The organism is Hymenobacter lapidarius (assembly GCF_001816145.1).
GTDB lineage: Bacteria > Bacteroidota > Bacteroidia > Cytophagales > Hymenobacteraceae > Hymenobacter > Hymenobacter lapidarius.
The window spans coordinates 1-55,979 of the sequence record NZ_MDZB01000062.1 but is presented as its reverse complement, the minus strand read 5'-3'; the positions used below and the strand labels follow the sequence as shown (position 1 = coordinate 55,979).

At 61.6% G+C, this 55,979-nt stretch carries 52 protein-coding genes, 1 tRNA gene and 1 pseudogene (1 of these 54 running past the window's edge); 23 read left to right on the top strand and 31 right to left on the bottom strand.

Annotated features, from left to right (window positions below; genetic code table 11):
- From BEN47_RS02850 to BEN47_RS02810, 9 genes are all read right to left on the bottom strand, one after another.
- Positions 1–146 carry the 5' portion of a peptidase associated/transthyretin-like domain-containing protein gene (locus tag BEN47_RS02850; RefSeq protein WP_070724855.1) on the bottom strand. It extends 886 nt beyond the left edge of the window, so only the first 146 of its 1,032 coding nucleotides appear in the window; the start codon lies at positions 144–146; the stop codon falls past the left edge of the window.
- Positions 101–361 (bottom strand): carboxypeptidase-like regulatory domain-containing protein, encoded by a 261-nt coding sequence (locus BEN47_RS02845; RefSeq protein WP_070724854.1) that lies wholly within the window; start codon positions 359–361, stop codon positions 101–103. Before BEN47_RS02845 ends, BEN47_RS02850 begins: the two co-directional genes overlap by 46 nt.
- A 33-nt stretch (positions 362–394) precedes the next feature.
- Positions 395–1,342 (bottom strand): bifunctional riboflavin kinase/FAD synthetase, encoded by a 948-nt coding sequence (locus BEN47_RS02840; RefSeq protein WP_070724851.1) that lies wholly within the window; start codon positions 1,340–1,342, stop codon positions 395–397.
- Between the two features lie 80 nt (positions 1,343–1,422).
- A complete protein-coding gene (gene truB / locus BEN47_RS02835; protein ID WP_083322053.1) occupies positions 1,423–2,274 on the bottom strand; it encodes a tRNA pseudouridine(55) synthase TruB in 852 nt (283 codons plus the stop codon).
- Complete coding sequence (locus tag BEN47_RS02830; RefSeq protein WP_070724849.1) at positions 2,271–3,080, bottom strand: undecaprenyl-diphosphate phosphatase; 810 nt, start codon at positions 3,078–3,080, stop codon at positions 2,271–2,273. Before BEN47_RS02830 ends, truB begins: the two co-directional genes overlap by 4 nt.
- Positions 3,081–3,156: 76 nt before the next feature.
- Complete coding sequence (locus BEN47_RS02825; RefSeq protein WP_070724847.1) at positions 3,157–3,471, bottom strand: DUF3098 domain-containing protein; 315 nt, start codon at positions 3,469–3,471, stop codon at positions 3,157–3,159.
- Between the two features lie 135 nt (positions 3,472–3,606).
- Positions 3,607–4,506 carry a cell division protein FtsX gene (locus BEN47_RS02820; RefSeq protein ID WP_070724845.1) on the bottom strand — a complete coding sequence of 300 codons (900 nt, stop codon included), beginning with the start codon at positions 4,504–4,506 and terminating at the stop codon, positions 3,607–3,609.
- Between the two features lie 117 nt (positions 4,507–4,623).
- The gene (locus tag BEN47_RS02815) at positions 4,624–5,421 is read right to left on the bottom strand and encodes a translocation/assembly module TamB domain-containing protein (protein ID WP_070724843.1); all 798 of its coding nucleotides are present in this window, start codon (positions 5,419–5,421) and stop codon (positions 4,624–4,626) included.
- Complete coding sequence (locus BEN47_RS02810) at positions 5,376–9,224, bottom strand: translocation/assembly module TamB domain-containing protein (protein ID WP_125921463.1); 3,849 nt, start codon at positions 9,222–9,224, stop codon at positions 5,376–5,378. The genes BEN47_RS02815 and BEN47_RS02810 overlap by 46 nt, the downstream gene beginning before the upstream one ends.
- 235 nt (positions 9,225–9,459) lie before the next feature.
- Between BEN47_RS02810 and tsaD the strand changes: the two genes are divergently transcribed.
- The 6 genes from tsaD (at position 9,460) to BEN47_RS02780 (ending at position 14,187) form a co-directional block, all read left to right on the top strand.
- Positions 9,460–10,473, top strand: a complete 1,014-nt coding sequence (gene tsaD / locus BEN47_RS02805; protein WP_070724839.1) for a tRNA (adenosine(37)-N6)-threonylcarbamoyltransferase complex transferase subunit TsaD — start codon at positions 9,460–9,462, stop codon at positions 10,471–10,473.
- Positions 10,474–10,577: 104 nt separating this feature from the next.
- On the top strand, positions 10,578–11,018 hold the full coding sequence (locus tag BEN47_RS02800; RefSeq protein WP_070724930.1) for a thioesterase family protein: 441 nt from the start codon (positions 10,578–10,580) through the stop codon (positions 11,016–11,018).
- 34 nt (positions 11,019–11,052) lie between these two features.
- On the top strand, positions 11,053–11,511 hold the full coding sequence (gene smpB, locus BEN47_RS02795) for an SsrA-binding protein SmpB (RefSeq protein ID WP_070724836.1): 459 nt from the start codon (positions 11,053–11,055) through the stop codon (positions 11,509–11,511).
- A gap of 86 nt (positions 11,512–11,597) precedes the next feature.
- Positions 11,598–12,389, top strand: coding sequence for a C40 family peptidase (locus BEN47_RS02790; protein WP_070724834.1), 792 nt, complete (start codon positions 11,598–11,600; stop codon positions 12,387–12,389).
- A gap of 175 nt (positions 12,390–12,564) precedes the next feature.
- Positions 12,565–13,059 carry an HNH endonuclease gene (locus tag BEN47_RS02785; RefSeq protein WP_070724832.1) on the top strand — a complete coding sequence of 165 codons (495 nt, stop codon included), beginning with the start codon at positions 12,565–12,567 and terminating at the stop codon, positions 13,057–13,059.
- Positions 13,060–13,119: 60 nt separating this feature from the next.
- Complete coding sequence (locus tag BEN47_RS02780) at positions 13,120–14,187, top strand: fatty acid desaturase family protein (protein ID WP_070724830.1); 1,068 nt, start codon at positions 13,120–13,122, stop codon at positions 14,185–14,187.
- 101 nt (positions 14,188–14,288) lie between these two features.
- Here BEN47_RS02780 and BEN47_RS02775 read toward each other — a convergent pair whose 3' ends face one another.
- A complete protein-coding gene (locus BEN47_RS02775) occupies positions 14,289–15,125 on the bottom strand; it encodes an alpha/beta fold hydrolase (RefSeq protein WP_070724827.1) in 837 nt (278 codons plus the stop codon).
- Between the two features lie 384 nt (positions 15,126–15,509).
- On the opposite strand from BEN47_RS02775, the pseudogene rpsA reads away from it, so the two are divergent.
- The 3 genes and pseudogenes from rpsA to cphA form a co-directional block, all read left to right on the top strand.
- Positions 15,510–17,315, top strand: a pseudogene (gene rpsA / locus BEN47_RS02770) (30S ribosomal protein S1); the annotation flags it as partial.
- Positions 17,316–17,925: 610 nt separating this feature from the next.
- Positions 17,926–17,996, top strand: a tRNA-Cys gene (locus tag BEN47_RS02765).
- Positions 17,997–18,153: 157 nt separating this feature from the next.
- Positions 18,154–20,793 carry a cyanophycin synthetase gene (gene cphA, locus BEN47_RS02760; protein WP_070724825.1) on the top strand — a complete coding sequence of 880 codons (2,640 nt, stop codon included), beginning with the start codon at positions 18,154–18,156 and terminating at the stop codon, positions 20,791–20,793.
- A gap of 120 nt (positions 20,794–20,913) precedes the next feature.
- Here the strand turns inward: cphA and BEN47_RS02755 are convergent, their stop codons facing one another.
- Positions 20,914–21,864: a DUF8428 domain-containing protein gene (locus BEN47_RS02755; protein WP_070724823.1), complete on the bottom strand. Its 951-nt coding sequence runs from the start codon at positions 21,862–21,864 to the stop codon at positions 20,914–20,916.
- A gap of 126 nt (positions 21,865–21,990) precedes the next feature.
- Here BEN47_RS02755 and BEN47_RS02750 point away from each other — a divergent pair, with 126 nt between their 5' ends.
- On the top strand, positions 21,991–22,599 hold the full coding sequence (locus BEN47_RS02750) for a methyltransferase domain-containing protein (protein ID WP_070724821.1): 609 nt from the start codon (positions 21,991–21,993) through the stop codon (positions 22,597–22,599).
- 7 nt (positions 22,600–22,606) lie between these two features.
- A complete protein-coding gene (gene kdsA, locus BEN47_RS02745) occupies positions 22,607–23,464 on the top strand; it encodes a 3-deoxy-8-phosphooctulonate synthase (RefSeq protein WP_070724819.1) in 858 nt (285 codons plus the stop codon).
- A 20-nt stretch (positions 23,465–23,484) separates the two neighbouring features.
- Here kdsA and BEN47_RS02740 read toward each other — a convergent pair whose 3' ends face one another.
- Positions 23,485–24,264, bottom strand: coding sequence for an O-methyltransferase (locus BEN47_RS02740; RefSeq protein ID WP_070724815.1), 780 nt, complete (start codon positions 24,262–24,264; stop codon positions 23,485–23,487).
- Between the two features lie 99 nt (positions 24,265–24,363).
- Positions 24,364–24,750: a Co2+/Mg2+ efflux facilitator ApaG/CorD gene (gene apaG, locus BEN47_RS02735; protein WP_070724814.1), complete on the bottom strand. Its 387-nt coding sequence runs from the start codon at positions 24,748–24,750 to the stop codon at positions 24,364–24,366.
- Positions 24,751–24,867: 117 nt separating this feature from the next.
- On the opposite strand from apaG, the gene BEN47_RS02730 reads away from it, so the two are divergent.
- Positions 24,868–25,530 (top strand): uracil-DNA glycosylase, encoded by a 663-nt coding sequence (locus BEN47_RS02730; protein ID WP_070724811.1) that lies wholly within the window; start codon positions 24,868–24,870, stop codon positions 25,528–25,530.
- 8 nt (positions 25,531–25,538) lie between these two features.
- On the opposite strand, the gene lepB (BEN47_RS23005) is transcribed toward BEN47_RS02730, so the two are convergent.
- The 8 genes from lepB (BEN47_RS23005) to BEN47_RS02695 all read right to left on the bottom strand — a co-directional run bounded on the left by lepB (BEN47_RS23005) (position 25,539) and on the right by BEN47_RS02695 (position 31,140).
- Positions 25,539–25,808: a signal peptidase I gene (gene lepB, locus BEN47_RS23005; RefSeq protein ID WP_438830493.1), complete on the bottom strand. Its 270-nt coding sequence runs from the start codon at positions 25,806–25,808 to the stop codon at positions 25,539–25,541.
- Positions 25,809–25,887: 79 nt separating this feature from the next.
- On the bottom strand, positions 25,888–26,685 hold the full coding sequence (gene lepB, locus BEN47_RS02725; protein WP_083322050.1) for a signal peptidase I: 798 nt from the start codon (positions 26,683–26,685) through the stop codon (positions 25,888–25,890).
- 93 nt (positions 26,686–26,778) lie between these two features.
- Positions 26,779–27,498, bottom strand: a complete 720-nt coding sequence (dapB, locus tag BEN47_RS02720; RefSeq protein WP_070724809.1) for a 4-hydroxy-tetrahydrodipicolinate reductase — start codon at positions 27,496–27,498, stop codon at positions 26,779–26,781.
- A 101-nt stretch (positions 27,499–27,599) separates the two neighbouring features.
- Positions 27,600–28,346 carry a DUF5683 domain-containing protein gene (locus BEN47_RS02715; RefSeq protein WP_070724807.1) on the bottom strand — a complete coding sequence of 249 codons (747 nt, stop codon included), beginning with the start codon at positions 28,344–28,346 and terminating at the stop codon, positions 27,600–27,602.
- 171 nt (positions 28,347–28,517) lie between these two features.
- The gene (locus tag BEN47_RS02710) at positions 28,518–29,504 is read right to left on the bottom strand and encodes a ParB/RepB/Spo0J family partition protein (RefSeq protein WP_083322049.1); all 987 of its coding nucleotides are present in this window, start codon (positions 29,502–29,504) and stop codon (positions 28,518–28,520) included.
- Positions 29,505–29,600: 96 nt separating this feature from the next.
- The gene (locus tag BEN47_RS02705; RefSeq protein WP_070724805.1) at positions 29,601–29,936 is read right to left on the bottom strand and encodes a DUF5615 family PIN-like protein; all 336 of its coding nucleotides are present in this window, start codon (positions 29,934–29,936) and stop codon (positions 29,601–29,603) included.
- Complete coding sequence (locus tag BEN47_RS02700) at positions 29,933–30,166, bottom strand: DUF433 domain-containing protein (protein WP_070724804.1); 234 nt, start codon at positions 30,164–30,166, stop codon at positions 29,933–29,935. The genes BEN47_RS02705 and BEN47_RS02700 overlap by 4 nt, the downstream gene beginning before the upstream one ends.
- 167 nt (positions 30,167–30,333) lie before the next feature.
- The gene (locus tag BEN47_RS02695) at positions 30,334–31,140 is read right to left on the bottom strand and encodes a ParA family protein (RefSeq protein ID WP_070724801.1); all 807 of its coding nucleotides are present in this window, start codon (positions 31,138–31,140) and stop codon (positions 30,334–30,336) included.
- 178 nt (positions 31,141–31,318) lie between these two features.
- On the opposite strand from BEN47_RS02695, the gene BEN47_RS02690 reads away from it, so the two are divergent.
- Positions 31,319–33,013 carry an ABC transporter substrate-binding protein gene (locus BEN47_RS02690; RefSeq protein ID WP_083322048.1) on the top strand — a complete coding sequence of 565 codons (1,695 nt, stop codon included), beginning with the start codon at positions 31,319–31,321 and terminating at the stop codon, positions 33,011–33,013.
- 209 nt (positions 33,014–33,222) lie between these two features.
- Positions 33,223–34,086, top strand: a complete 864-nt coding sequence (locus tag BEN47_RS02685) for an alpha/beta hydrolase (RefSeq protein WP_239691484.1) — start codon at positions 33,223–33,225, stop codon at positions 34,084–34,086.
- A 32-nt stretch (positions 34,087–34,118) separates the two neighbouring features.
- On the opposite strand, the gene BEN47_RS02680 is transcribed toward BEN47_RS02685, so the two are convergent.
- The 3 genes from BEN47_RS02680 to pyrG all read right to left on the bottom strand — a co-directional run bounded on the left by BEN47_RS02680 (position 34,119) and on the right by pyrG (position 38,357).
- Complete coding sequence (locus BEN47_RS02680; RefSeq protein ID WP_070724799.1) at positions 34,119–34,667, bottom strand: DUF6438 domain-containing protein; 549 nt, start codon at positions 34,665–34,667, stop codon at positions 34,119–34,121.
- 165 nt (positions 34,668–34,832) lie between these two features.
- Positions 34,833–36,632, bottom strand: coding sequence for a membrane protein insertase YidC (yidC, locus tag BEN47_RS02675; protein WP_070724797.1), 1,800 nt, complete (start codon positions 36,630–36,632; stop codon positions 34,833–34,835).
- Positions 36,633–36,713: 81 nt separating this feature from the next.
- Complete coding sequence (gene pyrG, locus BEN47_RS02670; RefSeq protein WP_070724795.1) at positions 36,714–38,357, bottom strand: CTP synthase; 1,644 nt, start codon at positions 38,355–38,357, stop codon at positions 36,714–36,716.
- 167 nt (positions 38,358–38,524) lie between these two features.
- On the opposite strand from pyrG, the gene BEN47_RS02665 reads away from it, so the two are divergent.
- A complete protein-coding gene (locus BEN47_RS02665; protein WP_125921462.1) occupies positions 38,525–39,946 on the top strand; it encodes a D-alanyl-D-alanine carboxypeptidase/D-alanyl-D-alanine-endopeptidase in 1,422 nt (473 codons plus the stop codon).
- Positions 39,947–39,976: 30 nt separating this feature from the next.
- Here the strand turns inward: BEN47_RS02665 and BEN47_RS02660 are convergent, their stop codons facing one another.
- The 3 genes from BEN47_RS02660 to serA form a co-directional block, all read right to left on the bottom strand.
- A complete protein-coding gene (locus BEN47_RS02660; RefSeq protein ID WP_070724792.1) occupies positions 39,977–41,116 on the bottom strand; it encodes a TlpA disulfide reductase family protein in 1,140 nt (379 codons plus the stop codon).
- Between the two features lie 74 nt (positions 41,117–41,190).
- Positions 41,191–41,499 (bottom strand): hypothetical protein, encoded by a 309-nt coding sequence (locus BEN47_RS02655; protein ID WP_070724789.1) that lies wholly within the window; start codon positions 41,497–41,499, stop codon positions 41,191–41,193.
- Complete coding sequence (gene serA, locus BEN47_RS02650) at positions 41,499–43,400, bottom strand: phosphoglycerate dehydrogenase (RefSeq protein ID WP_070724787.1); 1,902 nt, start codon at positions 43,398–43,400, stop codon at positions 41,499–41,501. Before serA ends, BEN47_RS02655 begins: the two co-directional genes overlap by 1 nt.
- Positions 43,401–43,672: 272 nt before the next feature.
- Between serA and BEN47_RS02645 the strand changes: the two genes are divergently transcribed.
- Complete coding sequence (locus BEN47_RS02645) at positions 43,673–45,670, top strand: M1 family metallopeptidase (RefSeq protein ID WP_083322047.1); 1,998 nt, start codon at positions 43,673–43,675, stop codon at positions 45,668–45,670.
- Positions 45,671–45,733: 63 nt separating this feature from the next.
- Here BEN47_RS02645 and BEN47_RS02640 read toward each other — a convergent pair whose 3' ends face one another.
- The gene (locus BEN47_RS02640; protein WP_083322046.1) at positions 45,734–46,165 is read right to left on the bottom strand and encodes a DUF983 domain-containing protein; all 432 of its coding nucleotides are present in this window, start codon (positions 46,163–46,165) and stop codon (positions 45,734–45,736) included.
- Positions 46,166–46,506: 341 nt separating this feature from the next.
- On the opposite strand from BEN47_RS02640, the gene BEN47_RS02635 reads away from it, so the two are divergent.
- Positions 46,507–47,532 carry a transglutaminase-like domain-containing protein gene (locus tag BEN47_RS02635; protein WP_239691483.1) on the top strand — a complete coding sequence of 342 codons (1,026 nt, stop codon included), beginning with the start codon at positions 46,507–46,509 and terminating at the stop codon, positions 47,530–47,532.
- A gap of 165 nt (positions 47,533–47,697) precedes the next feature.
- Here the strand turns inward: BEN47_RS02635 and BEN47_RS02630 are convergent, their stop codons facing one another.
- Together BEN47_RS02630 and BEN47_RS02625 are read right to left on the bottom strand one after the other, a co-directional pair.
- Positions 47,698–48,726 (bottom strand): NADP-dependent oxidoreductase, encoded by a 1,029-nt coding sequence (locus tag BEN47_RS02630; RefSeq protein WP_070724783.1) that lies wholly within the window; start codon positions 48,724–48,726, stop codon positions 47,698–47,700.
- A 210-nt stretch (positions 48,727–48,936) separates the two neighbouring features.
- Positions 48,937–49,899 (bottom strand): aldo/keto reductase, encoded by a 963-nt coding sequence (locus BEN47_RS02625; protein ID WP_070724781.1) that lies wholly within the window; start codon positions 49,897–49,899, stop codon positions 48,937–48,939.
- A 122-nt stretch (positions 49,900–50,021) separates the two neighbouring features.
- Between BEN47_RS02625 and crcB the strand changes: the two genes are divergently transcribed.
- Positions 50,022–50,393, top strand: coding sequence for a fluoride efflux transporter CrcB (gene crcB / locus BEN47_RS02620; protein ID WP_070724779.1), 372 nt, complete (start codon positions 50,022–50,024; stop codon positions 50,391–50,393).
- A 13-nt stretch (positions 50,394–50,406) separates the two neighbouring features.
- Here the strand turns inward: crcB and BEN47_RS02615 are convergent, their stop codons facing one another.
- Positions 50,407–51,126 carry a YetF domain-containing protein gene (locus BEN47_RS02615; RefSeq protein ID WP_070724777.1) on the bottom strand — a complete coding sequence of 240 codons (720 nt, stop codon included), beginning with the start codon at positions 51,124–51,126 and terminating at the stop codon, positions 50,407–50,409.
- A gap of 125 nt (positions 51,127–51,251) precedes the next feature.
- Here BEN47_RS02615 and BEN47_RS02610 point away from each other — a divergent pair, with 125 nt between their 5' ends.
- The 5 genes from BEN47_RS02610 to BEN47_RS02590 form a co-directional block, all read left to right on the top strand.
- Positions 51,252–52,502 carry a helix-turn-helix domain-containing protein gene (locus BEN47_RS02610; RefSeq protein ID WP_083322045.1) on the top strand — a complete coding sequence of 417 codons (1,251 nt, stop codon included), beginning with the start codon at positions 51,252–51,254 and terminating at the stop codon, positions 52,500–52,502.
- 119 nt (positions 52,503–52,621) lie between these two features.
- The gene (locus tag BEN47_RS02605; RefSeq protein ID WP_070724773.1) at positions 52,622–53,170 is read left to right on the top strand and encodes a hypothetical protein; all 549 of its coding nucleotides are present in this window, start codon (positions 52,622–52,624) and stop codon (positions 53,168–53,170) included.
- 35 nt (positions 53,171–53,205) lie between these two features.
- On the top strand, positions 53,206–53,757 hold the full coding sequence (locus BEN47_RS02600; RefSeq protein WP_070724771.1) for a YceI family protein: 552 nt from the start codon (positions 53,206–53,208) through the stop codon (positions 53,755–53,757).
- Between the two features lie 373 nt (positions 53,758–54,130).
- A complete protein-coding gene (locus tag BEN47_RS02595; protein ID WP_125921461.1) occupies positions 54,131–54,694 on the top strand; it encodes a DUF6799 domain-containing protein in 564 nt (187 codons plus the stop codon).
- Between the two features lie 149 nt (positions 54,695–54,843).
- On the top strand, positions 54,844–55,979 hold a 1,136-nt coding region (locus BEN47_RS02590), incomplete at its 3' end, for a hypothetical protein (RefSeq protein WP_139147336.1).

Sequence of the window (55,979 nt, the reverse complement as noted above, 5' to 3'; positions counted from 1 at the left end):
TCGTCCGGCTTGTTGGGCTCGGGTTTCACCACCACCTCGCCCAGTTGGTTGCCCGTCGAGGCCAGCTCCAGCGTCACCTGCTGGGGCGCAGCAGTCACGGTCACGGACTTCTTGGCCAGGCGGTAGCCCACGTAGGAGCCCACCACGTCGTAGGTGCCGGCCGCACCTTGGGAAACACAAAGGTGCCCTGCTCAGTGGTGGTCACGCCCAGGGTGGTGTTGGCCAGGAAAACGCTGGCAAAAGCCAGCGGCTCGTGCGTGGCCGAATCCTGCACCACGCCGCTGAGCTTGCCCTGCGCCTGCGCGGCACCCATGGTCAGCATCCAGCCGCAGCCTACCAGCAATAAGCGTAAGTATTTCATATCAAACTAAATAGTGAAAAACAAGGCACGCGGCTAAGCCAATGCCTGCCGCGTAGCCTGTGCATCTAACGATAATTGTGCCGTTAGCGCGCCCAGGCCGTCGTATTTTTCTTCGCCCCGCAGCCACGCCACAAATTCGAGCGTGAGCAGCTGGTCGTACAAATCCCCGCTGAAGTCCAGCAGATTCACCTCAACGGTCTGGGCCAGGTCGTGGCCAATGGTGGGCCGCACGCCGATGCTCAGCATGCCCCGGTGCCGGGTGCCCGCCGCCGTAGTGGCCCACACTGCGTAAATGCCCTGGGCCGGCACCAGCTTCAGGGGCTCGGTGGTGGCCAGGTTGGCGGTGGGGTAGCCGATGGTGCGCCCCAGCTTCTGGCCGTGCACCACCAGGCCCGTGAGCGGGTAGTGGTAGCCGAGGTAGCGGTTGGCGGTGGCAATGTCGCCCTGGCGCAGCGCCTGCCGGATGCGGGTGCTGCTCACGCCCACGGCGTCCACGTCTTCGCGCTTGATTTCTTCCACGCGCAGGCCGTAGCGCGCGGCGTGTTGGCTGAGGTAGTCGAAGCCGCCCTCGCGGTTTTTGCCAAAGCGGTGGTCGTAGCCGATAACCAATTGCTTGGCGCCCACGGTTTTCAGCAGCAGGTTCTGGATGTATTCCTCCGAGGTCCACTGCGCAAATTCCCGGGTGAAGGGCACTATCAGCAGATAATCGACCCCGAAGCCGGCGAGCTTCTCAATCCGTTCGTCCAGGGTGTTGAGCAGCTGCAGCTCCAGCAGCTCCGGGTGCGAGGGGGGCGGCCCCAGCACCAGCCGCGGGTGCGGCCAGTAGGTGATGACCACCGACGGCCCGCCGCTGGCCTGGGCCACCTCGCGTAGTCGGCCCAAAATGCGCTGGTGCCCCACGTGCACGCCATCAAACGTGCCGCTGGTGACCACGGCGTTGCCAAGAAACGGGAACTGGGCCGGGTCGCGGATGACGTGCATGGGGCGCCGGGAATTGCGGATGAGGTAAGTGGAAACGCCGCGAAGGTAGCAGTGAACGGCGCGGCGGGGTGGCGGCCGCGCTAGTCGGGGGAGGCCGCGGGCGGGGTAGTGGCCTCTCCTGATTTGGTTTCCTGGTTGTGCTGGGCAGCCAGGGCGTCGGCTTGCAGGGCCGCGTAGTACTGCAGGCCGGTCCGGTTGGGGGCCGTGCGGGGCCGCTGGGTGCGGGGGCGGGCTTCGCCTTCGGGCCGCGGCGGGCGCAGGGCCTCAATGGCTTCCAGCGAAAACGCGTCCGCTACCCGGTACTCGCCGATGCGGCTGCGCACCAGGCGCGTGAGGTGGGCGCCGCAGCTCAGGGCCAGGCCCAGGTCGCGCGCCAGGCTGCGGATGTACGTGCCCTTGGAGCACACCACCCGGAAGTCGATTTCGGGCAGCGCGATGCGGGTCAGCTCAAACGTTTTTATCTCCACGGTCTTGGCCTTGATTTCGGCTTCCTGACCGTTGCGGGCCAGCTCGTAGGCGCGCTTGCCGTCTATTTTCACTGCCGAAAACAATGGCGGCGTTTGCTGAATGGTGCCCACGAAGGGCAGCGTGGCCGCCGCAATTTCGTCGTCGGTGAGGTGGGCGTAGGGGCGGGCCATGTCCACGGCGGTTTCCAGGTCGAAGCTGGGCGTGGTTTCGCCCAGGCGGAAGGTGCCGGTGTATTCTTTTTCTTGGGCCTGAATCAGGTCGATTTCCTTGGTTTTCTTGCCGGTGCACAGAATAAGCAGGCCGGTAGCCAGTGGGTCGAGGGTGCCGGCGTGGCCGATTTTCTTGATGCGCAATGCATTTTTCACCTTGCGCACCACGTCGAACGACGTCCAGGTCAGGGGCTTGTCCAGCAACAGGACTTCGCCGGCTTCAAAGTCGTAATCGGCTAAGGTTTTCTCGCTCATACCAGCTGCAAATTAATTCCTAAGCCCAACATAATCAGTAACAAGCCGCCCACCACAACGCGGTAGATACCAAAGGCGCGGAAGCCGTATTTTGTGACAAACCCCACGAACAGCCGAATGGCCAGCAAGGCCACCACAAAGGCCACTGCATTGCCAAACAGCAGCTGCTTCACTTCCTCCACGGAAAGCCCGGTGCTGCTTTCCTTGTAGAAATCATACAAGTCCTTGGCGGCGGCGGCGGCCATGGTGGGCATGGCCAGGAAAAAGGCAAACTCGGCCGCAGCGCGGCGCGTGAGCTTCTGGGTGAGGCCGCCGATGATAGTGGCGGCCGAGCGGCTCACGCCCGGCACCACGGCCAGGCACTGAAACACGCCAATGACAAACGCCTGGCGCCAGCCCGGGTTCGTCACGGGGCGGCCGCCTTCATTGGGGTCTTCCTGCGGAAACCACCGGTCGATAAACACCAGCACTACCCCGCCAAATAGCAGCATAAACGCCACCACGGGTACCGATTCGAGCAGCGCATCGATGTGCTTTTTCAGCAGCAGGCCTACCACCACCACCGGCAGAAAAGCCACCAGCAGCTTGAGGTAAAAATCGATGCTTTGAAAAAAGCGGCGCCAGTACACCGCAAACACCGACAGAATGGCCCCCAGCTGAATAACCACCAAATACAGCTTGGTAAACGGCGTGGCCGGAATGCCCAGCAGCGCCGAGGCAATAATCATGTGCCCGGTGCTGGAAACTGGCAAAAACTCAGTAATGCCCTCGACAACGGCGAGGAGAAACGCGTCCCAATAAGTCATTCGTAACGGTAAGGGGTTCGTAATTAGCGGTTAGTGGTAGGGGCTTTGCCACGCATCACCAACTGCTAACCACTGGTTAAAGGCGCTTGTAGGCCGGGGCAGCCACCGGTGCCGCCACGGGGGCGGTGGTCGCAACCGGAGCGCTCAGGGGAGCCACCGGCGCGGCCGGAGCCACAACCAAGCTCTTGTCGCGCACCATAATGGCGGCAAACTCCACGCAGAAACCCGCCACCAGCAGCAGCGGCCCCAGCGTGATGCCCACGAAGTCTTCGCCGTAGTTTTCCTTGTCGCCAAACATCATCGTGATGAAGCCGGCGGCCAGCAGGGCCAGGCCAATCCACATCAGGCGGTAGTTGCGAGGGCCAAAAGCGAAGCGCGGTGCAGGAGTCATAAGGGAGTTATCAGTTAAGAGTTATCAATTAAGAGTTAAGAGTTAACGGTTCAGTGAGAGTAGTTATCAGTGAACAATGCCGTTCAACTAGTTTCTGCTCACTTATAACCGCTCACTCTTAACTCTCAACTAAGTTTAGTAAAGGTCGTCGAGCGACATTTTAAGGTACTTATGCACGGCGCGGGCCGAGCTGAAAAAGCCGATGACCACGCCCAGGCCCACCACCCCAAGCAGGAGCAGGGCCAGGCGGAAATCGTCGCGCAGGAGCCGCAGCGGTTCCACTTCGAGGTAAGCGTACTGCAGCAGCGCCACCAGCAGCAGGGCCGCCAGCAAGCCGCTAGCCAGCCCCTGCCAGGTGGCCCGCCGCAAAAACGGCTGTTGAATAAAGAGCCGCGTAGCGCCCACCAGTTGCATGGACCGAATAAGAAAACGCTGCGAGAACAGCGCCAGCTTGATGGTGTTGTTTATCAGAATGACTACCACCAACACCAGCACCGCCGCAAAGCCGAGCAGCACCAGGCTCACCCGCGTCAGGTTGTTGTTGATGCTCGTGAACAGGTCTTGCGGGTACTGCACCTCAAACACGCCGCGCTGGCTGCCAATGCGTTGCTCCAGCTGGCGCAGGTGCAGGGTGTCGGTGTATTCGGGCTTGATTTTGAGCACGTAGGCGTCGCGCAGGGGGTTGTCGCCCAGGAACTGGCGGAAGTCTTCGCCGGTGCTTTGCAGCAGCTGGCGGGCGCCTTCCTCCTTGCTCACGAACCGAATTTGGGGCTTGTCGTTGCGTTCGGCCACGAAAGGCTGCTGGCCCAGGTCCTGCTGCAGGCGCAGCAATTCGGTCTCGGGCAGTTCCCGGTCAAGGTACACCTGTACCTCCAGGTTCTCGCGCACCACCTCCGACAGCTTCTGGGCATGAATCAGGAGCAAGCCAAACAGCCCAATCACTACCAGCGACAGCGTGATGCTGAACACCACCAGCAACGTGGGGTAAGAGCCGAGCTTTTTCTTGCGGGAACCAGGGGTGGTGGGGGTAGCCATATCGGGCAAAGGTACAGAACGGTGAAATAGTGAGGTGGTGAGGTGGTGAGTTTGATGTTTCGATTGCGCATATGGCGCAGTTTGAACATCAAACTCACCACCTCACTATCTCACCACTTACAGATTCGTCCGCGGGTCCTCGTCCACGGTCAGCACTTCCCGGCCTTCGCGGGCCTTTTGGGTGTTGCGCTCCTTTCTCTTGGGGTTTTTGCGGGTAAATAGCTCGCCGAAGGAATCAAACTGCTCGGTGTGCAGCAGCGAGAGGCCCGCGCGCGGCTGGTTCACGGTTTCCAGGTCGCGCGGCGTGGTTTCGTAGCGCAGCTTGGTGCGGAACTTGCCATCGGGGCGCAGGTAGTATTCCAGGCTCAGGTCGCCGAGCAGGGAGGCTTGGCCGGCCGTGTTGCCGGTGCCGGGTGTCGCGGAGCCGGAATTGACGATGTTGGGGTTGCTCGTAAAACCGCCCTCGCGGGTCACGCGCAAGCGGCCGTTCAGGAAGGAGTAGCTCAGCCGCACCTGCAGGGCCTGGAGCTGCTCGGCGGTCAAGCCATTAATGTTGAAGTCAATTTCCAGGTTCTGGTCAATCTGCGACGTGAGCAGGCCCAGCTGCGTGCTCAGAATCTGGCCCAGGCTGTTCTGCACCGTGTTGTTCTGGCCCTGAATGGAAATGGTGTTGCCGAAAGACCCCAGTGGCGAGAGCTGCTTGAACACCAGCAGGCTGAACACCTGGCGGTTCAGCTCCTGCTCGTCGTTGCGAATCGAGGAAATGAAGTTGGCGAGCAGAGCCTGCAGGGTGCCCGGTGCGTCGTTGAACTCCAGCCCCAGCCGAATGGCCGGCAGCAGCAGGGGACCGGTCAGGTTCATCACCGCCGTCACGGGCACCACCGCCGCGCTACTCGCCAGGCCCGCGCCCAGCACCGGCGCAGCGACGTGCGCTGGGTGTAGGTAGCCGTCACGTTCATCTCGCCGGCCAACGGGTCGCCGTTCCAGGAAATAACGCCGCCTGGCCGGACCACAAACTCCTTGTTAATCAGTCCCTGCAGCGTGAAATTGTAAGCCCCGCGCACAATCTCCACCTGCCCGAACATGTTGAACTCGCCCCGCGTGTCGATGGCCATGCGCAGCTGCCCGGCGCCGGCCCCCCGAATAACGTCGCCGGTGCTCTCGTCGAGCAATATTTCCAGGTAGGCGTCCGGCGTGATGGTCAGGTTCATGTTGAGCCGCAGGCCCGACAGGTCGACTTTATCCTGCACGGCCACCGTGTTGGCCTTTTTGGTGATGACCGTGTCCCCCAGCGGGTTGTTGTTCACAAACTTGATGTAGCCCGCTTTCTGGGCCCGTGCCGCGTTGTCGAGCGGCAGGGAAATGCGCGTGCCCGACTCACTGGTGGCCCGCACCGTAATATCCAGGTCGTTGGTGGGGCCCGAAACGCGGGCCGTGCCCGTGGCGTAGGCCGTGCCGAAGTACAGCTCGTTGTTCTTACGTGTGGTGTTGAGCACCTGCATCTTCCGGAAGCTGGCCGCAATGTCCAGGCTCATGTCCTTGAAGCCGCGGTGCCGCACGATGCCGTCCACGGTGCCGGTGTTGCCCAGCACGTCGCGCAGCTGAATGTCGCGGAACTCTATCGACGTGTTGGTGAAGCTAATGCGGTCCGAAAATGTGTACGTCGTGCCCAGATACCCGAAGGTGAGTCGGCCGTTGCTCACATCAACGTGCCCCAGCAGGTTGGGCGCGGCAAACTTGCCCGTGAGGCGCAGCTCGCCCTTGCCCGTGCCGCCCAGGTTCTTAAACAGCGAACCCAGAAAAGGCTGGGCCAGCACAATGGGGGCATCGTTGAGCGTGCCCGTGAGGTTGAGCTGGTTGGTGGGGTCGTTCGGGGCGATGTCGCCGAGCACCGTGAGCACCGATTGGCCGGCGCGGGCCACGTCCATGTTCACGCGCAGCTTGCCGGCGGCGTTGTCCCAGTTGCCGCTGCCGGCCACCTGCCCAATGAGCGTACCGTCGTAGGTCAGCGAATCTACGCCCAGCGTGCTGTTGATGGCCAGCGGGCCGTACACGCCGGTCACCGTGCCCTGGGCATTCACGCGGCCGCTGAGGCGCTGGCCGGTGAGGGTGTTGAGCGTGGCCAGCTCAAAGTCCTTCACCAGCAGCTGCAACGGCGGCTTGCTGGCATTGGGCGAAATAAAGCCTTGGGCCCCCACAAACTGCACCCCGTTGCTGAAGGTCAGGTTCTGAATGTCAAACTCGCGGCCGTAGTCGGAAATTCGGATGGAGTTATCGGCGGCAATGGTCCAGTCTTTGTCCAGCAAGTGCAGGCCCGACTGGCGGAACACCACTTCCACGGCCCGCGGCAAAAAGGCCAGCGACCCGTTGATGGTGGCCTTGTTGGTGGTGCCCGTCTGGGCCATGGACGTCGAAAAGTTGATGCGCTTCTGGTCCCATACGCCTTCCACGAAGAACTTTTCGGTGCGGCCCAGCGTGGGCAGCACCTGGCGTTCGCTCGTGACGCTGGCCTGGGCCAGAATGTCGGGCTTGTAGGGCAGCTTCGAAGTCAGAAAGTCAAAATCAGTGTTCACCGTTTGCACCGGGCCGTAGGTCAGGCTGTCGAGGTGCCCTCCCATCTGGAAAATCGAGGTTTCGCCGTTGCGGAACGAGCCATCGAAGCGGCTGCCATTGGCCACGCGCAGCTCCGGCACAAACAGCGCCAGCGCCGGGTTGGGCCGTTTCAGGTTCACCGCAAACTCTATCTGGTACACCGGCAGGGCGCGCTGACGCTTGCGGAGGTAGTAGTTGGCCGTGGCGGCGTCGTTGCTTTCGAAGTTGAGGCGGTACTCGGTGAGCAGCGTCTGCACGTCGCGCACCACGTCCGAGGTGTTGAAGGCGCCGGCCACGCGGGCATCCACGGCTTCGGAACGCACCGTCACCAGGCGCTGGTTGCGGTTGTTGCGGGTGCTCACCACGTCCAGCGTGTCGAGCCGCAGCTTGCGGCCGTCGAGCGTGAAGGTGGAGTTGCGCAGGTAGGCGTGGCCGATGAGCGAATCGAGCTGCACGCCCTTAAACTGCACCTCGGCAGTGGTGGCCACAATAAGCCGCTGCTCCAGCAGGCCCAGCGTGCGCAGGTCGGCCCGCGCTATTCGGGTCTTGATGTTGATGTCTTGGTGCGCCCGGTCCAGGTCCACGCGGCCATTGGCCACCAGCTGCACGGCCGGGTCGTTTACGCTCAGCCGACCTTCAAACACCTGCTTGTAGAACTCGCCGTTAAACGCCACGTTGCGGTAGCGGTAGCCCTTCAGCCACACGCTGGGCACGAGCACCGTGGCCGCCCCCCGGGCATACGGCGGCACGAAGCCCACGCCCGCCACGCGGCCGTTCATGGTGATGTCGCGCACCACGCTTTCGTCCCCCAGAAACTTGCCCAGCTGAAAGGCTTTGGTGCGCACCGTGCCCTCGTACACCGCGTGCAACAGGTCGGTTTTGGTCTTGAGGTTCACGTCCGTCACCACCGAGCCCAGGGCAGTATCGAAGGAGGCATTAGCCACAAAGTCGTTGTAGAAGCCCAGTACCTGGCCCTCCAGCTTCACCCGTCCCAGGCGCTGCACAACCTTATTCGCCGAGGCCGGCAGCCACTTTTTCAGGTCGCTGGCCAGCACCACCGAGGGCAGCAGGCGCAGGTCAATAAAGCTTTCTTTGTAGTTGGGCAGGTTGTCGGCGTGGGCGCGCTTGGCCACAATGTGGGTGCCCTTGCCGTAGCGTAGGTCCAGGTTGTTGACTTTGAAGTCGCGCACGTAGCCCGCGGCATCGCCCGAAATCACTACCGACTCGTGTAGCGTGGCCAGCTGCGGAGCAAACTTGGCAATGTCGTCGGTGAAAACCCGGGAGCCGCGCAGGCGCGTAATGGTCTTCATCGAGTCGTTGTAGTCCGTGAAATTGCTGAACACGCGGAACTCAAAGCGCAGGTAGTCTTTGATTTGGCTGCGGCCCACGCGCAAACTCAGGTCCTTGAACTCCCAGAAATGCGGTCCGTACGTCATGTCAGCCGTTATTTCCCGCAGCTGCGTTTGCGAGGGCGTTTCCACTGCGTGCAGATTCTGGATGCGCAGGGCCAGCGTGTCGCCCAACCGGATGTTAGAAATATCGGCGTAGATGCTGTCCACCACCATGTGGGCGTAGTCGATGCTTTGGCCGTAGGTTTTGGCGCGGGGCCGGTCGGCTTTCTCAATGGCAAAATGCCCGTTGCGCAGGGCCACGGCGGCAATCTTGAAATCGAAAGGCGCCGATTTGGTCGTGTCCGAAGGCCCCATCAGCCGCTTCACCGCCGCCGTAAACTGGTTGAACGTGGTGGTGTCGGGCTGGCCGGGCAGGTTTTTCAGCACAAACCGCGGCTCGTTCAGCGTGAGCTTGGCAATGTGCAGGTGCCGCGGGTCAAACACCGAAAACAGCGAAATATCCGCGTCGGCCCGGCCAATGCTGAACAGCTCGCCGCCGCGGCGGTCCAGCACGCGCACGCCTTCCAGCAGCACGCTGGAAAAGGGCCGGATGTCCACCCGCCCAATCGTGACGGGCTGGCCCAGCTTGCGCGTCAGCACTTCGGCCGCCTGCCGGGCCAGCTTGGTTTGCACGCTGGGCACCCGCAGGGCCAGCAGCGCTCCCACTACCGCCAACACCACCACCAGCCCGAGGCCCAGCAACAATTTTAGCAGAATGGAGAAGAAACGACGCACCGGGGCAGGGGAGAATTAGGCGGAAAACGCAAGGTAATCCGCAAAGTTGCGGTTTTTTAGCCGTTTGCGGCAAGCGCATTGCCCCATGCCCAATTATCAAGCCAAGGCAACGGCCGCCGGGTGGCGCGGGTTCAACCCCTTCGACCAGCTCCGGGGCTCCGGGTTTACCTTTGCATCACCGAAAAGCGGCCCGCCGAAGTCCTTTTTGGCTTTCCCTAATAAAGCACCACGCCCAATGCCCGCTCACCCCATCATTCTGGCCATCGAATCTTCCTGCGACGACACCGGTGCGGCCGTGCTGGCCGGGGGCCAGCTGCTGAGCAACGTGGTGGCCACCCAAAAAGTACACGAGCAATACGGCGGCGTGGTGCCCGAGCTGGCCTCCCGCGCCCACCAGCAGCACCTGCTGCCCGTGGTTACGGCCGCGCTGCGGGAAGCTGGCATCACCACCGCCGACCTCGACGCCGTGGCCGTGACCCAGGGCCCCGGCCTGCTCGGCTCCTTATTAGTAGGAGGGATGTTTGCCAAGACCCTAGCCCTGGCGCTCGGCAAGCCGCTGCTGGCCGTGAACCACATGCGCGCCCACATCCTGGCGCACTTTCTGCGCGACCCCAAGCCCAACTTTCCTTTTCTGTGCCTCACGGTGAGCGGTGGCCACACCCAGCTGGTGGTGGTGAAGTCGGCGCTGGAAATGGAAATTCTGGGCCAAACTATTGACGACGCCGCCGGCGAGGCGTTCGACAAAACCGCCAAGCTGCTGGGCCTGCCGTACCCCGGCGGCCCGCACCTCGACAAGCTGGCCCGCGCCGGCAACCCCACGCGGTTTGCCTTCCCCGTGGGCGCCATGCCGGGTTACGACTTCTCCTTCAGCGGGCTCAAAACAGCGGTGCTGTATTTCCTGAAAAAAGAAACCGCCGCCAACCCCAATTTCGTGGCCGAAAACCTGGCCGACCTCTGCGCCAGCATTCAGCACACCATTGTGGCCACGCTGCTGCGCCAGCTCCGCCGCGCCGCCGCCGACACGGGCCTGACGCAAGTGGCCCTGGCCGGCGGCGTGGCCGCCAACTCCGGCCTGCGCACCGCCCTGCAAGCCGAAGCTGTGGCCCAGGGCTGGGAAGTGTTCATCCCAGACTTCGCCTTTTGCACCGATAACGCCGCGATGGTGGCCATGACCGCGCATTTTCAGTACGAAGCCGGCGATTTTGCCACCCAGCTCACCAGCCCCGACCCGCGCCTCAAGCTGCAGTAGCCGCAATCATTAAACCCCAGGCTGTTAGCCTCAAGCCTTTGCTGGTTATAGAATTATCGAACAAAAGCTTGAGGCTTGAAGCTGACAGCTTGATGCTCAAAAAAATGACCAACCCCTTCCTGCCCGGCGCCACCAAAACGCACCACTACGCTGTGCAGCCCGAGGACTTTGCCGGATTTGGGCCCGGCGCCGGCGGGCTTGTCCATTCCGTACTCAGCACCTTTGCCTTGGGCCGCGAAATGGAATGGGCCGCCCGGCTCTTTGTGTTGGAAATGAAAGCGGCCGACGAAGAGGGCATCGGCACGGAGCTGACCATTCGGCACCACGCGCCCGCCTTTGCCGGCGAAACCCTCGTCCTGACGGCTACCTTTGACGCCCTCGATGGCGCAAATTTGCGCTGTGCCGTAGAAGCCCGGGTGGGACCGCGCCTTGTGGCCACCGGCCACACCGGCCAGCGCATCGTGTCGCGGGCCCGCCTGGCGGCCCGTTTCGCCGCGCTGCAAGCCGAAGCCGCCCCACCTCACCCCCCCGCGCCGCTGGCCTGATAACGGACAACGAGCAACTGACAACAAATCAAGCATGGCCAAAGACGATAAACCTATCATCATCAACATCAAAAACCGCCGCGCCAGCCACGAATACACCTTTCTGGCCAAGTACGACGCGGGCGTGATGTTGCAAGGCACCGAAATCAAAAGCATCCGCGAAGGCAACGTGAACCTGACCGACGGCTACTGCCTGTTCCACACCGACGGCAGCCTCTGGATTCACTCCATCCGCATCGCTCCCTATTCCTTGGGTACTTACAATAACCACGACGCCATGCGCGAGCGCAAGCTCCTGCTCAACAAGCGCGAGCTCAAGCAGCTGGCCGGCAAAAGCGTGGACCAGGGCCTCACCATCATCCCGCTGCGCTTGTTCGTGACGGACCGCGGCTTCGCCAAAATCGAAATTGCCCTCGCCCAGGGCAAAAAGCTGTTCGACAAACGCAACGACCTCAAAGAGAAAGCCCAGAAGCGCGACATGGAACGGATGTAAAATGGCAAATAAAGAACGTCATGCAGCGCGCAGCGCAGCATGACGTTCTTTGCACACACTCATTCACTCATTTACCTATTCACCCATTGAATCCCGGTATCTGCGCCCTGAGCGCTGTCCCCGTCCGCGCCGAGCCCAACGACCGGGCTGAACTCGTTACCCAACTCCTGTTTGGCGAGTGCTACCAGATTCTGGTGACCCAGGAGAGCTGGCTCCAGGTGCAGCTGGCCGCCGACGACTACGTGGGGTGGATTGATGCAAAGCAGCACACGCCCGTCTCGACTGAATACTACGCCGCTTGGTGCGCCCAGGACCACCCCCGCGCCCTCGACGTGGTGCAGGCCGTGAGCGACGCCACCACCAAAATTCCCCTCACGCTGGGCTGCCGCCTGCCGTTTTTCGACGGCATGAACGTGCGCGTGGGCGAGCGCAGCTACTTTTTCAACGGCACGGCCACCAACCCCGCCGCCGCACCCGACTTCACCCGCCAGGCGGCGCTGTTGCGCAAAACGGCCCTCATGTACCTGAAAGCGCCTTACGTGTGGGGCGGCAAAAGCATCTTTGGCCTCGACTGCTCCGGCCTCTGCCAGCAGCTCTACGGGCTGGTGGGCATCCAGCTCCCGCGCGACGCCCGCCAGCAGATTGACCACGGCCGCCCCGTGCATTTCGTGGCCCAGGCCCAGCCCGGCGACCTCGCCTTCTTCGACAACGCCGAAGGCCGCATCGTGCACGTGGGCATGGTAATGGGCGAAGGCCAAATCCTGCACGCCCACGGCGAAGTGCGCCTCGACCCGCTCGACCATAATGGCATCTACAACCGCGACCGGCAGCGGTACTCACACAAGCTACGCCTGCTCAAGCGGTTGCTGCCGGAGTAGACTTGTAGCATAAGCTTTAGCTTGTGCGTTGTTGCGCGGTTCCGGCACAAGCTAAAGCATGTGCTACAAACGGGCGTGCATCATTCAACCCAACCGCTGAACTTAACCCCACAGCGCTTGTTTATACGCTCGGAAACTGCTAGATTTCGGCGGGTTATCCGAGTCCCAAGCGTGTATGGACCAAAAAGTATTAGTGCTGAATGGCGACTATACCGCCATCACCCTGTGTAGCGTGCAAAAGGCGTTTGTACTCCTTTTTCTCGATAAAGCGGAAATGGTAGCCAAATCGGAGCACGGCGTGTTGCGCACCATTTCCCACGCCTACCCCAAGCCAAGCATCATCCGGCTGCAGCGTTACGTGCGCGTGCCCTACAAGGGCATTGCCCTGAGCCGCCACAATATTTTCAAGCGCGACCATTTCGAGTGCCAGTACTGCGGTTCAACCAAAAACCTGACCCTCGACCACGTCGTGCCGCGCTCCCGCGGCGGCGAGTCGAGCTGGACTAACCTGCTCACTGCCTGCGCCCGCTGCAACCACGCCAAGGGCCACCACACGCCCAACGAGGCCGGCCTCACCATCCGGCAGCCGCCGAAGAAACCCACGCTGGCCGGATTCCTAAAGCTCTCGGCCGGCACCATCGACCAGAACTGGCACGCGTATTTAAACTAAGTTGGACCATGAGGGGTTGGAGCGGGGTAACTTTGCAGCCCACTTTCAAAAATCCCGCCCATGGCCTTACCCAAATTCGCAGCTACTCGCTCCTTTCATACCGAGCTTAAAACTCGCATCAACCAATATTTTGAGGAGTCGGGCCGACGCATGACGGGTGATACCAGTCTGATTGTCAAAGCTGTGCTGCTGGTGAGTGCCCTGATTGGCCTGTACGTGCATCTGGTGTTCTTCACCCCGCCCACCGCCTGGGCCCTGCTCGAATGCGTCCTTGCCGGCTGCGTTATCGCCGCCATCGGCTTCAACGTGATGCACGACGGTGCCCACGGCAGCTTCTCGCGCTATTCCTGGGTGAACAAGCTGGCTGCCTACACCTTGGGCGTGCTCGGCGGCAGCCCCTACATGTGGAACTCCAAGCACAACCTTATCCACCACACCTACACCAACATCGCAGGCCACGACGACGACATCGACATCCGCCCTTGGATGCGCATGACGCCCGAGCAGCCCAAGCACGCCCTGCACCGCTACCAGCACGTCTATTTCTGGGTATTGTATTGCCTGCTCTACCTGTCCTGGGTGTTTGCCATGGACTATCAGAAGTACTTCACCCGTCAAATCGGCGCCATCGGCCTGAAGCCCATGAACACCGGCGAACACGTGAGCTTCTGGGGCTTCAAGGCCCTGAACATGGTGCTGTACATTGCCCTGCCCATCTACATGGTTGGTTTCCTGCCGTGGCTCGCCGGTTTCCTGCTGAGCACGTCCATTGCCGGCTTGGTGCTGAGCATGGTGTTCCAGCTGGCCCACACCGTGGAGGACGCCGCTTTCCCCATTCCTCACGAAATGACTGGCAAGCTGGAAGACGAGTGGGCCATCCACCAGGTGCGCACCACCGCCAACTTTGCTACCGACAACAAGGTAATCAGCTGGTTGGTAGGTGGGCTCAATTTTCAGATTGAGCACCACCTGTTCCCCAAAATCTCGCACGTACACTACCCCGCCATCAGCAAGATTGTGCAGCAGGTGTGCGATGAGTTCGATGTGAAGTATAACAACTACGCCCGCACCCGCTCGGCCATTGCCTCCCACGTCGGCTTTCTGCGCCAGATGGGCCGTGCCGCTTAAAGAGCCAGAAGCTACAACAAAAAGCCCCAACGCAGCTGCGTTGGGGCTTTTTGTTGTAGCAAGAACGTCAGATGAGCATGACAGTTGCATAACGGCTATTGTTACCTTCCCACAAAAGCCAGCAAATCCGTTGTCAACTGGTCTTTGTCAGTGAAGAACAAACCGTGCGGCGAACCCTTATACACCTTCAGTTCTGCGCCCGGAATCATCTTGGCCGTGCGCTCACCGCTGGCCTCAAAGGGCACCGTTGCGTCGGCATCGCCGTGAATAACCAGCGTGGGCACCTTGATGCCCTGCAAGTCGGCGCGGAAGTCGGTGCTGGCAAAGGCCGTGGCGCAGTCGCGGGTGGCATTCGGCGCGGCCAGTGAAGTCACCGTGAAGTTCCAGTCCAGCACGGCCTGGCTCACGGGGTGGCTTATCATGCCCACGCCGTAGAAGCTCTTGGCGAAGGTTTGCAGGAAATCGAACCGGTCTTTCTTCATGCCGTCGGCCATTTGGTCGAATACCGATTGCGGCACGCCCTCGGGGTTGTTGTCGGTCTTGAGCATGAAGGGAGTCACGGCGCTCACAAATGCCACGCGGGCAATGCGGGCGTCGCCGTAGGTGCCGAGGTAGCGGGCTATTTCGCCGCCGCCCATCGAGAAGCCCACCAGCGTCACGTTGTTCAGGTCAAGCTCTTCGAGCAGGGCGTTGAGGTCGGCGGCCAAGGTGTCGTAGTCGTAGCCCGTCCAGGGGCGCGAGGAGCGGCCGAAACCGCGCCGGTCATAAGCAATGACGCGCAAGCCGCCTTTGGCCAGCCCAATGGCTTGGTGCTCCCACATGGTATGGTCGAGCGGCCAGCCGTGAATGAGCACCACCGGGTTGCCCTGCCCCCAGTCTTCGTAGAAAATTTGCACCGGATGCCCGGCCGTGTCGTTGCCAGCTTTGATGTAGGCCATGAGAAAAGGAGTTCTTTGTGAATTAACTCCTTCGCTTTACTGCATGAGGGTGAGGGAAGTTGTCTAGGGCGCAGTCAAGATTGTGGCGTGCGGCACCAGCGGGAAGGCCCCTTTGGGAGAAGAAGCCAATCCCTTCCGCAGTAAAGGATTCCGCACGGTCCGCTAGCGCCCAACTGCGGGAGCATTTTGGTCGGATGAAGCTGGCTGGATGGGCGGCAAGAGTTAACGATTGGGCCGTTAGCAAAACCGCCCCAAACCCCGTACCTTTGCGGCCCTGCCAGGGTGGCGGGCTTTGCTGCACAACGGCAAGGTGTTCAATAAGAACCGCGTAAGGGCCCGGGCATCGGCCGCTACGTTTATCCAAGCGGTGCCCAACAGCTATTTATGGCAGATTTGAATGACGATTTTGATTGGGACAACGTAGGAGCTACCGGCTTCGGCGGTAACTACTCGGCCGACCAGCGCGCCGAGATGGAGCAGATGTACGGCGACACGCTGACGACTGTCCAGGAAGAAGAAGTAGTGAAGGGCACCGTGGTTGGCATCACCGACCGCGACGTAATCCTGAACATCGGCTTCAAATCCGATGGTCTGGTGTCGATTACTGAATTCCGCGACCTGCCCGATTTGAAAATCGGCGACGAGGTGGAGGTGTTCATCGAAGACCAGGAAGATGCCAACGGCCAGCTCATCCTGAGCCGCAAGAAAGCTAAAATCAAGCAAGCCTGGAAGGCTATTTACGATGCCCTCGAGTTGGATACCATCCTCGAAGGTGTGGTGAAGCGTCGCACCAAAGGCGGCCTCATCATGGAGCTCGACGGCGTGGAAGCCTTCCTGCCGGGCTCGCAAATTGACGTAAAGCCCATCCGTGACTTCGACATTTATGTGGGCCGTCGCATGGAAGTAAAAGTGGTGAAAATCAACTCCGCTTTCGACAACGTCGTGGTTTCGCACAAAGTACTCATCGAGAAAGACCTCGAGAAGCAGCGTGAGGCTATCCTGAACAACCTGGAGAAAGGCCAGATTTTGGAAGGCAACATCAAGAACATGACCAACTTCGGCGTGTTCATCGACCTCGGCGGTGTCGACGGTCTGCTGCACATCACGGACATTTCGTGGGGCCGCATCGCTCACCCGAGCGAAGTACTCCAGTTGGACCAGAAGCTGAACATCGTGGTTCTGGACTTCGACGAGGCCAAGAAGCGTATTTCGCTGGGCCTGAAGCAGCTGACTCCCCACCCGTGGGATTCGCTGCCGGCCGACCTGCAGCCGGGCTCCAAAGTATCGGGCCGCATCGTGAACGTGGCCGACTACGGCGCTTTCATGGAAGTGGTACCGGGCGTAGAAGGCCTCATCCACGTTTCGGAGATGAGCTGGAGCCAGCACCTGCGCAACCCGCAGGACTTCATCAAGCAGGGCGACGTGGTGGAAGCGCAGATTCTGACGCTTGACCGCGAAGACCGCAAAATGAGCCTCGGCATCAAACAATTGACCGAAGACCCCTGGACGCGTGGCGACTTCGGCGACAAGTACGCCGTGGGCAGCAAGCATAGCGGCCTCGTGCGCAACCTGACCAACTTCGGCCTGTTCGTTGAGCTGGAAGAGGGTGTGGACGGCCTCGTGCACGTTTCGGACCTGTCGTGGACCAAGAAAATCAAGCACCCATCGGAAATGGTGAAGGTGGGCGATAAGCTGGACGTAGTAGTATTGGAGCTGGACCTGGGCGCCCGTCGCCTGGCCCTGGGCCACAAGCAGCTGGAAGAAAACCCCTGGGATACGTTCCAGTCGGTGTTCACTCCCGGCTCGGTCCACCGTGCTACCATCACCGAGAAGTCGGAGCGTGGCGCTGTTCTCGAGTTGCCTTACGGCATCGAGGGCTTCGCTTACCCCAAGTCGTTGGTGAAAGAGGACGGCAGCAACGCCGAAAACGGCGAAGCGCTGGACTTCCGCGTAACGGAATTCTCGAAGGACGACCGTCGCATTGTACTCTCGCACACGGCCATCTTCAACAAAGAAGCCGCTGCTGAGGACGACAGCCGCAACGCCAAGTTCAAGAAGAAGACCAACACCAAAGCGGGCGAGCCCCAGGGCGAAGGCAAAATCAGCGACCTGAAGAAGACCGAAGAGAAGTCGACTTTGGGCGACCTCGACGCCCTGAGCGCCCTGCGCGACCAGATGATGGGCAACGAGCGCAAGGCTGGTGAGCAGAAGTTGAAAGCTGCTGCCGCTACCAAGCCCGCCGATGTTCCGGCTGCTGGCCCCGACAACGCCCAGGCGCTGGAGGACGGTGCTGCCACGCCTAAAGCTGCTGCCAAGGCTGCTGCTACCATCGAAGGCACGGCTCCCGCCGCTGACGCCCCTGCTGCCAAGGTTTCTAAGGAGAAAGTTGCTAAGGCTGACGCTCCCGCTGCTGAGGCCGAAGGTGGCTTGCTCGCTGGTATCGCCGGTGCCGCTGCTGCTGCTTTCGATAAAGTGAAAGAAGTAGCCGCTGACGCTGCCGAAGCCGTTTCGCACAGCGAGACCTTCGACAAAGTGAAGCACGCTGCCTCGGACGCTGTGGATGCCGTGACCCACTCGGAAGCTTTCACCAAAGCTTCGGAAGTAGCCGGTGACCTAGTTGACAAAGCCAAAGGCCTAGTTGCTGGCGACGACGCCGACAAAAAGGACGACGAAACCAAAGCCTAGTGCTTGGTTGTGAGTAGAAAAGAGCCCCGGCCGCAACGCCGGGGCTTTTTTTGTGCCTTTGCCTTGCCTACCCCGAACCGGCTGCTTACCTTTGCGCTCCCAAAAGACCACTATTGGTGACGTGACCGAGTGGCTAGGTAGAGGTCTGCAAAACCTCCTACGGCGGTTCGAATCCGCCCGTCACCTCTGTTTTTTTTTAAAAAAGCCCCGTTTGCCAATTGGTAAACGGGGCTTTTTTTTAAGCTCAAGCAATGATTCGCGGGTTTTACCGGCCTTATGCCTAAATTGAGCAGCCAAGGCAACGTTTCCTACGTAGGGGATTCCAAAAGCCTGTTTTTAAAATATGAAGATTATTGACCTGCGCACCATGCGCGGCCCCAGCTATTGGTCTGTGAAGCACACCAAGCTCATTGTTGCTAAAGTTGATTTGGAGGAGTTTGCGGGGAAATGGTCGAATACGGTGCCGGAGCTGGGCGGGCGGCTGATGCAGCTGTTTCCCAACATCGGGCAGCCGCAGCCCAACGGCATGAGCGGCGGCAAGCAGTCGGCCAAGCGCCCCCCGCTTGATTTGGACCAACTGAACGACGGCGAGCCGCTGGGCCACGTCATTTACCACATTGCCCTGGAGCTGCAGCGCCTGGCCGGCATGCCCGTGTACTGGGGCAAGTCGTATCCTGCCCAGGAAGAAGGGGTAGACTACGTGGTGTTTACGTACCAGGAGGAACGGGCCGGGCGCCGGGCCATTGAAACGGCCGTGGAAATTGTAGAAACTTGCTACAAAGGGGAGAAAGTTGACCTTAAGCCCATCATTGATGAGCTGCACGAAATCCGCGAGGATGAATTCATTGGCCCCAGCACCTACAGCATTGTGGCAGAAGCGGCTTCGCGCAACATTCCCTACATCGCCCTCAAACACAGCAACATTATCCAGCTGGGCTACGGCGTCAACCAGAAACGCATTTGGGCCACCACTACCAGTTACACGTCGCACGCCGGCGTGGAAGTGGCCGGCAATAAAAACCGCACCAAGGACATGCTCAAGGACGCGGGCGTGCCCGTGCCGCGCGGCACCACCGTGTACTCGGAGGACGGCCTACGCGACGCCATCGACGAGTTGGGCTTCCCTATCGTGACCAAGCCGCTCAACGGCAACCACGGCAAGGGCGCCACCATCCACATCACGAACTGGAATGATGCGGCCGAGGGCCTGAAAGCCGCGCAGGTCTACTCGCGGGCCGTGATTGTGGAGCAGTTTATTGAAGGGTTTGACTTCCGGCTGCTGGTGGTGAACGGCAAGCTGATTGCCGCCGCCAAACGCACCCCGGCCGCCGTGACCGGCGACGGCAGCAGCACCATTCAGCAGCTGATTGACGCGGTAAACAAGGACCCGCGGCGCGGGGTGGGCCACGAAAAAGTGCTGACCGCCATCAAAGCCGACAAGCACACGCTGGACATTCTGACCAGCAAGGAGCTCACGCTGGAATCGGTGCTGCCCGCCGACGAAACGCTGTACTTGAAAAGCACGGCCAACATCAGCACCGGCGGTACCGCTACCGACGTAACCGACCTGATGCACCCTTACAACGTGCTGCTGGCTGAGCGGGTGGCCGGCATTGTGGGCCTCGACATCTGTGGCATCGACCTGATGGCCACGGACATTGCCGTGCCCCTCAACGAGAGCCGCGGCGCCGTGATTGAGGTGAACGCCGCGCCGGGTTTCCGCATGCACATTGCGCCCGCTGAAGGCCTGCCGCGCAACGTGGCCGCGCCGGTGGTCGACATGCTGTTTCCTCCCGGCAAGCCCGCCCGCATTCCCATTATAGCCATCACCGGTACCAACGGCAAAACCACCACCACGCGCCTCATTGCGCACCTGGTGGCCAGCAAGGGCTACAAAGTAGGCTTCACGACCACCGACGGCATCTACATTCAGGGCGTGCAGCTGCAAACCGGCGACTGCACCGGCGGCCAAAGCGCCGAGTTCGTGCTCAAGGACCCCACTGTGAATTTTGCTGTGCTCGAAACCGCGCGCGGCGGCATGCTGCGCTCTGGTCTGGGCTTCCATAACTGCGATATTGCGGTGGTAACCAACGTGGCGGCCGACCACCTGGGCATGCGCGACATCAACACCGTGGAAGAAATGGCGGCCGTGAAAGGCGTGCTGCCGCGCACGGTGCGCAAAAATGGCTGGGCCGTGCTCAACGCCGACGACGACCTGGTTTACGCCATGGCCCGCACCGTGGACTGCCGCGTGGCGCTCTTTAGCATGGACGAGAACAACCCGCGCATCATCGAGCACGTGGAGGCCGGCGGCGTGGCCGCCGTGTACGAGGAGGGCTACATCACCATCTACAAGAACAGCTACAAGCTGCGCATCGACCGGGCGGCCGAATTTCCCATCACGTTTGGTGGCCGGGCTGGCTTTAACATTGAGAACAGCCTGGCAGCGGCGCTGGCCGGTTACTTGGCCGGTTTCGACCGCGACGACATCAAGACGGCCTTCCGCACGTTTGTACCGTCAGGGGCAAAAACGCCGGGCCGCATGAATGTGTACAAGTTTCCGAAATACGAAGTCATCGTGGACTATGCCCACAACACGGCCGGTATTCTGAAATTCGGGGCATTTATGGACGCCACGCCAGCCACCCGTAAAATAGGGGTGGTATCGGGCCTGGGCGACCGCCGCGACGAGGACACGTTGGGCTTCTCCCGCATTGCCGGGCGAATATTTGATGAAGTAGTGCTGCGGCAGGACCGCGACCTGCGCGGCAAAACCGCCGAGGAAATCAAAGCCCTGATGGAGCGCGGCCTGCGCCTCGACAAGCCGGATTTGCCCATTACCTACATCGAAAAGGAAATGGACGCCATCGACTACGTGCTCGAAACCGCCCCGGAAGGTGCCGTCATCACGCTCTTTACCGAGAATATTGCGGCAGTGCTGGCCAAGCTCGACAAATACGAAACCAACGTAGCTATCGAATAGCCACAACGCGAACCAGCCCCCAACAAAAGAGAGCCCGCTTCATCACGAAGCGGGCTCTCTTTTGTTGGGGGCTGAAATCCGTAACGGCGCAGCGGGCTGCGAACCGTTGCAAATCCTTTGTTACTTCAGCGTGAAAGTGGTTTTGCCCATCAGCTGGCCGCTTTCGTACAGCTCCACGGTGTGTAGGCCTTTCTTGTATTCGGCGCCTTTGGCGTATACGAAGTCAAGATTCTGCTTGGAGTTGTCGTACACCACGTCCTGCTTTTGGGTGTAGAAAGCCTCCTGGCCGTCCACGGTGAAGGTGCCGCCGCCCGTGCTCAAGTTATAGAGTGCGGCGCCGTCGGGCTCCAAAATACGCATGTAAATGGCCTTGGTTTCCTTCGGCGACACGTCGTTGCGGGACAGGTTAAACGTCACCTTCACTTTCTCGACGCGCCGGGCCTTGAACTCGTCCTGGTCGTCGTCCTGCTCCTTGTTTTTGGAAGTGATGATGGCCACCTTGATATTCTCGGACTGCAGGCGCGAGGCCACGCTTACCTTTTCGGAAAGCTCTTGGTTGGTGCGGGCAATGGTGCTGATGGTGTCGGACAGCTTGTTTTGGCGCTCCTTGAGGGTGGTGGTTTCGGTGTAAAGCGTTTCGTTGTCCTTCTTGAGCTGGGCAATGTCGTCGTCCTTTTTGCGGAGCTGGCCCTCCAGGTTCACGGCGCGCTGCTTGAAGAGGTTTTGCTGGGCAATGGAGAAGCTGCCCGCTTTGAACGAGCGCAGCTTGAGCAGGTCGGCATTAACGGTCGCAATCTTGGCCACCAGCGAGTCGTTGCTCAGGCCCAGGCCTTGTAATTCCTGGCTTTGGCGCTCGAAATCAGCCTTCAGGGCTTCGTACTGCTTGATTTGCTCTTCCAGCTTGCTGTCCTTGGCTTTGACTTCGGTGGTCAGTTCCTCGTTCTTCTGCCCTTTCTGTTGGTTGAGGTAAAACAGGACGCCGTTGATGCCAAGCAATACGGCTACCAGGGCTACCCACAAAAGGACTTTGCTGTTATTGGAGCGGGGTTCGGGATTTTCGTTTGGGTCCATGCGGGGATTGTTAAGCAAGAAAAAGCGTAAAAAATGTAGGGTGCCTGCCGCATTACGGCGCTTACCTTTGGGCGTAAAAATAGGGGACTTCCGTGCCCTGGCAAGTTTTATCTATACTTGGAGGAAATGAAACCGGTTTTTTCAGACTTCGATGCGGCCTACTGGCGAGAGCGTTACGTGGCGGGGCGCGATGGTTGGGATGCCCATGGCATTACCCCGCCGCTGCGTGCCTATTTCGACCAATTGGACGTTAGCCAGCAGCCCCGCATCCTGATTCCGGGGGCTGGCCGGGCCTACGAAGCCGAGTACTTGCAGCAGTTGGGGTTTGAATATGTTTTCGTGGCCGACCTGGCCCCGGAACCCCTGGCCGACCTGGCCGCCCGCGTGCCGGCGTTTCCTAAACAGCACCTCTTGCTGGCCGATTTCTTTGCTCTGCCCAACGCACAGCCCTACGATTTGATTGTGGAGCAGACGTTTTTTTGTGCGCTTAACCCCTCCCTGCGCCCCGCCTACGCCAAGCAATGCGCAGCGCTGCTGCGGCCCGGCGGCACCCTCATGGGGCTGCTGTTCGATACCGATTTTGGTCTGGTGCAGGAGCCGCCCTTTGGGGGGAGCAAAGCGGAATACCGCGCCTACTTCGCGCCGTATTTCGATTTTCAGCATTTTGAAACCGCGACCAATTCGCTCCGGCCCCGGCAGGGACGGGAGTTGTTTATCTGTTTGAAAAAGAAATAATTCGCCCATGCTTCAAGCCCTCGCCAATACTCTCCCGCATTTTCGCCACACCAATTCCGGCCAGTTTTTCCTCATGGCCGGGCCCTGCGTCATCGAAGGCGAAGACATGGCCCTGCGCATTGCCGAGCGCATCAAGCACATGACGGATAAGCTGCAGATTCCCTTCATCTTCAAGGGGTCTTACCGCAAAGCCAACCGGTCGCGGCTCGATTCCTTCACGGGCATCGGCGACGAAACGGCGCTGCGCATCCTGCAAAAAGTAGGGCGGGAAATTGGCGTTCCCACCGTCACGGACATTCACGAATCGAGCGAGGCCGCCCTGGCCGCGGAGTACGTGGATGTGCTGCAAATCCCGGCCTTCCTGTGCCGGCAGACCGACTTGCTCATCGCCGCCGCCCAGACCGGCAAAGTGGTGAACGTGAAGAAAGGCCAGTTCCTGAATGGGGAAGCCATGCAATGGGCCGTGGACAAGATTCGGCAGTCGGGCAACCAGCACGTCATCCTCACCGAGCGCGGCAACTCGTTTGGCTATTCCGATTTAGTCGTGGATTTCCGCAACCTGCCCGCCATGCGCGAGTTCCAGGTGCCCGTGGTGATGGACGTGACGCACTCCCTGCAGCGCCCCAACCAAAGCAGCGGCGTAACCGGCGGCCAGCCTGCCCTCATCGAAACCATCGCCAAGGCGGCTATTGCCGTGGGGGCCGACGGCCTGTTCATCGAAACTCACCCCACGCCCGCCACCGCCCTATCGGACGGCGCCAACATGCTGCCGCTCGACCAGCTCGAAGCGCTGCTCGTGAAGCTGACGCGGGTGCGCCAAGCCATTCAGGAACGGGGCGACGTGGAGTTGAACCAGCTGCCATAGGGCTGAAGCAAGCGCTACACTCACACCCGCAGCGAAAAATGCTGCTTGGGCTGGCCCGTGCGGAAGAAAACCAGGCCGATATAAAACAGGTCCACGGTAATCGTGACGTCGGAGTGGGCTTTGATGACTTCCCAGGCCCGCTCCATGTCGGCGGACCAATGAATGTCGTCGAAGACGAAAACGGACTCATCGCGGCGGTGCGCCAGACACTGCTCGAAGTAGCGCAGCGTGGGCTCGTAGCGGTGGTTGCCGTCGAAGAACGCGAAGTCCAGCGGCGCCGTTAGGGCCGAGAGGGTAGGAGCCAGCGTGTCGTCGATGTTGCCCTCAACTACTTCGACGTTGCCCAGGTGCAGCCTGGAAAACGTTTCGCGGGCCACGGCAGCCACGTTGGGGCAGCCTTCGAGCGTAACCACGCGGCTGCGCGAATCGGCCGCCGCTAGGTACGCGGTGGTCAGGCCCAGCGAGGTGCCTAATTCCAGAATGGTCGCCGGCCGGAAATAATTGACTAGCCGAAACAGCAGCTGCGCCAAGTGCGGCGGTTTGGCGGCAGTGCGGGCAATGGCCGCCACGCCACGCTGAGCGCCCGCGTCCGTATGAGAGCCCGCGCCGAAATCTGTTACGCTGATGGTGGTGGGGCTAGCCAGCAGCTCCTGCCGCCGGGCCTCCAGGGCCTCGTAGGCGCCGTACCGGCCCGTGTGCCGCACCACGGACGTGTAAAGGCCAAAAACGAACGGCGAGTGCAGCCCGTGGGCATTGCCCGAACGAAGCCAGAAGCGGAGGTAGGCGAGAAGTTGAAGCAAATCAGTTGGTAGTTGCTGGTTGTCGGTTGTCAAAAATTGGGCAAAAGGACAACTGCGCTACAAACTAACAACCGGCAACGAGCAACTGACAAATAATGCTTAGTTCAGCCGGTACGGCACCATGAGGGTGAACTCCGGGATTTCCACCGAGAAATTCTGACCGTTGGCCAGCCGCTCCATGAGGTAGGTGCCGCGCATTTTGCCCACGCCCGACTTCAGGTTGCAGCCGCTCACGTACTGGTGGGCCTCGCCGGGCTCCAGCACGGGCTGGCGGCCCACCACGCCTTCGCCCTCCACTTCGCGCACCACGCCGTTGGCGTCGTGGATGTGCCAGTGGCGGCGCAGCAGCTTCACGGTGAACTCGCTGTCGTTGCGAATATCAATTTTATAGGCAAACACAAAATGCTCCTGGCCGGGGCTGGAGTAGTCGGGCAGGTAGTTGGTCGTAACCGAAACAGTGACGCCTTGCGTAGTGGTGGTGGGCATAAGGATTCGTCGCTTAGGAGTAGCTGCGGACGTAACAGTGGCCCGACAGAATTGGTTTTACGCAAAAGTTACGGTTTAATGCCGCAAAAGGCCCGCTTATTTTCTTAATTTTTTTCGATGGTAAAGATAGCCGAGAGCTGGCGGCCCGTGTTGGCCAATGAATTTGAAAAGCCCTATTTCCAGAAGCTAATTGCTTTTGTAAAAGGCGAATACGCCACGGCCACCGTTTACCCCGCCGGTGCTCATATTTTCCATGCTTTCGACGCCACGCCGTTTAATAACGTGAAAGTGGTTATTCTGGGCCAAGACCCCTACCACGGACGCAACCAGGCCCACGGCCTCTCGTTTTCGGTGCAGGACGGGCAGCGCACACCGCCCTCGCTGCAAAATATATTCAAAGAGCTGCAGGCCGACCTGCCCGGTACGCCGCCCGCTCCCAACGGCAACCTTGACCGCTGGGCCCAGCAGGGCGTGCTGCTGCTCAACGCCACCCTCACCGTGCGCGCCAGCGAGCCCGCCTCCCACCAGAAAAAAGGCTGGGAGGAATTCACCGACGCCGTTATCCGGAAAGTTTCCGAAAGCCGGGAGCACGTAGTATTCATTCTGTGGGGCGCTTACGCCGGCAAAAAATCAGAGTTAATTGACGAGCGCAAGCACTTAATCATCAAGTCTGTTCATCCATCGCCTTTTGCCGCCGACAAGGGCTTCTTCGGCAGCAAGCCTTTCAGCAAAACCAATACCTGGCTGGAGAGCAAGGGCTTGGCGCCGATAACATGGTAATCAGCGATTTAGTGAATGATATCAAACAGGCGGTTCCACCGGATTTTGTTCCAGAAGCCGGCGTTGGGGTCCACGGACAGCCAGATGAGCACGGCCTTGCCCACCACGTGGTCTTCGGGCACGAAGCCCCAGAAGCGCGAGTCTTCGGAGTTGTGGCGGTTGTCGCCCATCATCATGTAGTAGTTCTGCTTGATGGTGTAGCTGGTGAGCATCTTCCCGTTCTGGTAAATCATGCCGTCCTTCCAGGTTACGCCCAGGTTGTGCTCGTAGCGGGCCACAATTTTGAAGTAGATGGCGGCATTGCCCGGCGTGAGGGCAATGGTCTGGCCTTTTTTGGGAATGGGCAGCGGGCCGTAGTTATCCAGCGACCACCGCGCGGGTGGCGCTCAGGGCGCCGGAGTTGCGGAAGTCAGCCACGTCGGGGAACAGCAGCACGGGCGGCTGAATAACCGTCATGCTCTTTACGTAAGACTGCTTGCGGAAGTAGTCAGCCGCGGCCACCGTGCAGCTGATGGCGTAGCCGAGCTTGCCGTCGGGACCGGGCACGGCCTGGGGGCTGCCGCCGGGCTGGTCGTAATCCACCACGCCTTGGGCGCGCAGGGCGGCCAGCACTTCATCGTTGGGGCTGTCCACCTGCATGAAATAGGTGGTTTCGAGGCCGGGAGGGGTTTCGCCGGGCTTGCCGTTGAGGTACACCTGGCCTTCGCGGATTTCGAGGGTATCGCCGGCCACGGCCACGCAGCGCTTAATGTAGTTGGTGCGCAGGTCGGCGGGGTATTGCGACTCGTGCGGCACGTGAAACACCACCACGTCGTTGCGCTTGATTTCGGAGAAGCCCGGCAGCCGGTAGGTGGGCAGCTGAATCAGCTCGGAGTAGCTTTTGAGGGCCGTGCCCCACACCGTTTGGTGCGTGAGCGGGACTTGCAGCGGGGTTTGGGGCGTGATGGGGCCGTAGTGCAGCTTGCTCACAAACAGGTAGTCGCCCACCAGCAGGGAGTTTTCCATGCTAGGCGACGGGATGGTGTAGGCCTCAAAAGTGGCCCAGCGAATGAGCGTAGCCGCCACAATGGCAAAAATCAGCGAATCGGCCCACTCGCGGGTTTTCGTTTTGGGCGCTTGGGAAGCGGCGGGGCGGTTGGTTTTCAGCAGGGACATGAGGGGAGCAAGCTTGGCTTGGCAATAAATATCGGGCAAAGAAACGCAGCAGGAACCCGGCGGGCGCGCCGGCTGCGGCTACAATTCGGGCAATTACAAATCCAGCAGCTCTTTCATTCCAAACACGCCCACCCGGCCGGGCAGCCACTTGGCAGCCAGCAGGGCGCCCAACGCAAACCCCTCGCGGCTGTGGGCTTCGTGCTTCAGCTCCAGCGTATCAACGGCAGAGGTGTAGCGCACGATGTGCGTGCCCACTACTTCGCCGCTGCGCTCGCTGATGACGGCCAGCTCGGTGGTGGCTTCGGCGGGCGCGTTGCGCCAGCTGGTTTTGCCGGGGAAGTGCCGGATAATGCCTTCGGCCGTGGTGAGGGCGGTACCGCTGGGCTGGTCGATTTTGTGCGTGTGGTGAATTTCGCGCACGGCCACGTCATAGCCGCCAAATTGGTGCATTTTGGCGGCCATGTACTCGTTGAAGTGGAAGAACAGGTTCACGCCCACGCTGTAGTTGGAGGCGTAGAACAGGCTACCGCCCAGCTCCTGGGTGAGGGCTTGGGCTTCGTCGAAGTGGTGCAGCCAGCCGGTAGAGCCGCACACCACCGGAATGCCCTGCCGCAGGCACGCCGTGATGTTGGCCAAGGCTGAGTCGGGGTGCGTGAATTCGATGGCCACGTCCACGGTAGCCGGGGTAAAGTCAGTAATGTTGAGTTGGGTGGCATGCCGGTCCACAATGCCGGCAATTTCGTGCCCTTGCTGAGCTGCCAGGGCGGCAATGGTCTGGCCCATTTTTCCGTAGCCAATGAGTAGAATTTTCATGCAGGGAGATAAGTGTTCGGTACGCTAACGGCGGATATTCGGCAAAAGTGAGGGCGTGGATTCGGCTGCCGTGCCTTGCGGCCCTGGAAGCGCCCAGCCAGCTATTTTACCCGGAGTGCAAACATGACGCCGGGCGCGGTGGGCAGCATCGAGGCCTGGCCGGGCACCGCCAGCAGGGTGGGCTCCCAATGCAAGCTCAAGTCCTCGCTCACGTCGAAGTTTTTCAGGTGGGCATCCACCAGCGCATCCACTATCTGCAGGCCGTAGGCAATGCCAATGTAGAGGTAGAAAATGTCGCGGTAGCCGCGGTAAAATACCACGCCGTTGTCGATTGCATCAATGCTGCGCTCTTGTCGAACGGGAAAATTCAGCATCTCGTCTTGGGGCCTCATGCCTCCTGGTATCGATGCCTCTCGCTTGAGCAGATTGCTGGCGTCGGCGTACTGCCGGTATCGGCTTTGGTAGAATATTTCGCCGTAAATCGTCCCACCCAGCGCCCCGTACACCAGTGGCAGCTTCCACCAGCGGCGGTTGTAAATCTGGCCCGCGCCGGGCAGCACGGCGGAAAGCAGAGCGGCTTTGGCGGGCCGCGTCAGGCGAATGCCTTCGTAGCCGAAAGCCCGGAACATTCGCTCCGTGCGCTTGGCCGAATCGGCGGCGGCTTTGAGCCGCTTGGCTTCGGGCGTCACCACCACTTCGCGGGTTTCAGCGGTATCGGGCCGGATGGTGGCGGAAGTTGGCGTGCCGGGAAATGGCGTCCCCAAAACCTGGGCGCGTCCAGCCAAGCCCGTGAACAGCAAGCCGAGCAAAACCACAAGGGCCGCGATGTGAGAATGCGAATTTTTCATACCAAAGCTGCTAACGGGGAATGCCACTATTTAGCGCGTTAGCCAGCAGATGCATCTTGAAAGAATACCGTGCGGAGCCTGCGAAAGCATCTTGCGGCGCCGGGCAGCTGCCGGGTAGCGCGACAAAATGTTTCCGCAAGCTCCACAGGGTGAACCGCCTGGCGGCAATTATCAGGAGGGATGCAGGATGTGCAGGATGCGCTGCATGTCCTCCACCGAATCGAAGGCGATTTTAATTTCGCCGCTGCCCTTGGGGCCGGGGCGTACCTGCACGCGCGAGCCAAACCGGTCGGTGAGGTGGCGCTCGGTGCGGCGCAGCTCGGCGGCAGGTACCACGGGCTGGGTGGGGGCGGCGGGGGTGCCGTTGTCCGCCGTGCCGTTGGCGGCCGCCGGCCGGCCGTAGCCGCCGCGCACCAGTTCCTCCACCCGGCGCACGGACAACTCCTCGGCCACAATCTTGCGGAAAAGCTCTACCTGCGCCTTGGGGTCGTCGATGCCAATGAGGGCGCGGGCGTGGCCCATGCTGATTTCGGCGTCGCGCAGGCCAATCTGCACGTCGGGCGGGAGCTTGAGCAGGCGCAGGTAGTTGGTGACGGTGCTGCGGTTTTTGCCCACCCGGTCGCCCAGCTCTTCCTGGCGCAGGTTGCACTCGCTCAGCAGGCGCTGGTAGCTGAGGGCGATTTCGATGGCATTCAGGTTTTCGCGCTGAATGTTCTCAATCAAGGCCATTTCCAGCATTTGCTGGTCGTCGGCCTTGCGGATGTAGGCCGGAATGGTCTCCAGACCGGCTAGCTTGGACGCCTGCAGGCGCCGCTCGCCCGAAATCAGCTGGTAGGAATTGGTGCCGAGCTGACGCAGCGTCACGGGCTGAATGATGCCCTGAATTTTGATGCTGTTGGCCAGCTCTTGCAGGGCTTCCTTATCAAAGTGGGTGCGGGGCTGGTAGGGGTTGGCCTCGATGTGCTCGACGGAAATGAAGCCCACCGAGTTCACGGGGTGCGACACGAGCCGGTCGCTGGAGCCGGGCCGCTCGCCTTTCTTGTCGTAGCTGCCCTCAATAAGGGCGTTGAGGCCCCGGCCCAGGCCACTCTTGCGTTTCACCGACGCGGCGGCGGCCAGGGCGGCTTGCAGTTTCTCTTCGTTTCTCTCTAAAGCCATAGTTCATCGGCCGGGCCCATAAAAGGCATGCGGCAACGGATGTCAAAATTACGGATTGTTGGCCGAAGGGCAAGCCGGAAAGTTTGGGGGATACCACTAGGTCAGTTCAAGGCAGTTAACCTCGCTTTCCGGAGCCAGCAGCGTGTAAATCATCAGCAAGTGGCTACGCAACAGTTCAAGGACCTCGACGCTGGGCAAGTTTCCGGTGCGTAGTAAAATCACCTTCGGCGGAGCACCACGCAGGGCACTGAGGTCGAAAAAATCCTCGTCCTGGGTCAGGATAACGAAATTGTGCTGGCGGGCATGCTCCCAAATCGTCGTGTCGCGGCGGTCGGTGAGGCCCAAGCGGCGAACCTGCTCTGTGCCCGGAAATTGTTCCTGCAACGGCTTGACCAGTCGATGCGACAGGTTCTGGTCAATCAGCAACTTCACCGGGCTACGATGCGAGTGTGACGCTGGCGGTCGGCCGCGTAGCGCAGGCAGGCCCGAATCAGCTGCTCATCCAGCTCCGGAAAATCCTCGATAATGTCGGCATTGCTCATACCATTACCCAGCCAGCCCAGCACATCGTCCACGCTGATGCGCGTACCGATAAGGCAGGCCCGCCCAAACCGAATTTCCGGGTCGCTGCCAATGTGCGGGTGGTTGGGAGAGGTGTGCATTAGAAAAGCAAGTTACGACCTGCCGCTGTTTCGGAGTTGTACTCCGAAATTGGCTCCTTGGCTGAGTTAAACTCAGCGGCGCTAGGTGCATTGGCAATGCGTGGGGACTGTAAGTCCCCGGCAAGCGGGCTTTCGGAGTACAACTCCGAAAGAGCATATAATCTTGGCTAAATCCGCTCGTCCTCCGCTGTTTCCTCGGTGGCTTCCACGCTGTTTTTCTCCACGATTTCGCGGGCCAGATTCAGGTAGCTGATGGAGCCTTTGCTCTCCGCGTCGTGCAGGATGACGGGGATGCCGAAGCTGGGCGACTCGCTCAGCTTTACGTTGCGGGGGATGATGGTGTCGAACGCCAACTGCTGGAAGTGCATGCGCACTTCTTCCACCACCTGGTTGGAGAGGCGCAGACGCACGTCGTACATCGTGAGCAGGATGCCTTCGATTTCGAGGTTGGTGTTGAGGCGGCTCTGAATGATTTTGATGGTGTTCAGGAGCTTGCCCAGGCCTTCGAGGGCGAAATACTCGCACTGCACGGGGATGATGACCGAGTGCGCGGCCGTGAGGGCGTTGACCGTGATGAGGCCCAGCGACGGGGAACAGTCGATGATGATGAAGTCGTACTGCTCGGCGAGGGGGCGCAGGGCCTCCTTCATTTTCTCCTCGCGGTTGGGCAGGTTTATCATCTCCACCTCGGCGCCCACCAAGTCGATGTGGGAGGGCATGAGGTCGAGGTGGGGCAGGATGTTGGTGGGCAGGATGATGTCCTGGGCGTTGATGCCGTCCACCATGCACTCGTAGATGCTGTTCTGGATGTCCTTGGGGTCGTAGCCCACGCCGGACGTGGCGTTGGCCTGGGGGTCGGCGTCGACGAGCAGGGTCCGGTAGTCCAGCGCGGCCAGGGAAGCCGCGAGGTTGATGGAGGTAGTGGTTTTGCCCACCCCGCCTTTTTGATTGGCTACCGCGATGATTTTTCCCATGAGTCTCTAATTGTCAGATGTCAGTTGCTGGGCTTTGGTTGTCAGTTGTTCGTTGTCAGTTGGCAGTAAACGGGGTTTGACGCTCGATAGACTACCAACTGACAACGAACAACTGACAACCAAAACCTAACGACTTTTGCCGTAGCATTGCACAAAGATACATTCTTTCCCTGTTCGCATGGCCCCTTTTTTGGCACGTTGGGCTAGCTTATCGGCTAAACCGTTTGGATTCTGGCTGGGCTTGCTAACGCTGGCGGGCTGCCACGACGCGGCGCGCCCGGCCGCCGACGAGCGCCGCGTGTTTCGCTACAACCAGCCCGAAGCCCTCTCCTCGCTCGACCCCGCTTTTGCCCGCAACCAGGCCAACTCCTGGGCCGTGGGGCAGCTCTATAATGGTTTGATGGAGCTGGATTCGGCGCTGCTGCCGGTGCCCGCCCTGGCCCGGCGCTACAGCATTTCGCCCGATGGGCGGCTCTACACCTTCGTGCTGCGACGCGGTGTGCGGTTCCACAACAGCGAGGCGTTTGCCGGCGGCCAGGGCCGCGAAGTGACCGCGGCCGACTTTGTCTACAGCTTCAAGCGCATCCTCGATGCGGCCACGGCCAGCTCCGGCGGCTGGATTTTCCGGGGTAAGGTGCTGGAGCAGCCCGACGGCAGCATTAGCGACACGGCCTTTGTGGCGGCCAACGATTCCACGTTCCGCATCCACCTCAAAGAGCCGTTTATTCCGTTTCTGGGCATTCTCACCATGCCCTATGCCTACGTGGTGCCGCATGAGGCCGTGACTCGGCATGGCAAGGACTTCCGCGAACACCCGGTGGGCACGGGGCCATTCCAGTACAAGCTCTGGGACGATGGCAACGTGCTTCTCTTTGAGCGCAACCCCGGCTACTGGCGGCGCGATGAAAAGGGCCGCGCCCTGCCGTATCTGGATGCCGTAGCCGTGAGCTTCCTGCCCGACCGCAAAACCGAGTTCCTGACCTTTATGCAGGGCAAGCTCGATTTCCTGTCCGGCATCCGGGCCGGCTCGCGCGACCTCATCATGCACCCCGACGGCACCATTCGGGACGACTTCAAGGGCAAGTTCACGGTGCAGAAAGCGCCGTACCTGAACACGGAGTACCTGGGTTTTCAGCTCGACTCGGCCAACCTGATTGGGGAGCAGGCCGAGCAGGGCCGGGCCCTGCGCGACAAGCGCGTGCGCCAGGCCCTGAACTACGCCATCAATAAGCCCGAAATGCTGAAATACCTGCTCAACGGCGTGGGCAATGCCGGCACTTCCGGCTTCGTGCCCACGGCGTTGCCGTCGTTCTCCGAAAAGGAGGTGCCCGGCTACACCTACCAGCCCCAGAAGGCCCGCCAGCTGCTGCGCGCGGCCGGCTACAGCCCCCAGCGCCCGCTGAAACTGCGCCTGAGCACCGTGCTCGAACGCAAAGAAATCGGAGAATACCTCCAGAAACAGTGGGCCGACGTGGGCGTACGGGTGCAGATTGACATCAACCAATCGGCCGCGCAGCAGGACCTGGTGGACAATGGCCGCGTGGCCTTCTTCGCCAAAAGCTGGCTGGGCGACTACCCCGATGCCGAAAACTACCTGGCCCTGTTCTACAGCCCCAATTTCAGCCCCGCCGGCCCGGATAAAACGCACTTCAAAAGCGCGGCCTACGACAAGCTCTACGACGAAGCCCGCCGCACCCAGGACGTGGCCCGGCGCACGGCGCTCTACCAGGCCATGGACCGCATTGTGGTGGAGGAAAGCCCGGTTATCAGTCTGTATTACGATGAAGTGGTGCGCCTGACCCAGAACAACGTGCGCGGCCTGGCGCCTAACCCCATGAACCAGCTGCTGCTGGAGCGGGTGCGCAAGGACTGAATGAACTGGCAGTTTTGTTGCGCTGGCGCGCGTCTGCGACGCGCTGCCGGCTGGCTTCGAGCCTGCGGCTCGCCGGTGAACGACTCGCGCCAGAACCCCAGCAACCGCCCACCCGAGCCAGAGGCTCGAAACCAGCGGGCAACGCGTCGCAGACGCGCGCCAGCCGTACACTGCTCAACATAAGCCACTAGCAAAACCAAGCCCCGCCCATGTCCCGCCTGCGCCCTCCGATGCTGTTGCTGCTCGTTGTCTTGCTCGTGGCAGGAGGAGCGAGGGGGCAGGCTGCCGTATCGGCCCCTGCCGCCGAGCCGTTAGTTATTGGGCAGACGTTTACCATCCAGTCAAAAGTCCTGGGCGAAACCCGGCGGCTCAACGTCTTTGTTCCGTCCGGGTACGCCGAGTCGACCACGTTGCGGCTGCCCGTGCTGTACATGCCCGATGGCGGGCTGGCCGAAGACTTTTTGCACGTGGCCGGCCTGGTACAGGTGCTGGTGGGCAACGGGGCAATGCGGCCCTTTATTCTGGTGGGGATTGAGAACACCGAGCGGCGGCGTGACCTGACGGGCCCCACCACCAACGAAAAAGATAAAAAGATTGCGCCCAGGGTAGGCGGCTCGGCGGCTTTCCGGCGCTTCATCCTGGAAGAGTTGATGCCGGACGTGAAGCGGCGCTACCGCACCACCACCGAAACAGCCATTGTTGGGGGGTCGCTGGCCGGCTTGTTTGTGGTCGAAACCCTGCTGCTGGAACCCGATTTATTCGACACCTACTTGGCATTCGACCCCAGCCTGTGGTGGAACAACGAACTGCTGGCCAGCCAGGCCAGCACCCTGCTTCAGGGCGCCGGCCGCACGCCCAAGGTGCTGTGCCTGGCCACCAGCAGCAACGGGGAAATTGAGGCGCCGGTGGGCCAGCTCACGCAGGCGCTGGGCCACCACACTCCCAAAAACATCACTTGGCACCACCAGCACATGCCCCAGGAAACCCACCAAACCATCTACCACCCGGCTGCTCTCCAGGCGTTTCGGGTGGTATTTAAGCCGCTGCCCACGCCCGCGCCGGCCGCACGCTAAGGGCCAGTGGAGGGCAGCCGTAGGTATCCCGCTTACCTATCCACCCCGCCCAGCTGCGCCAGCTGGTCAAACCGGGTGCTGAGGTAGGTGAAGAACATATTCACGTTGGTGGGCGCGCCTTCCTCCACGGTCACAATTTTGAGCTGGCCGTTGGCCTGGCGGACGCCCACCACGGTGCTGGGCAAATCGGAGGTATTCATGGCGTACCGCTCCTGGAATTGCTCAAAATTGGCTTCTTTGGCGTTGCGCAGCATCTCGGCAACGGTGGCGGCAGGCAGCTTCAGCTCCTGCAGGCCCATGAGGGGCACGTAGCGGCGGCCTTCGTACACCACGCGGCCATCGGCATACACCTGCATGACGTAGGTGGGGCACTTGCCGAAGCAGGCCGTGCGTTCAAAGGTGAGCACCGGGCCGGACACTTGCCTGGCTTCAAGCTCTTTGGCGCGGGCCTCGGCGGCCCTTACTTTCTTGCTGGGCTTTTTGACCTTGGTTTGCTGCGTGGCCGACATTTTTTTTTGAGCGCAGGTAGGCAGGGTGAGCCCGAAGGTAATCAGCAGGAGCAGGGTGGTGAAGAAGCGCATGAGCGGAAAAGTGAGGCAGCAGTGAGGGGTAAATCAGCTTGCAAGAAGGGCAACAAAAAACCGGCAGCACGAAAACCGTGCTAGGGTTTCGTGCTGCCGGTGTCGGGAAGTTTGCAAGCCCATCATACCAGGGAGAGCCCGGGCACGAGAGCAGCGTTGCAAGCGCTACGACTGTTTTTTCTTGGCCTGGGCCTCGCGCTCCTGCGCGGCCTTCATGGCTTCGGCAATGCGGTTTTGGATGCCGCCGGGCTTCTTGTCCTTGTTCTTGATTTTGTTGGCGTCGAGTTGCGCGCGGATTTTGGTGTCGTCCACGAAGGCTTTGGTGATGGCCTGCTGGGCAAACGTCACCACGTTCGACACGAAGTAGTACCAGGTGAGGCCGGCCGCGAAGCTGTTCAGCACGAACAGGAAGATGATGGGCATCAGGTAGCTGTACGTCTTCATGGGGCCCTGCATGGCCGTGTTGGTCTGGTTGCTCTGCCAGGTCATGAGCAGGGTAGAGGCCGTCATCAGCAGCGTAAACATGCTGATGTGGTCGCCGTACCACTTCACGTAGAAAGGCAGCTTGGCAAACACGTCGTAGCTGCTCAAGTCTTTGGCCCACAAGAAGCTCTGCTGCCGCAGCTCGATGGCGTTGGGGAAGAACTGGAACATGGCAAACAGGATGGGCAGCGTGAGCAAGGTGGGCACGCAGCCGCTCAGCGGGCTCACGCCGAAGGCGGAGTAGAGCTTCATGGTCTCCTGCTGCACCTTGGTGGCGTCGTCGCCGTACTTTTCCTTGAGCTCGTCAATCTCCGGCTTCAGCACTTTCATGCGGGCCTGGCTCTCGTAGGTTTTGTAGGTCAGGGGCCACGTTACCAGCTTGATGAGCACCACCAGCAGCAGAATGATAACGCCGTAGGAGCTGATGTACTGCTCCAGGAAGTGGAACACGGGCAGCACCACAAAGCGGTTTACCCAGCGGAACAAGCCCCAGCCCAGGTACACGTTGCGGTCAAACTCGGGCGCTACTTCCTTTAGCAGGTTGAAGGAGTTCGGCCCGAAGAAAAAACGGTACTGGCCCCGGCCCTGCGCCACCTCGTCCACGGGCAGGGTGAGGGTGGTGCTCAGGGTTTTTATGGTGGTCGAGTCGGCCAGGTTCACGGTCGAGTTGAACGCGCCGCCCGTGAAGGGCTGCTGGTCGGCGATGAGGCCGGCCACGAAGAAGTCGTGCTTGTGCGCAGCCCATTTCACCGGGCCGGTGGCCTTGTATTCTTCAGGGGTCTCGCTGGCTTCGGCCAGCGAGCCCTGGTCGCCGGCGGCCAGATAGTGGTTGATGGTGGTGTGGTTGCGGTTCTGGGCCAGGTCCTGCTCGGTCTGGCGAACCCGGTCCACGAAGGTGAAGGTGAGCGGCTCCTTGGCCACCGTGCGCTCCAGGCCGTTCAGGCGCAGGTCGTACTTCAGCTCGAAGCTGTTGGCGGGCAGCGAATACGTCTGCACCACGCTGCCCCCGGCCACCGGGGCCGTGAAGGCGAGCACCGACGCGCCACCGGCCGCCTGCGAGGTAGCGGGCTGAAACACCAGGTCCGAAAACTTGATGACTTTGCCGTCGATGGTGCGGAACTGGGTGTCCATGCGGGCACTTTTCGCATCGAACAAGTCCAGCGGCTGGCCGCCGAAGGTCTTGTATTTCTTCAGGCGCACAGCGGTTACGCGGCCGCCCCGGGTCGAGAAGGTGATGTTGAGGTTCTCGTTGGAGAGGGCTACGTCCTGAGCCACCGCGCCGCTGGTAGCAGCGGTGTCGAGGGCGGCTTCGGGGGCAAAGGCCGGCGTGGTGGCGGGCGTGGCCGCCGGAGCGGAGGCCGCGGTGGGGGCTGGCGTCTTGCCAGTAGCCTTCACATCTTCTGCTTTCGGGCTGAAAAAGAAGAGGTAGATGAGAAGCAAGGCCGAAATCAGGAAAAGGCCGGTTGCTGAATTTTTATCCATTAGAAACGTAGGTATGCTGCAAGCTAAAATGCAAAGGTACGGCGCGGGGACGCGAAGCACGGCATCGCGCCACGGTCTTGCCTAGCCCTTGCGGTGCTGAATGGCGGCCCGCACAAAGCGCACGAACAGCGGGTGGGGCTGCTCCACCGTGCTTTTCAGCTCGGGGTGGAACTGGCCGGCCACAAACCACGGGTGGTTGGGTAGCTCAATGACCTCCACCAGGCCGGTTTCGGGGTTGGTGCCGGTCATCTGCATGCCGGCCTCCTCAAAGCGGGCCAGGTAATCGTTGTTGAACTCGTAGCGGTGGCGGTGGCGCTCGCTGATGTGGTTTTTGGCGTAGGCCTTGGCGGCCTTGGAGCCGCGGCGCAGGTCGCAGGCGTAGGCGCCCAGGCGCATGGTGCCGCCTTTCATGGTAATGTTTTTCTGCTCTTCCATCATGGCCACCACGGGGTTGGGCGTGAGGGCGTCCATTTCGGTGGAGTTGGCGTTGAGCAGGCCCAGTACGTTGCGCGCATACTCCACCACGGCCACCTGCATGCCCAGGCAAATGCCGAAGAACGGAATGTTGTGCTCCCGCACGTAGCGCACGGCGGCAATCTTGCCCTCGAAGCCGCGTTCGCCGAAGCCGGGGGCCACCAGCACGCCATCGCAGCCGTGGAGCAGGGCCGCCACGTTTTCGGGCGTGATATTGTCGGACTGCACGCTGCGCAGCGTGACCTTGCACTCGTTTTGGGCGCCGGCGTGCACAAAGGCCTCGTTGATAGACTTGTAGGCGTCGGGCAGCTCCACGTACTTGCCCACTAGGGCAATGGTCACTTCCTCGGTCGGGTTCTTCAGCTTGCCCAGGAAATCCTTCCAGGCTTCCAGGTCGGGCAGCTGGGTGCCGCCGGTCAGCTTCAGGCGCTTTATCACCCGCTCATCGAGCCCCTCCTTGCGCATGAGCAGCGGCACGGAATAGATGCTGTCGGCATCGAGGCTTTCGATGACGGAGTTGATTTTGACGTTGCAGAACAGCGCGATTTTGCGGCGCATCTCCAGCGGAATGGGGTGCTCGGTGCGGCACACCAGAATGTCGGGCTGCAGGCCGGCCTCGCGCAGGTCGCGCACCGAGTGCTGGGTGGGCTTGGTCTTGAGCTCGCCGGCCGCCTTCAGATACGGCACCAGCGTGAGGTGAATCACCAGCGAGTCGGCGTCGGGCAGCTCCCAGCGGAGCTGGCGCACGGCCTCCACAAAGGGCAGGCTCTCAATGTCGCCGATGCAGCCGCCGATTTCGGTAATCACCACGTCGAACTGGCCGTTCTGGCCCAGCAGCAGCATGCGCCGCTTGATTTCGTCGGTGATGTGGGGCACCACCTGCACGGTTTTGCCGAGGAAGGCGCCTTCGCGCTCGCGCCGAATCACGTGGTCGTAGATGCGGCCGGTGGTTACGTTGTTGGCCTGCGAGGTGGGCGTGTTCAGGAACCGCTCGTAGTGGCCAAGGTCGAGGTCGGTTTCGGCCCCGTCGTCGGTCACGTAGCACTCGCCGTGCTCGTAGGGGTTGAGCGTACCGGGGTCGATGTTGATGTAGGGGTCGAACTTCTGGATGGTGACTCGGAACCCGCGGGCCTGCAGAAGCTTGGCCAGCGAGGCGGAAATGATTCCTTTGCCGAGTGAAGAAGTGACGCCGCCGGTAACGAAAATGTATTTCGCTGCCGACGCGGAGGGGGGATTGGAGCGTTCGGGCATGACGGGAGTCAAAAGTACGGCACCCGAACTTGGAACGCGGAAAATTCTGGAAATTCAACGAGATGATAGGGCGGAAAAGCTGCGGCGTGGCGCTCGATATGCCGTTTTTTGGAACAATTTAAAGGGACAGTCCCCGGTCGGACTCAGAAGCTGCGTAATTTCGTCGCGTGTTACGTCCCGTTTATTTTCTGTTGTTGCTGGCGCTGGGTGCCACCCAGCTGCCCGCCTGTGCCCAATCCCCGGATACGCCGCCGGCCGTGGTGATTCCGGCGGGAAAACTGCCCTGGTTCCAAAACATGGTGGACAGTTCGGCGGTGCTCCGCCAGCACCAAGTGGGCATCAGCCTGGCCGACGCCACCACCGGCGAAACCCTGTTTGGCTACAACGACGGCCGCTATTTCACCCCGGCCAGCACCATGAAGCTCTTCAGCTTCTACGCCGGGCTGAAGCTGCTGCCCGACTCGCTGCCCAGCCTGCGCTACTTTTCCCGCGGCGACACACTGTTTTTTCAGGGCACCGGCGACCCTACTTTCCTGCACGGTGACGTGCCCAGCCGCCGCGCCTACGCGTTTCTGGCCACTCGGCCCGAAAAAATGCTGGCCTACGGCGACATTGCCAGCGTGCCCGCCTACGGCCCCAGTTGGAGCTGGGACGACTACACGTATTATTTCCAGCCCGAGCGCACTGCTTTTCCGATTTATGGCAACACGGTGCGCTTCTACGCGGCGGCGCCCCTGCGCCCGGCCCAGCGCGCTGGCGGCGCCGCTGCCAACCGGGGGCTGCCCTTGCCGCAGCGCGTGCGGGTACTGCCCAACTCGTTTGCGCCGCTCACGGAGCTGGCCCCGCCCAACTTTCTGTCGCCCGACATCGACCCCGACACCCACGTACGCCGCGACCCGCTCACGAACCGCTTTTACACCCTGCCCTCCACCAAGAAGTGGATAGACGAAGTGCCGTTTCGGACCAGCCGCACGCTGCTGCTGCGCATGTTGGGCGATACCCTGCGCCGGGCCATTGTGGGGGTGCCGTGGCGCCCCCGGAAAACGGACGAGGTACGCACATTGCGCGGCCTGCCCACCGACTCGCTTTACCGCCGCATGCTGCGCGTGAGCGACAATTTCCTGGCCGAGCAACTGCTGCTGATGGGTAGTACCACGCTCGGCCGCGACTCGCTGAGCACCAGCCGAGCCATCCGCGTCACGCTCCGCAAACACCTCAACACTCTGCCGGACAAGCCCATTTGGGTAGACGGCTCGGGCCTTTCGCGCCTCAACCTCGTCACGCCGCGCACCTTTACGGCCCTGCTGCTCAAGCTGCACCAAGAGGTGGAAGAGCCGCGCCTGCTGAGCGTGCTGGCCGCCGGCGGTGGCCAGGGCACCCTGCGCAAGCGCTATCGCGACGCCGCCGGTACCTGGTTTTGGGGCAAAACCGGCACCCTGACCAACACCGTGAACCTCTGCGGCTACGTGCGCACCAAATCTGGCCGCCTGGTAGCCGTGACCTTCTTTAACAATGGCTTTCCGGCCGACGACCAACCCGTGCGCAACGAGATAGAGCGCCTGCTGCGCCAGGTGCGCGACCGGCTGTAGTTGCTTTCGATTGAGCTGCCAGATAGTAAGTTAGGGAATGAAACGGGCTACGGCAGCCTTTAACTCGGCGCCGCGCAGGTTGGTGGCCACGATTTTACCGTCGGGGTCAACCAGAAAATTTTGCGGGACGGCCCGAACGCTGTAGCTGGTCACGGCTTCGTTTTTGTCTCCTTTTTTCAGGTCGGCCAGCTGGGGCCAGGTCAGTCCGTCGTCTTTGATGGCCTTCAGCCACTTCTCCTGGTTGGTGTCGAGGGTAACGCCCAGGATTTCGAAGTTGCGGCCCTTGTATTCGTCGTACACCTTTACCACATTGGGGTTTTCGCGGCGGCAAGGCCCGCACCAGTAAGCCCAGAAGTCCACCAGCACGTATTTGCCCCGGAAGCTGGCCAGCGACACGGGTTTGCCTTCCGGCGAAAATAACGTGAACTCAGGCGCCTGAGCCCCAATGGCTACCCGCTTCAGTCCTTGCAAGGTGGCCGCAAAGGCCACACCATCGGGGGTAGCTTTTGCGGCGGGCCCCAACTGCTCGAACAGCGGCGCTATTTCAGCGTACTGAGGAACCGGGCCGCCCAGGTCCATGAGGGCATCGAGGCTTACCAGTGAATTAGAATTGGCTTTGATGTAGGCCTTGACCACCTGTGCGGCGTCGGCCTTAATGGCAGCTAAGCGCGCGTCATGTTGCTGCTGAAACACCGGCGACTTGCGCTGCTCCTCGGATGCTGCACCGTATTCGGCCCACAAGGCCTGCCTGCGCGTAGCGGTTGAGGCCTGCAGGGCAGCCAGGGCCCGGTACTGGGCCGACAGGGGAGAACCCGACACGGTGGCGTGAACCAGCGAATCGGCGCTGGTGAATACGGTGGTCCCCTTTTCCAGGTAAAAGGTAGTGTTGTCGGCCTGGAAAGTGTAGAGGCGGCGCTTGTTGCCGTTGCGCACCAGTAGCAGCCGCGCTCTGGTGGGCGCGGCGGTGGTGCCGCGCACTTCAAAGGTGCCGTTGCGCACCACCGCCGAGTCGAATTTGGTGCCCTGCTGCACACCCCCTCGGACCAAGTACACCACGGCGGGGCCTTCCACCTTCGCCAAGGTGCCTTTCAAAGTGAATTTTGCGGGTCCCTGGGCCTGGGCCAGTGGGGTGGCGGCGAGTAGCAGCGCCAAGATTGGGTAGATTTTCATGGGTGGCAGGCAGCGACGGATATGGTGGAATTCAAATGTAAGCAACTGCTGGTAATGCGGAAGTAGTAAATTTTTTAATCGTCGGGGAGCAGGGTGTCTTTGGTACCAGCTCTGGCCCGTTCTGTCTTTAGCTCATCCACCCGAAAGAGTATGGCCTGCAACAGCGTCATCGCAGCAATGCAGCCGCCCATGATGTACAGCAGCTCAGGTGAGCCGTTTTGGGCCTTGCCGTGCTTGTCGGCATAGGGAAAATCTTTTACCCCGTTGCGCTCCATAAGCCAGCCGCAGCCAATTAGAAAGCCCACGGCCAGCCACGCCCACGTGTAGCCATTGCCAATTACCTTCTTGAAAAGCTTGGCTAAAGGTGACTTACGGCGAGGCATTAGTATAGCACCCGGAACTTGATGGTATGCTCCACTTCGCGTAGGGCCTTGATGACTTCCTGGTCGTATTCCTTGTTGATGTCCGTTATCACGTAGCCGATGTGCTCGTTGGTTTTCAGGTATTGACCCAGAATGTTGACGTGGTGGGCAGCCAGCACGTTGTTGATGTTGGCCAGCACGCCGGGCACGTTGGCGTGGATGTGGATGAGGCGGTGTCCGGGCTGCACCGGCAGCTGAATGTTGGGGAAATTGACCGACTGCTGGGTATTGCCGGTGTTGACGTAGGCCATGATGCGCTCGGGCACAAACTCGGCGATGTTGCGCTGGGCCTCGGCCGTGCTGCCGCCTATGTGGGGCGTGAGCAGCACGTTGGGCAGGCCGCGCAGCTCGTTTTCGAAGCTCTCGTGGTTGGTTTTGGGCTCGTAGGGAAACACGTCAACAGCCGCGCCGCCGAGGTAGCCGGCGCGCAGGGCGACGGCCAGAGCGGGCACGTCCACGACGTGGCCGCGGGCGTTGTTGAGGAACAGCGCGCCCTTTTTCATCAGCGCAAATTCCCGGGCACCGAAGAAATCCAGGTTTTCGGGCCGGCCATCAATGTGCAGCGTCACCACGTCGGCCACGGCCAGCAACTCTTCCAGCGTGCGGCACTTCACGGCGTTGCCGAGCTGCAGCTTTTCGGCAATGTCGAAGTACACTACCTTCATGCCTACGGCCTCGGCCACCACGCTCAGCTGCGAGCCGATGTTGCCGTAGCCCACGATGCCGAGCGTTTTGCCGCGAATTTCGAACGCGCCGTTGGCCGACTTATCCCACTCGCCTGCGTGCATTTTGGGGTTTTTTTCGGGGATGCGGCGGGCCAGCACGATGATTTCGCCCAGCGCCAGCTCCACCACCGAGCGGGTGTTGCTGAAGGGGGCGTTGAATACGGCCACGCCGCGCTTCATGGCCCCGGTCAGGTCAATCTGATTGGTACCGATACAGAAAGCCCCGATGCCAATCAGCCGGTTGGCCGCTTCCAGCACCCGCTCCGTCACCTGCGTTTTGCTGCGGATGCCGAGGATGCTCACGCCCTCAATCCGCTGAATCAGCTCGTCCTCGTCCAGGCCGCCGGGCACGGTTTCTACCTGGTAGCCTTCGGCACTGAACAGCTCTTGGGCGCGAGCGTCGGGGTTTTCAAGCAGCAACACCTTGATGCGGTTTTTGGGGTACGAAAGAGTCATGGGAAGTTTTAGTTGGTACAAAAACTCGTCGAAGGTCGGGAGAACTTCGTCGGCTTGGGCCACCACGGTGGGCCGGCTAACGTTCTCCGTGTAAGCGTAGAAGCGGTGGGCCAGGCCGGCCTCGCGGATTTGGTAGTCGGTGTAGCCGTCGCCCAGCACATACACGGGCCCGTCCAAATCAAGCAGCACCAGCTGGCGGATTTTGCCGCCGTTGCGGCTCAGCACGTTGGCCGGGTCGCAGCCGGTGATGTTGCCCGCCGCGTCGAAGGTGAAGGTGTTGGCCAGCACGTGGTCGGGCGCGATGCCGTACTCGGCCACTACGGGCTCGATGAACTCCCGAAAGCCGCTGCTCACCACGTAAATACGGTCGGCGAAGTGCCGGAAGAAGTCGCCGTTGCGGCGGATGCTTTCGCTCACTTTGGTTTGCAGGCGGGCCACCAGCGGCGCCAGGTGCTTTTCGTTGGCCCCCAATAGCGCCAGCCGCTTGCTCAGGGATTCCTGAAAACCGATTTCGCCAGCCATGCCCCGGTCGGTGAGGGCGCGGATTTGGGCCACCACGTCGGCTTGGTTGGGCTGGCCCTGCAGGGCAATTTCGGCCAGCTCATCCAGGCCTTCTACTTGCGTGAAGGTGCTGTCGAAATCGAAAACGAGGTAGGGCAGAGGAGCGGCGGGGGCGGACATATTCGTAAAGGTGGGGCCGGCAGTACCTTGGGCGGCGTTCCTGTCCGAAGTTTTTCTAAAACTACTGCTGCGGTGGTGGTGGCTGTTGCCTCGCTATTGGCCGGTAAGTGGGGCTGATAAGTGGGGCTGAGGAAATGGATTCGGTCGAGCTCAACGGGCTGATGGAACTGGTGCGGGCCTGGCTGGGGTAGCGAGCCGGTGTGACCATTACCTTTGGCCGAAGAAGTTGGCTTTTTTTAATTTTCAGGGTTTTGCCTCACTCATTATTTCGCATGAAAATACCTTTCCTCCCCGGCTGGCTGCTGGGCGCGGCGCTGCTCACTACGTCCGGCGCGGCCCTGGCCCAGCAGCCGGCCGGCACCGGCCCGGCCTACGATGCCCGCACGCTGTTCAACCCGCTGTTTATTGAGCAGTTGGCCACGCCTACGCGCACGGCCGGGGGCCAGCCCGGCGCCGCCTACTGGCAAAACGCGGCCGACTACAAAATCGACGCCAGACTGGACGATAAAACGGCCCGCGTGACGGCTACCGTTGACATTACTTATACCAACAACAGCCCTGACCGCCTGCCCTTCGTGTGGCTGCAGCTCGACCAGAACCTGTTTCGGGCCGACTCGCGCGGGGCCGCCGTGACGCCGGTGGCCGGCGGGCGCTTCGGCAATGCCGCGCGGGGGTTCCGGGGCGGCGACTCGCTGCAAACGGTGACCATCGACTTCCACGGTAAGAAGCTGAAAGCCAACTACCGCGTGTACGACACGCGCATGCAAATCCTGCTGCCCGAAGACCTGCGGCCGAAAGGCGACAAGCTCGGCATCCGCATCAGCTACGCCTTCAACATTCCCGAGTACGGCGCCGACCGCCTGGGCCGCCTCCAAACCAAGAACGGCGAAATCTTCGAGGTGGCGCAGTGGTACCCGCGCATGGCCGTGTACGACGACGTGGAGGGCTGGAACACGCTGCCTTACCAGTCGGCCGAGTTTTACCTGGAATATGGCAATTACGACTACACCATCAACGTGCCGGCCAACTTCATTGTGGGCGGCTCGGGCGAACTGGTGAACCCGGCCGAAGTGCTGACCGCCACCCAGCAGCGCCGCCTGACCCAGGCCGCCGGCTCCGACAAAACCGTGCTGGTGCGCTCGGCCGACGAAGTGACGCAGGCCAACTCCCGCCCGGCCGGCAAAAACGGCCGCCTCACCTGGCACTTTCGCTGCCAGCAGGCCCGCGACGTGGCCTGGGCGGCCTCGGCGGCTTTCATCTGGGACGCCGCCAAAATGAACCTGCCCAGCGGCCGCAAGTCCCTGGCCATGTCGCTATATCCCACCGAGTCGGCGCAGGATACGGCCTGGAACCGCTCGACGGAATACGTGAAGAAGAGCATCGAATTTAACTCCAAGCAGTGGTACGAATACACCTATCCCGTGGCTACCAACGTGGCCGGCGTGGTGGGCGGCATGGAGTACCCCGGCATCGTGTTTTGTGGTGCCAAAGCCCGGAAGGAAGACCTATGGGGCGTGACGGACCACGAATTCGGCCACAACTGGTTCCCGATGATTGTGGGCTCGAACGAGCGGAAATACCCGTGGATGGACGAGGGCTTCAACACCTTTATTAACATTCTGACCACGAATGATTTCAACAACGGCGAGTACAAATTCCTGAACGACACCGTGCGGCTGGCCCAGGGTCTGGCCCGCGCCATTGCCGACCCCGCCGTGGACCCGCCCTACACCGTGCCCGACGTGACGCAGGCCCGCAACCTGGGCTTCGCGGCGTACGGCAAAATGGGCTACGGCCTGTTTTTGCTGCGCGAGGAAGTGCTCGGCCCCGAGCGGTTCGACTACGCGTTCCGCACCTACATTAAGCGCTGGGCCTTCAAACACCCGCAGCCCAAGGACTTTTTCCGGACCATGAACGAGGCCAGCGGCGAAGACCTGACCTGGTTCTGGCGCGAGTGGGTGTACAACAACTGGACCCTGGACCAGGCCGTGACCACCGTGGCCTACGTGAACCAGGACCCCGCCCAGGGCGCCCTCATCACCATTGAAAACAAGGGCCAGGCCGCCATGCCTGTCACAGCGCAGGTCACGGAAACCAACGGCAAAACCAGCCGCGTGAAGCTGCCAGTGGAAATCTGGCAGCGCGGCGCCACCTGGACGTTCCGCTACCCGTCTACCACGCCGCTCACGCTGGTGCGCCTCAACGCCAGCAAGCTGCTGCCCGACGCCAACCCGCGCAACGACGTGTGGCGCGCGCAGGTACTGCGGTAGCGGTGCTTTAAACCATAAGAAAGCCCCGGCCGCTCAAATGAGCAGCCGGGGCTTTCTTATGGTTTAAAGCTTAAAATCGGTGCTGCCGGTGGTGGCGCGGCGGTGTTTTTGCCAGTCGGCATCGTAGCGCGCGCCGCCGAAGAGGTAGAGCATGATGGCGCGGGAGTAGCGCAGCACCAGCGGCATGAGCAGCAGCGACACCACGGTCACGGTGAGCACATATACCCACGTATCGGGGTCGCCAAACAGGAAGTAGAGGGGAATGCCCACGGCAAACATGGTGGCCACGTTAAAACCGAAGGTGATGTACATCGAGCCGAAGTAAAACCCCGGCTCGGGCTCAAACGACTGCCCGCACACGGGGCACTGCGCCGGCATTTGGGCAAATTTGGTGATGTTGAGCGCGGAATGGCTGAAAAGCTTGCCTTCGTGGCAGCGCGGGCAGCGCAAGGCCAGCAGCGCCAGGGAAGAAGATTCGAGGGGAGCAGGGTCCATGGCCGTTACAACAAGGGAAGGGAGAAATAGGCTATACGGACAAGCGGCAGGTGATGGGGCAAAATTGCCGCTTCTGCCGCGTGCGTTGCTGCTTTTCAACCCTGGAATTACTGCCAGGAGCGGGGTTTTTTTAAAAAACGCACCAAGCCCCGAAAATAGCCCCACGCGGCCGGGCGTACCTTTGGGTACTGCTGGGGTCTGGTTGGCCCTGACTGGCGGGCGCCCGCGTGGCGTGGCGTTAACGAGTAAGGCACGCTGCCTTAGTCGTTGATTTGGAGCCTTTGAGGGCTCCGAACCAGCTTTGCCGACGCCCGCCAGCAGCGACTTGTTGCCTTGTTGTTGTGAATAGTTTGATGTTGAACCGCTCGGCTGTGTGGGCCGGGCTGCTGGGCGCCTGCGCGGTGCTGGACAGCTTTAGCGCCCCAGTGCCCCGGCCGGTGGCTGCTCGCAGCCGCACCTTCGTGCTTACTACCACGGCCACCGTGCCCGCCCCGCCCGCCGGCACCAAAACTTTTGACGTATGGCTGCCCGTGCCGCACGCCGACGCCTCGCAGGACGTGCGCGACCTCAAAATCGACTCGCCCGTTCCGTATAAAATCGAGAAGGGCGCCTTCGGTAACCAGATGCTGCACCTGCAACTGACCGCCGCGCCCACGGCCCCGCTCGTGGTGAAGCTCACGGCCCAAATCACGCGCCGCGAACACCTCAACCTGACTGCCAACGGCTTGGCCGCCAACTCCGTCAAAAAGGGTAAAGCCGACCCCAACATGGCCCGCTGGCTGGCCCCCGACCGCCTCGTACCGCTCGATGCTACCATCCGGCAGCAGGCCGGGGAAGTGGTGGCCAAAGCCCACGCCAAAACCGACCTGGAACGCGCCCGCGCCATCTACGAGCACGTGGTGAGCACCGTGACCTACGACAAAACCGGCCAGGGCTGGGGCCGTGGCGACATCTACTACGCCTGCGACGCCCGCCGCGGCAACTGCACCGATTTCCACGCCATCGTCATCGGCTACTGCCGCAGCCTGGGCATTCCGGCGCGCTTCAGCATCGGGCTGCCGCTGCCCCCCGAGCGCGGCAAAGGCGAAATCAAAGGCTACCACTGCTGGGCCGAGTTCTATACCCCCGAAACCGGCTGGGTGCCGGTAGACGCCTCCGAAGCCGCCAAAAATCCGGACAAGCGCAACTACTTCTTCGGCGCGCACGACGAAAACCGCGTGGAATTCACCCGCGGCCGCGACGTGGAACTGGCCCCTAAACAAGCCGGCCCGCCGCTCAACTACTTCGTATACCCCTACGCCGAAGCCAATGGCCAGCCGCTGGATGTGGCCCGGAAATATGAGTTTGCAGATGTGGTGGCGCAGTAGCGGCGGAGGGTTTTAGGAAAGGAAAAAGAACGGTCATGCCGAGCGCAGCCGAGGCATCTCGCGTGGGGTAGTAACTCAGTCTATTGGATTACTACCCCACGCGAGATGCCTCGGCTGCGCTCGGCATGACCGTTCTTTCTTGTTCTAAATATTCACTAAGCTTCCCTACGGGGCCAGCACCAGCTTGCCAAAATTCCCGCCCGAAAACAGCTTGAGCAGCGCCGGGAGAAAGTTTTCGATGCCGTGCTCTACCTGTATTTTGGGTGATTTCAGCTTGCCTTCCTGAATCCAGCCGGCCATTTCGCGGGCGGCGGTGCTGTAGTTGGCCGCGTTGTCGAACACCACGATGCCTTCCATGCGGGCGCGGTTCACGAGCAGCGAAAGGTAGTTGCTGGGGCCCTTCACGGGTGTGGTGTTGTTGTACTGCGAGATGGCGCCGCAAATCACGATGCGGGCTTTGAGGCGAATTTGCTCCAGTACGAAGTCCAGGATTTCGCCGCCTACGTTGTCGAAATACACATCGATGCCCTGGGGGCAGGCGGCGCGTAGGCCGCTGCGCACGTTCTGAGTTTTGTAGTTGATGCAGGCATCAAATCCGAGCTCATTCACCACGTAATCGCACTTTTGCTGGTCGCCGGCAATGCCCACCACGCGGCAGCCCTTGAGCTTGGCAATCTGGCCCACCACGCTGCCCACGGCGCCGGCCGCGCCGCTTACCACCACGGTTTCGCCGGCCTGGGGCTGGCCGGTGTTCAGCAAGCCGAAGTAGGCCGTCATGCCCGGCATGCCGAGGGTGGCCAGGTAGGCTTCGAGCGGGGCAATGGCCGTATCCACTTTCACGAGGTATTCGGGGCTGCCGGGGTCGGTGGCGCCCGCACCCATCACGGCGTACTGCTGCACGCCCAGGTTGCCGGTCAAGGAGTCGCCCACGGCAAAGCCAGGGTTCCGCGATTCGACCACCTGCCCGGCCGTGCCCGCCCGAAACACCTCCCCAATCTTAATGGGTGCGATGTAGGATTTGCCCTCGTTCATCCAGCCGCGCATGGCCGGGTCGAGGGAAATAAAGCTGGTTTTAATCAGCACCTGGCCTTCGGTGAGCTCGGGGATTTCAACGGTGTCTATCTCCAGATTGGCCGGCTGGGGCAGGCCCACTGGGCGCGAAGCCAGCTTAACGCGCGTATTGAAATAGGTCATAAAGGGATGATTTAGGAGGGATGAATAACTGCTGTTACGCAGGTTGGCTGGCGCGCGTCTCTGACGCGTTGCCTACTGGTTTCGAGCCTGTGGCTCGCTGGTAGAAGAGTCGCGTTGGGGCCATAAAAGCCGCCCACCCGCCCGAGCCTGAGGCTTGAAGCCAGCGGGCAACGCGTCGCAGACGCGTGCCAGCCCAAGGCCCAGGCGAGCTTACTCCGCTTGCCCGGGCTGCGCTTGCTTCAGCGTCTGCAAATCCTCGGGCGTCAGCCGCAGCTCGGTGGCTTTGAGCAGCTCCGTAACCTGGGCCACGCTGGTGGCGCTGGCGATGGGCGCCGTCACGCCGGGGGCCTGCATGAGCCAGGCCAGGGCTATCTGGGCGGGTGGGGCCTGCTGGCGCTCGGCCACGGCATCAATGGCGGTGAGCAGGGCGAGGCCTTTTTCGTTGAGGTATTTCTGCCCTACACCGCCGCCGCGGGGGCTTTTTTGCAGGTCGGCCTCGGTGCGGTACTTGCCGGTGAGAAAGCCGGCGGCCAGGCCGTAGTACGGAATGGCGCCGATGTTTTCCCGTAGCAGGAGCGGGGCCAGGTTCTTCTCGAAATCTTCCCGGTCGTACAGGTTGTAGAGGTTTTGCAGGGTTTCGTAGCGGGGGAAGCCGTGCTGCTGGCTGGCGGCCTGTGACTCTTGCAGGCGCTCTTGGGTGAAATTGGAGGCGCCGATGACGCGCACTTTGCCCGCCTTCACGAGCTGGGCGTAGGCTTCCAGCGTTTCTTCCACGGGCGTGGTGGGGTCGTCTTTGTGCGACTGGTACAGGTCGATGTAGTCGGTTTGCAGGCGCTTGAGCGAGCCTTCCACGGCGCGCAGGATGTAGTCCTTTTTCAGGCCTTTGTTGTCGGCGTTCACTTCCCACCCCACTTTGGTGGCGATGACCACGTCATCGCGCCGGCCGCGCCGCTGCAGCCACTTGCCGACGATGGTCTCGGACTCGCTGCCCACGTGGCCGGGCACCCACACCGAGTAGCCGTCGGCGGTATCAATGGCGTTGCCGCCACCGGCTACAAAGGCGTCGAGCACAGCAAAGGAAGTGGCTTCGTCGATGGTCCAGCCGAAGACGTTGCCGCCCAGCATGAGGGGCGAAATGGAAAGGCCGGAGCGGCCGAGCGGACGGGTTTGCATATAGTTGGTGGAAGAAAAAGCAGGGATTGCGGGCCGTTACGGCACGGGTAGTTTAACCAGGGAACAGGCGTTCGGGTTGCGGGCAGTGGCGGGCGAGGGCCGGGGCGCGTAAGTTTGCCCGCATGAATTATTCCTGGCTTCTTATCGGCGCGGGGGGCGGCCTGGGCGCTATCGCGCGTTATTTCATGCAGCAGTACGTGCAGGGGCGCTGGCCGCTGGCCTGGCCCGTGGGCACGGGGGCCGTGAATGCGCTGGGCTGCCTGCTGGCGGGCTTGGCGCTGGGTGTGCTGGAGCGGCACGAGCTGGGCGCGGCGTGGCGGCTGCTGCTCATCACGGGCGTGTGCGGCGGCTTCACCACGTTCTCGGCGTTTGCGCTGGAAAACGTGGGGCTGCTGCGCGAAGGCCACGTGGGACTGGCGGCGCTGTACGCAGGCGGCAGCGTGGCGGTGGGAGTGCTGCTGGCCGGCGCCGGCTACTGGCTGGCGCGCGGTTGAGCAGCGCGGCTAGCTACGTGACGCGCCGTGTGGTGCAGGCGGGCAGCCATCGTTTCTCGCGGCACACGGGGCAGGCGAAGGCGGCGGCGGTCTGTAACTCTTGCACGTGGCCGCAGGTAGTGCAGGCGTGGGGCCCGGCCGTGGCAATGGTTTCGGAGGCGCGGGCCAGCTCTTCGGGCAGAATGGACAGGCCGGGGTGCACGTCGGCGTCTTCGTAGAAAAACAGACTTAACTCGCCGGTGGCTTCGCTGTACACGGCTTTCAGCTGGCCCAGGTGTTCGACCTGCTGCTGCCGCAGCTCCCCAAACAGCTCCTTCTGGGTGAGGTTTTGCTGGTTGAAAGTGTCCCAGTCCAGCTGGCCTTTCTGCAGCAGCAGCACTTCCTCGCCCTCCATCCAGTCGCTGAATTTGGGCGACACCTCGGTGAAGTAGTTGAATAGCAAGTACAGGCCCATCACCGTCCCAAACACGATAACGGCGTGGCTCAGCGGCACCTCGGGGTAAAACATGGTGTCGCCGGCAATGGAGCCCAGGCCGATGACGATGCTAAGCTCAAATAGCGAGAGCTGCTTCACGCTGCGCCGCCCCGTGATGCGCAACGCCGCCAGCAGCAGCAGGTAGGTGATAATGCACCGAAGCACCACTTCCAGGCCGTAGAGCGGCGTTTGCTCGCCGGTCCACAGCAGGCGCTGCCAATCGAAGGGGATGACGGGTTCGGCCAGAAACAGGGACATAGTGCACGCTTGGTGAGCCTGGCCTTACGGCGGGGCGGGGCCGGCTGTTCGGGTTCCGGCCGGCCCGGCGGACTTTTTTGCGCGCCGGGCCGCACATTTGCGGCGGCCCGGTAGCCGCCGCACGTATGCAAGTCGTTGTTTCCTTTATGTCGGTGGCGCTGTTTGCCATCATCGCGCAGGCGCTTTTTGCGGCCGGATTGCTGGTTGCCGCGCCCGTAAACCGGGTTTCGAACCGGTTTTTGGCCCTGCTCATGGGGGCCATCGCGCTGTGGGTGCTCGATGGGTTTTTCCGGGTGTCAGGGCTGTACGGGCAAAACGCCGGGCTGTATTTCTCGCCCATCTACTACTCGCTGGCGTTTGGGCCGCTGCTGTATTTCTATGTGCGCAGCTTGGTGAATAGCGGGTTTCGGTGGCGGGCCCGGTACTGGGGGCATTTTGGTCCGGTGCTGGCGCAGGCGGGCCTGTACTGGTGGCTGCGCTTCCAGCCCTACGCCGTGCGCAACGATTTTTGGGAGCAGGTGCACCGGCCGGTTACCTACCGGCTGGAGTTCATCGGCACCTGGGTGTCGCTGATGGCGTATTTGTGGCTGAGCCTGCGCGTGCTGCGGGGCTACGGCCGCTGGCTGGAAGACAATTTCTCGGAAGTGTCCCGGCTGCGGCTGCGCTGGTTGCGCTGGCTGCTGGTGCTGCTGGCCGTGGTGAGCGGGCAATGGCTGGTGGAACTGGTGCTGCGCGAGTTTTTCGAGGTGTACTACCGCTACGATTATTCCACCGAGCTGCTGGGCGTGGTGGTGTTTGTGATTGGCATCGTGGGCCTGCGGCAGGCCGACATGCGCGCCGTGCATTTCGCGCCCGAAGCCGAAGCGCCGGAAGCCGCACCAGCTCCCAGCGCCGCCGCGACCAGCCCCGCGCTGGATTCCGCCGCACCGGTGGTGGCAGATTTCGTCGCCGCGCCGGCTGCTTCAGCCCCGGAGCTGGCGCCGGAAACCACTGCCGCGATGCCGCCCGCCGCCGCGGCCGTTTCGCCCGACCCGCTCCTTATGGAGCGCATCCGCCGCGCCCTGGTTGAGGACGGCCTGTACCAAAACCCCACGCTGACCCTGGCCGAGCTGTCGGCCCACACCGGCCTGGCCCCGCGCCTCATTTCCTTTACCGTCAACGCCGGGTTTGGCCGTTCCTTCAACGACCTGGTGAACGGCTACCGGGTGGCCGAAGTGCAGCGCCGCCTTGCCGCGCCCGACGCCCGGCGCTTCACCCTGCTGGGCATGGCCTTCGAAAGCGGCTTCAACTCCAAAACTACGTTTAATCGCATTTTTAAGCAGGTAACCGGCGTGGCCCCGCGCGATTACCAAGTGGGCCAGGATGGGCCGGAATGATGGGTTATTGAAGCTAAAACGCCCCAAATCCGGTTCTGGCACGTCCCACATCCGGTTGTGGGGCGATGGCGGGTAAGATGAATGGCCACCTTTGGGTCGTACTTCAAACGCCCCATTCCATGACCCGTTTCCTGCTGCTGGCGCTTGGCGCGCTGGTCCTCCGCCCGGCCCTGAGCCCGGCCCAAACCACTCTGACCCATGCCCTGCCGGGTACGACCTGGACCGACCGCACCCGCGTGCTGCCCGACGAGCTGCGCCGCCTGCCCGTGGGCCTCACGCTCTGGCACTCGCCCAACCCCAACTACCCCGAGCCCAACCCCGCCGTGCCCGGCGGCTACGTGTGGAAGCACCGCACCGCGGTGCGCGCCGAAACCGCCGACCTGCAGGTCGTGACCTGCGGCAGCTACATCTGGTACAGCGCCGCCGGCTGGCAAACCAACCTGCACCAAACGCCGGCCGAATTCACCGAGCTATTCAGCTGCCCCGGCGGCCGGCTGAAAAAGGGCGTCACCTACACTTTCAAACGCAATTACCGCTACGCTGCCACCGCCAAAAGCCTGTATGGCGGCGATGCCCTGTGGTTCATCATCGCCAAAGACGCCCAGGGCCGCCTCTACAAAGGCTACGGACTGATTGAAACCGAAGCCGAGCCGCAGGCATCCAAATAGCCGCCTCACCTCCATGTTTCCCAACCATTATTCTCATGAAAAAGCTGCTCATTATCCTGCTGCCGTTGCTGGCCCTGCTCGCCGCCCGGCCGGCCGCCACCACCTATCGCCTCGACCCCGCCGCCAGCACCCTCACCTGGACGGGCCACGCCGAAGCGGGCGCGTGGGCGCCGCAGGGCACCATCCGGCTCCGCGAAGGCCGCGTCGTGGCCGAGGGCCAAACGGTGCGGGCCGCCCGCGTGGTGGTCGAGATGGCCACCCTGTCCCACGAGCAATCGGCGCTGGCCGAGCACCTGCGCAACGCCGACTTTTTTGACACCGGCAAGTTTCACACGGCCGTGTTTGAGCTCACCGAATTCAGGGCCGGGCAAGCCACGGGCACGCTCACCATCAAAGGCGTGACTCGGCCCGTGGCATTTCCCGTGGAGGTGGTCCCCGTGCCCGGCGGTCTGCGTCTGCGCGGCACCGCCACCCTCGACCGCACCCAATTTGGCATCAACTACAACTCCACGGCCTTCTTCCAAAACCTGGGCAGCTACGCCATCCGCAACGATTTTCAGGTAACGTTTGACGTGCTGGCGCGGTAGCAGGCCACGCTTAGGAGTTAATAACGGACTTATCGGACAAGGTCACTGCCGGGTAGTGCGCGGATTGCGACACCGCTTTAGGGCTCTGCAAATGGCATTCTGCGGGACAAACCAAAAAGGATAGGGGCCAAAGTCGGCAAGGTGGAAATCAATCAGTTGAGCGCATGAGGAAATAAGTGGAAACCCTAAGCAGTAAGCCAATACGCAGCACGAGATGGTGTCATTATCGTGACAGCAAAGCGTTGACATACAATTCGGTAGATTGAAAGAATGTACTAATGCGGTGAAAGAGGTGCAAAAGTCCCGACCTTTGCGTGCTTGCCCACTTACTGGAAAAATGGCCCGGTGCTTGCCTTCTCCGTATCAGTCCCCCATGCGAATACCTTTTACGATTCTACTTGCCTTTGCCGGGCTGCTGGGCCCCGGCGCGCCGGCCGTGGCCCAACAGCTTGCTAATGATGGCTTCCATCGGCGCAACGGGCAGATGCACGTGCTGCGCAACGGCCAGCTGCGGCCCATGACGCGCGATTCGCGCTTGCCCACTGGCACGGTGGTTACGAAAGACGGCTTTTTGGTAGCTGCCAATGGCACCCGCACCGAGCTGCTGGAAGGCCAGGCCTGCGACCTGAAGGGCCGCGTGGTGGCCGTGCTGCCCGGAACGGGCGGCGCGCTCACGCTGGGCGCCCCGCTGCCCGGGCGCCGGGCCATACCGGCGGCGGGGCCGGCCAGGTCGGCACTCGAAGCATTTCTGAGCGGCCCGCCCAAAGATGCCGAAGGCCGCCAGGACGACGAGGACGACGACGGGCAGGCACGCGGGCAACAAGACCGGGAAGAAAAATGGCTGCGCGAACAAGCCAAACGCTACGAGGACTACGGCCATGGCCGGGGGAAGAAATGGAAGGATAAACGGAAAAAAGGCAAAAAGAACGACGACTGAGGAGCCCCCGATGCGGTGGCGCTGTCCTTTAGCTGTCAAGCAGGTGAAAGTGCCGGTCCGCCGCATCCGTGCCAGCGTTTCCCTTTTTCCATAAAAAACCCGTAAACCCTCATTCCTGGCGCCCGTCTGCGTTTTTCGATTCCCTTCCCATGTTGCATGCCCATCTTTACGCTCCCTTTGCCAGCCCGCTTCGCCAGCAGCTTTACGAGCAAGTACGCGCCGCCCTGGAGGCTGACAAGGACGGCCCGGCAACGCTGCTTTTGGCCAACTTTGCCGTAGAAGCCGGCGCTTCGGTGCTGGATGCCGTGGTGGTGCGGCCCCACAGCATCACGCTGCTGGTGCTGGTGCCGGGCGGGGGCCGGCTGCACGTGCCCGCGTTGGGCTACGGGGCCTGGCAGCTGGAGGGCAACGCCCTGGGTGGGGCGGGGGAGGCCGACAATCCGTTCGAGCAGTTCCGCGAGCAGAAAGAAGCCCTGGCTGCCTGGCTGGCCCCGCAGCTCAGCCCGGAGCAAGCCAATTTGCAGTTCGTTTCCGGGGTGGTAGTGTTCGGGGCCCCGGTCGACTTTGGCCCCGAAATCGAAGAGCAACTCTCCCAGCAGCCCGGCGGCCACTTCCAGCTCCTGGGCGACGCCTCCCAGCTCCCGCGCCGCCTGAAGCAGCTGGCCAAGCCCGAGGTTGACCTGAGCGAGGACGAAATCACAGAATGGGCCCAGGAGCTGACCGAGGAACCCGCCTCAGCCAGTTTGCCAGCCGCAACTGGCCCCGAAACAAGCCCCCCGGCCGCCCCGGCCAGCCCGTGGCGCAAAATGTGGCGCTGGCTGGGGGCTGATGACATTCCCGACGACGCGCCGTATGGCGGCTACCCCGCCGCGGAAGTAGCGGCCAGCAGCGCCGAAAAAGAGCGTCTGGAACAGGCCCGCCTGGATGGCCAGGCCCAGTTGCATCAAAAGCTGCAGGACCTGGAAGCCCGCGAAGCCCAGCGCGAGCGCAGCATGAGCCAGCTGGTGGCGCAACTGGCCCAAGCCCCCCCCGTGACGTCCGAAGCGCAGCAACTGCGCGAGCAGCTGGCGCTGGAAACCCGGGAGAAGGAAGCCCTGGACGAAGCCATCCGCCAGTCCCGTGCCGAGTCGGCCGCCCGCAACCAGGACCTCGATGCCAAGATTCAACAACTGGGGCAACTGATTGAACAGCTGCATACTCGCCCCGCGGCGGTGCCAGCCGCCGCCGCCCCAACCATGGCGGCCCCAGGCGGCGCGGCACGGCCATTGCGCGCGGCGGGGCGTGC

What these genes read in the sequence shown, in the direction of transcription:
- BEN47_RS02845 (WP_070724854.1), bottom strand. Translation starts at nt 361, where the DNA reads ATGAAATACTTACGCTTATTGCTGGTAGGCTGCGGCTGGATGCTGACC.
- BEN47_RS02840 (WP_070724851.1), bottom strand. Translation starts at nt 1,342, where the DNA reads ATGCACGTCATCCGCGACCCGGCCCAGTTCCCGTTTCTTGGCAACGCC.
- truB (WP_083322053.1), bottom strand. Translation starts at nt 2,274, where the DNA reads ATGAGCGAGAAAACCTTAGCCGATTACGACTTTGAAGCCGGCGAAGTC.
- BEN47_RS02830 (WP_070724849.1), bottom strand. Translation starts at nt 3,080, where the DNA reads ATGACTTATTGGGACGCGTTTCTCCTCGCCGTTGTCGAGGGCATTACT.
- BEN47_RS02825 (WP_070724847.1), bottom strand. Translation starts at nt 3,471, where the DNA reads ATGACTCCTGCACCGCGCTTCGCTTTTGGCCCTCGCAACTACCGCCTG.
- BEN47_RS02820 (WP_070724845.1), bottom strand. Translation starts at nt 4,506, where the DNA reads ATGGCTACCCCCACCACCCCTGGTTCCCGCAAGAAAAAGCTCGGCTCT.
- tsaD (WP_070724839.1), top strand. Translation starts at nt 9,460, where the DNA reads ATGCCCGCTCACCCCATCATTCTGGCCATCGAATCTTCCTGCGACGAC.
- BEN47_RS02800 (WP_070724930.1), top strand. Translation starts at nt 10,578, where the DNA reads ATGACCAACCCCTTCCTGCCCGGCGCCACCAAAACGCACCACTACGCT.
- smpB (WP_070724836.1), top strand. Translation starts at nt 11,053, where the DNA reads ATGGCCAAAGACGATAAACCTATCATCATCAACATCAAAAACCGCCGC.
- BEN47_RS02785 (WP_070724832.1), top strand. Translation starts at nt 12,565, where the DNA reads ATGGACCAAAAAGTATTAGTGCTGAATGGCGACTATACCGCCATCACC.
- BEN47_RS02780 (WP_070724830.1), top strand. Translation starts at nt 13,120, where the DNA reads ATGGCCTTACCCAAATTCGCAGCTACTCGCTCCTTTCATACCGAGCTT.
- BEN47_RS02775 (WP_070724827.1), bottom strand. Translation starts at nt 15,125, where the DNA reads ATGGCCTACATCAAAGCTGGCAACGACACGGCCGGGCATCCGGTGCAA.
- cphA (WP_070724825.1), top strand. Translation starts at nt 18,154, where the DNA reads ATGAAGATTATTGACCTGCGCACCATGCGCGGCCCCAGCTATTGGTCT.
- BEN47_RS02755 (WP_070724823.1), bottom strand. Translation starts at nt 21,864, where the DNA reads ATGGACCCAAACGAAAATCCCGAACCCCGCTCCAATAACAGCAAAGTC.
- BEN47_RS02750 (WP_070724821.1), top strand. Translation starts at nt 21,991, where the DNA reads ATGAAACCGGTTTTTTCAGACTTCGATGCGGCCTACTGGCGAGAGCGT.
- kdsA (WP_070724819.1), top strand. Translation starts at nt 22,607, where the DNA reads ATGCTTCAAGCCCTCGCCAATACTCTCCCGCATTTTCGCCACACCAAT.
- apaG (WP_070724814.1), bottom strand. Translation starts at nt 24,750, where the DNA reads ATGCCCACCACCACTACGCAAGGCGTCACTGTTTCGGTTACGACCAAC.
- BEN47_RS02730 (WP_070724811.1), top strand. Translation starts at nt 24,868, where the DNA reads ATGGTAAAGATAGCCGAGAGCTGGCGGCCCGTGTTGGCCAATGAATTT.
- lepB (WP_083322050.1), bottom strand. Translation starts at nt 26,685, where the DNA reads ATGTCCCTGCTGAAAACCAACCGCCCCGCCGCTTCCCAAGCGCCCAAA.
- dapB (WP_070724809.1), bottom strand. Translation starts at nt 27,498, where the DNA reads ATGAAAATTCTACTCATTGGCTACGGAAAAATGGGCCAGACCATTGCC.
- BEN47_RS02715 (WP_070724807.1), bottom strand. Translation starts at nt 28,346, where the DNA reads ATGAAAAATTCGCATTCTCACATCGCGGCCCTTGTGGTTTTGCTCGGC.
- BEN47_RS02710 (WP_083322049.1), bottom strand. Translation starts at nt 29,504, where the DNA reads ATGGCTTTAGAGAGAAACGAAGAGAAACTGCAAGCCGCCCTGGCCGCC.
- BEN47_RS02700 (WP_070724804.1), bottom strand. Translation starts at nt 30,166, where the DNA reads ATGCACACCTCTCCCAACCACCCGCACATTGGCAGCGACCCGGAAATT.
- BEN47_RS02695 (WP_070724801.1), bottom strand. Translation starts at nt 31,140, where the DNA reads ATGGGAAAAATCATCGCGGTAGCCAATCAAAAAGGCGGGGTGGGCAAA.
- BEN47_RS02690 (WP_083322048.1), top strand. Translation starts at nt 31,319, where the DNA reads ATGGCCCCTTTTTTGGCACGTTGGGCTAGCTTATCGGCTAAACCGTTT.
- BEN47_RS02685 (WP_239691484.1), top strand. Translation starts at nt 33,223, where the DNA reads ATGTCCCGCCTGCGCCCTCCGATGCTGTTGCTGCTCGTTGTCTTGCTC.
- BEN47_RS02680 (WP_070724799.1), bottom strand. Translation starts at nt 34,667, where the DNA reads ATGCGCTTCTTCACCACCCTGCTCCTGCTGATTACCTTCGGGCTCACC.
- yidC (WP_070724797.1), bottom strand. Translation starts at nt 36,632, where the DNA reads ATGGATAAAAATTCAGCAACCGGCCTTTTCCTGATTTCGGCCTTGCTT.
- pyrG (WP_070724795.1), bottom strand. Translation starts at nt 38,357, where the DNA reads ATGCCCGAACGCTCCAATCCCCCCTCCGCGTCGGCAGCGAAATACATT.
- BEN47_RS02660 (WP_070724792.1), bottom strand. Translation starts at nt 41,116, where the DNA reads ATGAAAATCTACCCAATCTTGGCGCTGCTACTCGCCGCCACCCCACTG.
- BEN47_RS02655 (WP_070724789.1), bottom strand. Translation starts at nt 41,499, where the DNA reads ATGCCTCGCCGTAAGTCACCTTTAGCCAAGCTTTTCAAGAAGGTAATT.
- serA (WP_070724787.1), bottom strand. Translation starts at nt 43,400, where the DNA reads ATGTCCGCCCCCGCCGCTCCTCTGCCCTACCTCGTTTTCGATTTCGAC.
- BEN47_RS02645 (WP_083322047.1), top strand. Translation starts at nt 43,673, where the DNA reads ATGAAAATACCTTTCCTCCCCGGCTGGCTGCTGGGCGCGGCGCTGCTC.
- BEN47_RS02640 (WP_083322046.1), bottom strand. Translation starts at nt 46,165, where the DNA reads ATGGACCCTGCTCCCCTCGAATCTTCTTCCCTGGCGCTGCTGGCCTTG.
- BEN47_RS02630 (WP_070724783.1), bottom strand. Translation starts at nt 48,726, where the DNA reads ATGACCTATTTCAATACGCGCGTTAAGCTGGCTTCGCGCCCAGTGGGC.
- BEN47_RS02625 (WP_070724781.1), bottom strand. Translation starts at nt 49,899, where the DNA reads ATGCAAACCCGTCCGCTCGGCCGCTCCGGCCTTTCCATTTCGCCCCTC.
- crcB (WP_070724779.1), top strand. Translation starts at nt 50,022, where the DNA reads ATGAATTATTCCTGGCTTCTTATCGGCGCGGGGGGCGGCCTGGGCGCT.
- BEN47_RS02615 (WP_070724777.1), bottom strand. Translation starts at nt 51,126, where the DNA reads ATGTCCCTGTTTCTGGCCGAACCCGTCATCCCCTTCGATTGGCAGCGC.
- BEN47_RS02610 (WP_083322045.1), top strand. Translation starts at nt 51,252, where the DNA reads ATGCAAGTCGTTGTTTCCTTTATGTCGGTGGCGCTGTTTGCCATCATC.
- BEN47_RS02605 (WP_070724773.1), top strand. Translation starts at nt 52,622, where the DNA reads ATGACCCGTTTCCTGCTGCTGGCGCTTGGCGCGCTGGTCCTCCGCCCG.
- BEN47_RS02600 (WP_070724771.1), top strand. Translation starts at nt 53,206, where the DNA reads ATGAAAAAGCTGCTCATTATCCTGCTGCCGTTGCTGGCCCTGCTCGCC.
- BEN47_RS02595 (WP_125921461.1), top strand. Translation starts at nt 54,131, where the DNA reads ATGCGAATACCTTTTACGATTCTACTTGCCTTTGCCGGGCTGCTGGGC.